Below are 56,082 nucleotides of genomic sequence, written 5' to 3' on the forward strand. Positions count from 1 at the left end.
CGGCAAGCTGATCGGCGAGGTCGTGGTCAAGAACGGCGAGCAGCCGGCGTTGATTACGCTGAACGGCGCTTCGCAAACCGTTGACGCGGTGCATGTGGCCGCCCCCGTTGACACAACGGGCGCGGGCGATTCCTTCAACGGCGGCTATCTGGCCGCCAGGCTTGCCGGCCACGCACCCGCCGATGCGGCACGCCGCGCGCATCGCGTCGCCGCCGCGGTTGTTCAGGTTCGCGGCGCGCTGGCTCCATTCGAGACACTCAGAACGGCCTTCGATAGTTAAACGCCGTCGAAGCTTAGGCGCGAATTACTTCAATATCGACAAACTTAGGGCAAACGGAACCGATACTCGGTCACCTGATGATAGATCTGCCCCGGCCATAGCGTGGCTTGTGGGAAATAAGGCCGGTTCGGCGCGTCCGGCCAGGTCTGCGCTTCGAGGCAGAGGCCCGAAAACGCCTTGTAGCGGTGACCCTCGAGCCCTGGCGATGTCGGCGCCACATACTGGCCGATATAGAGCTGGAGGCCGGGCTCGGTGGTCCAGACTTCCATCTCGACGCCGGAATCGGCGCCTTGCACCCAGGCCGCCTGGTGCAGCGGTCCCCGCGTGGAGGCCAAGCAGAAATTCAGATCATAGCGAAGCTGCTCGCCTTCCATTTCCATGCGCACCGGCCGCGCCTGCCGGAAATCGTAAGGCGTGCCGTCGACCGGCTTTACCACGCCGGTCGGGATCATCTCGTCATCGACGGGCGTGTAAGCGCCTGCATTGAGCATCACTCGGTGGTCGAGGATGTCGCCGGCCCCGCCGTCGTCGAGGTTGAAATAGGAATGCTGCGCGAGATTGCAGAGCGTCGGTTCCTCGCAGGTTGCCGTCAGCTCCATGCTGAGCGTGCCGGGGATCTTCAGCCGGTAGGTGCAGGTGACATCGAGCGCGCCGGGAAAGCCCATGGCGCCATCCGGGTCGTGCAAAGTCAGCGTCACGAAATCGCGGCCGTGCAATGAGACGGTCCATGGCCGGTGGAAATAGCCCTCCGAGCCGCCATGCAGCGTGTGCTTGCCGAGAAAATTGCGTTCCGTCTGGTAGCGCTTGCCGGCGATGGTGAAACGGCCGCCGCCGATGCGGTTGGCGAAGCGGCCGACGACCGCCCCGAAGAAGGCGCGATCGGTCTCGTAGGGTTCGAAGCGGTCGTAACCCAGCACCAGCGGCGCGTCGTGGCCGGCAAGGCGCAGATCCTGGACGATCGCGCCGAGGCCGATGATGTTGGCGGTAAGGCCGCCTCCCCGGATTGTGAACCGGCGCACGGCCTCACCCGCCTGCGTCGTGCCGAAGACCTCGCCGTCTTTCATCGCCATGCCCGAAATGTCATTTCCCGATCCGTGGATTTAGGCCGGCCACGTGGCATCCGGCAAGGGCAGGCTAAAGCAATTCCAGGAAAAGTGTGACACGGTCGGGCTCGGCGACTTCGCCGTAGCCTTCCGTCCGGAATTGCGTCAAAACAAAGAGATAGATCAGTTCACCGTTTCAACGAAACGGTGAACTGATCCAGACGCCTGCCCCGATCCGTGGACTGCTATCAGAGCCCGAGGCCGCCGATGCAGACATATTTGGTGTCGAGGTAGTCCTCGATGCCCTGATGTCCGCCTTCCTTGCCGAGGCCGGATTCCTTGACGCCGCCGAACGGCGCCTCCGGGGTGGTGATCAGGCCTTCATTGACGCCGACCATGCCGTATTTCAGCCCTTCCATGACCCGGAAGGCACGGCCGAGATCGCCGGTGTAGAAATAGCAGGCAAGGCCGAACTCGGTGTCGTTGGCCAAAGCGATCGCCTGTTCCTCGGTCTCGAACTTGAACACGGGAGCGACCGGCCCAAAAATCTCTTCCTTCATGAAGCGCATTTTCGGGGTGGCGTCGGCGATCACCGTCGGCTGGAAGAACGAACCGCCGAGCGCATGGCGCTTGCCGCCGACGACGACCTTGCCGCCCTTGGACGTTGCATCGGCGATCAGTTCCTCGACCTTCTCCACCGCCTTCTCGTCGATCAGCGGCCCCTGCTGCACGCCTTCCTCGAGGCCGGAACCGACCTTCAATGCATTGCTGGCAGCGGCGAGCCTCTCGACGAACTTGTCATAGACGCCGGCCTGCACCAGGAAGCGGTTGGTGCAAACGCAGGTCTGGCCGGAATTGCGGTACTTGGCGGTGATCGCGCCGGTCACGGCACGATCGATGTCGGCGTCGTCGAAGACGATGAACGGCGCGTTGCCGCCGAGCTCCATCGACACTTTCTTGACGGTCACCGAAGACTTCTGGATGAGAAGCTTGCCGACCTCGGTCGAGCCGGTGAAGGTGATCTTCGACACCAGCGGATTAGCGCAGATCTCATCGCCGATCTCGCCGGCGGCACCGGTCAGGATGTTGACGACGCCCTTGGGGAAGCCGACCTCTTCGGCGAGCGCGCCCCAGGCCAGGCCCGAATAAGGCGTCTGCGTCGCCGGCTTGACCACCGCCGTGCAGCCCGCGGCCAGCGCCGGGCCGAGCTTGCGGGCCAACATCGAAGACGGGAAATTCCATGGCGTGATGGCGGCGATGACGCCGACCGGCTCCTTGGTCACCAGGATGCGGCGGTCGCCCCACGGCGACGGCACGATGTCGCCATAGGTGCGTCGGCCTTCCTCCGCGAACCACAGGATATAGGCCGCGGCAGAGCCTATCTCGCCCTTGGATTCGAACAGCGACTTGCCCTGCTCGATGGTCAAGAGCTCGGCCAGCACGTCCTGATTATCCATCATCGCGTCGTGCAGCTTGCGCAGAAGCTTCGAGCGCTCGAGCGCGGTGGTTTTGCGCCAGCTCTTGAAAGCTTCGCCAGCCGCCTCGATGGCGCGGCGGGTTTCGGCTTTGCCGGCCTTCGGCACGGTGCCGATCTTCAGGCCCGTTGCCGGATTGTTGACGTCGATGGTCTGGCCGCTGTCGGCCTGCACCCATTCGCCGTTGATGAGATTGGCCTGGCGCATGAAATGGCTGGTTTTCTGAAGCATGGTCTGGCCTCCGTTCGGCGCGCTGATCGGGCCGTTTTTCTGGATATCCGTTGGAGCGTGCTGACGAGCCGCACGCCGGCGCATTGCTCTTACCTAGGGAAAGGCGGGCAAGCAATCACAAGATGGCATATAGGGGTTGGGCCAGCAAAAGCGACCCGCGTGTCGGCTTATCGACGCCTATCCGAAGATATGCACGACCACCGTCAACCAGAACGATGTGGTCAGCACCGCGCTTGCGGTGGCAAGCGTCATCTGGTTCGAAGCCAGCGCCTGGCCGGTGTTGAACTGGACGGCGATCAGGTAGGAATTGATGCCCGAAGGCATCGCCGCAACGACGACCGCGACCTTGGCCGTCAGCGGCGGCAGGCCGAGCAGCCAGACGAACGCCAGCACCAGCGCCGGCATCAGGAACAGTTTCAGCCCCGAAAGCGCCAGCGCCGGCCGGATGTTGCCGGAGATGCCCAAGCGCCGCAGGCTGAGCCCCATGGCGAATAGCGCCACCGGCCCGGCCGTGTCGGCGAGCGTGTCGACCAGCCGCTCGACAAGGTCCGGCAGCGGCGCGCCGGTGAGGCGCCAGGCAAGCCCCGCCAGGATCCCGATGATCAACGGGTTGATGAACAGCCGCCTGAGGAAGCTTTTGACGACGCGCAGCGGATGGACCGTCTCGCCGCTGCCGCGTCCGAACATCTCGAACAGTACGATCGAGGCCATCATCATGATCGGCAGGTGGACCGAGACCAGCAGCGACATCACCTCGAAGCCGCTGGCGCCGAATATGCCCAGGATGAAAGGCGCGCCGAGCAGCACGATGTTGGAATAGGCAGAGGACACGCCGCCGACGATGCCGGCGCGTGCATCCCGGCCGAAGACGCGCGTCGTGACCAGGTGGCCCACGGCCCAGGTGATGGCGACGGCCGCAAAATAGGCACCCCACAGCGACCACGGCGTGACGCCATGGAAATCCGATTTGACCATGGTCTGGAACAGAAGCAGCGGCATCGCCACGTTGACGGCGAATTCGGAAAGGCCCTCCCCGCTCGCCGGCTTCAGATAGCCGGTGAGCCCGGCCAGATAGCCGGGCGCCACGAGGCTGAAGACGAAAAGGACGGTTTCGGTGAGCGGCGTCATTTTTTAGGCGGAGACATTTTTCCCGTGATAGGCGAGCCCTGATCGCCATGCAATCGGCGCAATGCGGCGCTCCCCGGCTCCTCCGCTTGTTTTCCGGCCGGCTTTGCGGTCCCTATATGCCAATCACGGCCTTGGCCTCGCTGGGCCGCCAAAGGACTTCTGATGCTGCGAATTGTTCTGGCGCTTTTTCTCCTGGCTGCTGCTCCGAGCCTTGCCCACGCGACCGACGCCGGCTGGGCGCTGCTGCGCGACGGCGGCCATGTCGTGCTGCTTCGCCATACCTTCGTCACCGGGGCTACCGACCCGGCGAATTTCGACATCGACAATTGCGCGACCCAGCTCAACCTGTCGGAGCGCGGCAAGCAGCAGGCAAGCCGCATCGGCGCGCTGTTCGCGGCCCGCGCGGCTCCGATCGGTCACGTGCTCTCCAGCCGCTACTGCCGCTGCCTCGACACCGCCCGCATCGCTTTCGAATCTGAGCCGCAACCTTTCGCGCCGCTCGATCTGCTGAAAGCCGATCCCGCCGCGAAAGCCGCGCAGATCGCCGCGATCATGAAGGAGATCCGCGACTATTCCGGTTCCGACAATCTGGTGCTGGTCACCCATCTCGAAGACATCGAAGCGCTCACCGGCGTGGCGCCGCGCGAGGGTGAGGCCGTCGTGGTGGCGCCGGAGGGGGACGGCCTCAAGGTGCTGGGACGCGTCACTTTCTGACGGCCGGTTATTCATTTTAAGGCGCATTTGTTGCAGAAATGCCACCGGCAGCGTCCGCAAACGCAATTCAAGAAGCTCGGTGCATTGCTTTTGGATTGCGTTCCCAAAGCCGGTATCCCATCTGCGGCCGGCGCATTCGGCCTTTTCCTGCCGGGAAAAACCGATTAGACAGCGCCCGAACAAGATGCGGACAGATTCCGCCCGCAACCGAAGGAAAAGCCCTTGTCCACCACTTTCGAGAAAGTCGCCAAGATCATTGCCGACACCAGCGAGATCGATATCGACACCATCACGCCGGAGAGCCACACCATCGACGATCTCGGCATCGACAGCCTCGATTTCCTCGACATCGTCTTCGCCATCGACAAGGAATTCGGCATCAAGGTGCCGCTCGAGAAGTGGACACAGGAAGTCAATGACGGCAAGGCTTCCACCGACGATTACTTCGTCATGAAGAACCTCTGCGCCAAGATCGACGCTCTGGTCGCGGCCAAGACCGCCTGAACCGGCTCGGGCGCGGCCCTTGACGCGCCCAGCCAGCTGACCCCAAAACAGCCACCATGAGTTCTCACGACAGTTCCCACGACGTCGTCATCACCGGCATAGGCCTTGTCTCTTCGCTGGGAGAAGGCCCTGACGCGCATTGGCGGAAGCTTACGCAGCCTGGTTTCCAGCCGGTGCTCGAGGCTGAGCGTTTCGCGCCCTATACCATCCATCCCCTGCCCGAGATCGACTGGAACCTGCAGATCGCCAAGCGCGGCGACCAGCGGCAGATGGAAACCTGGCAGCGCCTCGGCACCTATGTCGCCGGCCTTGCGCTGGACGACGCCGGCATCAAGGGCAATGACGAGCTTTGCGCGACCATGGACATGGTGGTGGCGGCCGGCGGCGGCGAACGCGACGAAGCCGTGGACGCCGCGATCCTTGCGGCCTCCGAAAGCCGCAACGACCGCGACGTGTTGCTCAACGAGAAGCTGACCACGGAATTGCGGCCGACGCTGTTCCTCGCCCAGCTCTCCAACCTGCTCGCCGGCAACATCTCGATCGTCCACAAGGTCACCGGCTCGTCCCGCACCTTCATGGGCGAAGAAGGCGCGGGCGTTTCCGCCGTCGAGACGGCAGCCGCGCGCATCCGCTCCGGGCAGTCGACCCATGTGCTGGTCGGCGGCGCCTTCCAGACCGAGCATTCCGACATGCTGCTCGGCTATGAGCTAGCCGGTTATCTGCATCGCGGTCCGTGGAAACCGGTCTGGCAACGCCAGGGCAGCGAAGGCGGCGGCGTGGTGACGGGCTCCGGCGGCGCCTTCCTGGTGCTGGAGCAGCGCGCGCATGCGAAAAGCCGCGGCCGCAAGATCTACGCCGAGCTTGGCCCCGTCGTTTCCGGCCGCGCCAGGCGCCGGCGCGGCGAACTGAATGCGGAGATCGCCATGCTGCTGAAGCAGGCCGCCCTTCCCGATGGCGAACTGCTCACGATTTCCGCCGCCTCCGGCGCCCACGCCGCAACAGCGGCGGAGAAGGCATCATTCGACGCGAACCCGGCGCTTGCCGCGCGGGCATTCTCGACGCTGACCGGTCACATGAAGGAAGCGCAGTTCCCCTTCGCCGTTGCACTCGCGGCAATGGCCGTCGACCGAAAGGCCGGTTACCCTGTCTTCGATGCCACAGTGGAACGGCAATTCGAAGGTGCTCCCGCAACCGTCCTTGCAACAGCCATTGGCTATCACCAATTCGAGGGCCTTGGGCTGGTTAAAGCCGCTTAAAGCAATTCCAGGAAAAGCGTGAAACGGCTTTCAGTCCGGACTTGCGTAAAGACAAGGAAGTAGAGCGGTTCGGCGTTTCCGTGAAATGCTGAGATGCTCTAGAAAGAGACGTAAGCATGGCCAATCTCCGCGACCACATGGGCAGGCCGATCGTTGCCGTCACCGGCATCGGCGTGGTGACCTCGCTCGGCGTCGGCAAGGCCGACAATTGGGCGGCGCTGACCTCGGGCAAATCCGGCATCCATCCGATTACCCGCTTTCCCGTCGACCACCTCAACACCCGCATCTCGGGCATGGTCGATTTCCTGCCGTCGAGTTCCAAGGGCGCCAGCCCGCTCACCTACGAGCTGGCCGAGACAGCGGCCCAGGAGGCGGTGTCGGAGGCAGGTCTCGATTCCGGCGATTTCGGCGGACCGTTGTTCCTGGCGTCGCCGCCGGTCGAGCTCGACTGGGCCGACCGCTTCTCGCTCTACAATTCCGACAAGCAGGATAACGGCGCCGAAAGGCTGCTGAGGGTCGCGCGCGGACTGAAGGAACTCGACATCTTCGAAACCACGCAGTTCGGCTCGATTGCCGACCGGCTGGCCGACCGCTTCGGCACGCGCGGTCTGCCGATCACCCTGTCCACGGCTTGCGCATCCGGCGCCACCGCCATCCAGCTCGGCGTCGAGGCGATCCGGCGCGGCGAGTGCGACAAGGCGCTGTCGATCGGCGCCGACGGATCCGCCACGGCCGAGGCGCTGATCCGCTTCTCGCTGCTGTCGGCGCTCTCCACCCACAACGACATTCCCGAGAAGGCCTCAAAGCCCTTCTCCAAGGACCGCGACGGCTTCGTGCTGGCGGAAGGCTCGGGCGCGCTGGTGCTGGAATCGCTGGAAGGAGCCCTTGCGCGCGGCGCGACGATCGTCGGCATCATGCGCGGCTGTGGCGAAAAGGCCGACGACTTCCACCGCACCCGCTCCAAGCCCGACGCTTCGCCCGCGATCGCCGCGGTACGCGCCGTCCTTGCCGATGCGGGCCTGAGCGAAGACGAGATCGACTACGTCAACGCGCACGGCACCTCGACGCCGGAAAACGACAAGATGGAGCACCTGTCGCTGTCGACCGTTTTCGGCGAGCGCATCGGCTCGATGCCGATCTCCTCGAACAAGTCGATGATCGGCCACACGCTGTCGGCCGCCGGCGCGGTCGAGGCCGCTTTCTCGCTGATGACCATGCGCGAAAGCGTCATCCCGCCGACCATCAACTACGACAATCCCGACCCGGCGATCGTGCTCGATGTCGTGCCGAACAAGAAGCGCAACGCCGAAGTCGGCACCGTTCTGTCGAATTCCTTCGGCTTCGGCGGTCAGAACACCTGCCTTGTCATGGCGCGGGAACCGGTCTAAGCGGGCTTTTTCCGCCAATGCATGTCGCGCAAAAGTGAAATCGATTTTGCGACGACGACATGCATAAAACAAAGAACTAAAGCGCACCCGCGTTTTAGTTCAGAACCCGACAGGCCGTATGCGCGCATTGCAACTTATCGAGGACCGCCGCCTTGAAACGGTGGACCTGCCTCCTCCTCCGCCCCCTTCGCTCGGCGAAGTGACGCTCCGCATCAAGGCGGTGGCGCTCAACCATATCGATGTCTGGGGCTGGCGCGGCATGGCCTTTGCCAAACGCAAGCTGCCGCTGGTCGTCGGCGCCGAAGCCGCCGGCGAGGTCGAGGCGGTCGGGCCCGGCGTCTCCAATCTGCTGCCGGGACAATTGGTGTCGATCTACGGCGCACGCACCTGCGGTCTGTGCCGCGCCTGCCGCGAAGGCCGCGACAATCTCTGCGAGCACGTATCGGGCGTCCACGGCTTCCATCTCGATGGTTTTGCCCAGGAGAAGATCAACCTGCCGGCACGCCTTCTCGTGTCTGCTCCTCCGGGCGTGTCCGAGATCGGCGCCGCTGTCGCGCCCGTCACCTTCGGCACGGTCGAGCACATGCTTTTCGACAATGCGAAACTCGAGCCCGGTGAAACGATACTTGTTCATGCCGGAGGCTCCGGCATCGGCAGCGCCGCGATCCAATTGGCCAAGAAGATGGGCTGCACCGTCATCACCACGGTTGGTTCCAACGACAAGATCGACAAGGCCAAGGCGCTTGGCGCTGATCACGTCATCAACTACCGCGAGGACCGTTTCGAAGGCATCGTGCGCAAGCTGACCAAGAAAAAGGGCGTCGACGTCGTGTTCGAGCATGTCGGCGCCGACACTTTTGCCGGTTCGATGCTCTGTTTGAAGCGCGGCGGCCGCCTTGTCACCTGCGGGTCGACCTCGGGCGTGTCGACGCAGGTCAACCTGATGCAGCTCTTCCAGCAGCAGCTGAAGCTGCTCGGGTCCTTCGGCTGCCGCATGGAGAACATGGCCAATGCCATGCAGAAGATGGCGGCCGGCCTCGTTGCCCCGGTGATCGATACCGAGGTGGGTTTCGACGACATCGACGCGGCGCTGAAGCGCATGGAAGGCCGCGACGTGTTCGGCAAGATCATCCTGCGCGTTTCCTAAAGCAATTCCAGGAAAGGCGGATGGTCGGCAAGGTGTTCAGGAAAGCCCGCCGGGACTTCATGTTCCGCTACGGCCGGCGGCTGCGCCAGATGGAGTACTGGCTGGTCGCGCGACTGGCTATGGTATTGCTCTCGCTGCTGCGCCTTCTGCCGCCGGACAGCGCGCTCAACTTCGCCGACCGCATCACCCGCCGCATCGGTCCGATGGTCGGACGCCACCGCGTGGCTATCAATAATCTGCGGCTTGCCTATCCGGAAAAGAGCGACGCCGAGATCGAAGCCATCGCGCTCGACATGTGGGGCAACATGGCTCGCCTCGCGGCTGAGTACATCTTCCTCGACGCGCTGTTCGACTTCGATCCGAACGCCTCGAAGCCGGGCCGGGTCGAGGTTCGCGGCATCGAGCATTTCGTCGAGATCGCCGGCGAGAAGAGGCCGCACATCCTGTTCACCGGTCATCTCGGCAATTTCGAGCTGCTGCCGGTCGCCGCCGCCACTTTCGGCATGAGCATCACGGCGCTGTTTCGTCCGCCGAACAATCCCTACCTCGCCGACTACATTCTGTCGACCCGCCGCTCCTCGATGGGCGGGCTGCTGCCCTCCGCCACCGGCGCATCCTTCGCCCTTGCCGCCATCCTGGAGAATGGCGGCAATATCGGCGTGCTGGTCGATCAGAAATTTTCAGGCGGTGTGGAAACGACCTTCTTCGGCCGCCTATCCCAGAGCAACCCGATGCTTGGCATGCTTGCCCGCCACTATGACTGCGATGTTTACCCCGCCCGCTGCGTCAGGTTGCCGGGCAACCGCTTCCGTCTCGAAATCGAGGACAAGCTGACCTTGCCGCGCACCGAAGATGGCACCGTCGACGTCGCTGCCACCACCCAGCTTCTCACCGATGTGGTCGAACGCTGGGTGCGCGAGGATCCTGGACAGTGGATGTGGTTCCACAAGCGCTGGGAAATCAGCGGCCGTAGCCGCAAGCGCGGGCAGGCGAAGGCGACAGCCGGCCAGTAACCGGCCGGCTCTGCCGCATCGGATCAGTTGGCAACGACGATCCGCGTGTTGCCGAAGCCGGCTTCCTTGACCATCGCATAGAAGGTCGCGGCATTGGCCGGATGCAGGCGCACGCAACCATGCGACGCCGGACGCCCAAGATTTCTGACCGCCCCGGTGCCGTGAATGGCGTAGCCGCCGTGGAAGAAAACCGAATAGGGCATCGGCGAGTTGTCATACTTGCGCGAATACCACATCCGGGCGGTCCATTGCGGCCGGTAGCTGCCGCGCGGCGTGAAGTAGCCCTTGCGCGCGGTCGACACGCTCCAGCGATAGACCACCTGACCGTATTGGCTGACGGTCATGGTCTGCGACGAGACGTCGATATTGGCGACCAGGTTGGCCGCCCGGCTTGCGACAGACATGCCGAACAACGCGGTTGCCAGCACGATTGCCATGAGAACGAACTTTTTCATGCGATCAAACCCCTTTGATTGCCCCCTGCCATTGACGCGATTTTTCCATCTTTCTGCCGGCAGATGCGTTAAGTACCACACACTCGTTGACGAATCGGCCAATCCAATGCGGCGAATTTGAACGATTTTCCCGGTATAGTTGCCGCCGCGGCACGCACCCTTTGAAGTTTAGGTGGAGCGTTGGGCCATTGCCTGGATCGTCGTGTGGCAATGAGCGACTGGCTGCTTGCAAAAGCGCCGCGTTCCTTCTTCAATCCGCCGAATGAATGAACGACTTCTCAAGGCGGTCGAGGATCGGGTCGACGACCTCGTTGCGCTGACCGCGGGCCTGATCCGCTTCCCGACCGTCAATCCGCCGGGTGAAGCCTACGGGCCGTGCGCCGAATTCCTTGGCGCGCGCCTCGGCAAACTCGGCTTCGAGACCGAATTTATCCGCGCCGAGGGCACGCCCGGCGACAGCGATCGCTACCCGCGCGTCAATGTCGTCGCCCGCTTCGACGGCCGCTCGCCCGGCCCCTGCGTGCACTTCAACTCGCATATCGACGTGGTCGAGGCTGGTGACGGCTGGACCGTAGATCCCTTTGCCGGCGTGGTGAAGGACGGCAAGGTCTATGGCCGCGGCGCCTGCGACATGAAAGGCGGTCTGGCGGCCTCGGTCATCGCCGCGGAAGCCTTCATGGAAGTCCATCCCGACTTCCCCGGCGCCATCGAGATATCGGGCACCGCGGATGAGGAATCGGGCGGTTTCGGTGGCGTCGCCCACCTGGCAAGGCTCGGCTATTTCTCGAAGCCGAAAGTCGACCATGTCATCATCCCGGAGCCATTGAACAAGGATCGCATCTGCCTTGGCCACCGTGGCGTCTGGTGGGCCGAGATCGAGACCAAGGGCGAAATTGCGCATGGCTCGATGCCGTTCCTCGGCGACAATGCGGTGCGCCATATGGGCGCCGTGCTGCGGGCCTTCGAGGACGAATTGTTCCCGGCGCTCGATCGCAAGATGACGCGCATGCCGGTGGTGCCGGAAGGCGCCCGGCGCTCGACCATGAACATCAATTCGATCCATGGCGGCCAGACCGAGGATTTCCGGCCGGGGCTTCCCTCACCCAACGTGCCGGATTGGTGCCGGCTCACCATCGACCGACGCTTCCTGCTCGAAGAGGACATCGCGACCGTCAAAGGCGAAGTCACCGGCATCCTCGAGCGGCTGAAGCGCGAGCGGAAGAAATTCGATTACGAGATCCGCGACCTGATGGAGGTGCTGCCGCTGATGACCGAGCGCGACGCACCGGTGGTGAAAGCTGTCGCTAAGGGCATCATGGAGGTGTTCGATCGCGAGCCCGACTATGTGATCTCGCCCGGCACCTACGACCAGAAGCACATCGCGCGCATCGGCCACCTCTATGACTGCATCGCCTATGGCCCGGGTATCCTCGACCTCGCCCACCGGCCGGACGAATGGGTGGGCATCGGCGACATGGTGGAATCGGCCAAGGTGATGGCGATCGGTCTCAACGTGCTCTTGCGCGGCACGACCGGCTGATCCGCAAAAACATTCCGCTTGGCGCCGTCCGGCAGCACGAAACGCAATTTACTCGCACGCGAAATCACGCTTCTATCCGCCGGCTTGAGCACGTTTAAGCAATGGGAGTTCAGCGATGAAACTGTGGAAGACCATCCTGGCCGCGGCCGTCCTGTCGCTTGCCGCCGCCACGTCGGCCTCTGCCGCGCGCACCGATCTCACACTCGGCATCGTGCTCGAGCCGCCGCATCTCGATCCGACCGCCGGCGCGGCCGCTGCCATTGGCGAAGTCACCTATGCCAATGTCTTTGAAGGGCTGACACGCATCGACGACAACGGCCAGGTTCAACGCAGTCTCGCCGAGAGCTGGGCCGTCTCCGACGACGGCAAGGTCTACACGTTCAAGCTGCATTCCGGCGTGAAGTTCCACGATGGCTCGGCCTTCAGCGCCGACGACGTGAAATTCTCGCTGGACCGGGCGCGCGCCAAGGATACGCTCAATCCGCAAAAGCCGCTCTTTGCGCACATCACCGATGTCACGGCGGTCGATCCAGCGACGGTCAAGGTCACTCTCGACGGTCCGCAGGGCAATTTCCTTTACGACATGGGCCAGGTCGCGGCGGTGATCGTGGGGAAAGGATCGGCCGACGGCAATAAGGACAAGCCGATTGGCACCGGTCCGTTCAAGCTCGATCACTGGGCCAAGGGTTCCGAGATCACGCTCATCAAGAACCTGGACTACTGGGGCACACCGGCCGCGCTCGACAAGGCGACATTCCGCATCATTCCCGACGCCGCCGCGGCTGTTCCCGCCTTGCTCTCGGGCGACATCCAGGCTTTCGCCAACATGCCCGCGCAGGACGCGCTCGGGCAGCTCCAGTCCGATCCGCGCTTCCGCATTGTTATCGGCTCTACCGAGGGCGAGACAATCCTGTCGATCAACAACAAGAAGCCACCTTTCGACAAGCTTGCGGTGCGGCAGGCGCTCGCCTCGGCGATCGATCGCAGTGCCATCATCGACGCAGCCTCGAACGGTCTTGGAAAGCCGATCGGCTCTCATTTTTCGCCAGGCGATGCGGGCTATGTCGATCTCACCGGCGTCTATCCGCACGACATCGCCAAGGCCAAGCAGTATCTGAAGGAAGCGGGGCTGGAGAACGGCTTTTCGGCCACGATCAAGCTGCCGCCCGTACCCTACGCACGCGACGGCGGCCAGGTGATTCAGTCCCAACTGAAGGACATCGGAGTCAATCTGCAGATCATTCCGGTCGAATGGGCGGAGTGGCTGAGCCAGGTCTTCACCAACAAGGACTACGACCTGACGATTGTTTCCCATGTCGAGCCAAACGACATCGATATCTATTCACGGCCCGGCTATTATTTCCAATACGACAATCCGAAGTTCAACGATGTCATCAAGGAGCTCGGCGCCACGGTTGACAAGGACAAGAGGCTGGAGCTGCTGGGCGAGGCGCAGAAGATTCTCGCGCACGACGTGCCCGCGGTCTACCTGTTCGAGTTGCCGAAGATCGGCGTCTGGGACGCCAAGCTGCAGGGCATGTGGACGAACTGGCCGATCGAGGCGGATGACCTGACCAAGGTGAAGTGGACGGATTGAGACCGGTGCGATCGCCTGATCGCCTCCCATGACCGCCTACCTCCTCAAGCGCTTGATCATCGCGACCCTCACGCTGGTGCTGGCCTCCATTGTGGTGTTCGCTGTCATGGAGATCCTGCCCGGAGATCCTGCACGCCTGATGCTGGGCATGAATGCGAACGCCGACCAGGTCGAGCTGCTGCGCAACCAGATGGGGCTGAATGCGCCGCTGGTGCTGCGCTATCTCCATTGGGCGGGCGGGCTGCTCAGCCTCGATTTCGGCCGCTCCTACACCTATTCGGTTCCCGTCATAGACCTGGTCCGCGAACGCATTGCCGTTTCCCTGCCGCTTGCGCTGATCGCGCTGGCGCTCTCCACGGTCATCGCCATCCCGGTCGGCGTGTTCTCCGCCAGCCGGCAAGGCCGTGCCGGCGATACGCTGGCGATGGGGGCAGCCCAACTCGGCGTCGCCGTGCCGAATTTCTGGTTCGCGCTGATGCTGATCTACCTCTTCGCCGTCTGGCTGCATCTGGTTCCCGCCGGCGGTTTCCCAGGCTGGAATGCGGGCATCTGGCCGGCGCTGAAGTCCCTGCTCTTGCCGGCGATCGCACTGGCGCTGCCGCAGGCCGCGATCCTGGCCCGCGTCGCCCGCTCGGCACTGATCGAGGTGCTGAACGAGGATTATATCCGCACCGCCCGCGCCAAGGGCCTGCCCTATCGCGCCGTGCTGTGGCGCCATGCGCTCCGCAACGCCATGATCCCCGTAGTCACCATTCTCGGCCTGCAATTCGCCTTCCTGCTTGCCGGCACCATCATCATCGAGAATGTCTTTTACCTGCCCGGCCTCGGCCGGCTGGTGTTCCAGGCCATCACCCAGCGCGACCTGATCGTGGTCGAAAGCATCGTCATGCTGCTGGTCGCCGCCGTGATCGTCATCAACCTCATCGTCGATTTCTCCTACGCCATCGTCGACCCGCGCCTTAGAGGCCGGCAATGAGCATGCGCATCGACCTGCCCGAAGAAACCATTGCCGGCGTGCTGGCCAAGGCCTTCGGCAACCGCTCCTTCCTGATCGGGCTCATCATCACGCTGCTGATCGTGGCCGTCGCGCTCCTCTCCTTCGTCTGGACTCCCTATGACGTCACCAGGCTGGTGATCGCCGACAAGACGCAGGCGCCCTCGCTGGCGCACTGGTTCGGCACCGACCATTTCGGCCGCGACATCCTGTCGATGATCATGGTCGGCGCCCGCAACTCGATCGCCGTGGCGCTGGTCGCGGTCGGCATCGGCATGGCCATCGGCGTGCCGCTTGGCGCCTTCGCCGCCGCGCGCGGCGGGATGGTCGACGAGGCGCTGATGCGCGTCAACGATCTCGTCTTCGCCTTTCCGGCGCTGCTTTCGGCAATCATGATCACCGCGATCTTCGGCCCGGGCGCCGTCAACGCCATCATCGCCATCGGCATCTTCAATATTCCGGTTTTCGCCCGCGTCGCGCGGGCCGGCGCGCTGGCCATCTGGCCACGCGAATTCATCCTGGCCGCGCGCGCCGCCGGCAAGGGTATGACGCGGATCAGCATCGAGCACATCCTGCCCAACATCGCGACCCTGCTGCTGGTCCAGGGCACGATCCAGTTTGCGCTGGGCATCCTCGCCGAAGCCGGGCTTTCCTATGTCGGCCTCGGCGCCCAGCCGCCGATGCCGAGCTGGGGCCGAATGCTGTTCGACGCGCAGACGCGCATGATGACCGCCCCCTGGATGGCGATCTTTCCGGGCATGGCGATCGTCATCACCGTGCTTGGGCTGAACCTGCTCGGCGACGGCATCGCCGACATCCTCGATCCGAAATCGCGGCGGCAGCGATGAGCCTGCTCGAAATCGAGAACCTGTCGCTGACGATCGGCGGCACCCCGATCCTGAAAGGCGTCGAGCTCGCCATCGCGCCCGGCGAGGTTGTCGGCCTGGTCGGCGAATCCGGCTCCGGCAAGTCGATGACGGCGCTGACAATCATGCGGCTTTTGCCGCATCTCGCGCGCGCCGACGGGCGCGTCGCCTTCGACGGCATCGACATCCTTGCCGCGACCGAGGACCAGATGTGCGCCTTGCGCGGCGACGATATCGGCATGGTCTTTCAGGAACCGATGACGGCGCTCAACCCCGTCAAGACCATCGGCGAACAGGTCGCCGAGGGCATTCGCTGGCACACCAAAGCGGGCCGCGCCGAAGCCGAGGACCGCGCGCGAAAAATCCTCGACCGCGTCGGGCTGGCGGAAGCCAAATTCCCGCTGTCGCGCTACCCGCACGAACTGTCCGGCGGCCAGCGCCAGCGCGTCGTCATCGCAATCGCCTGCGCGCTGAAGCCGAAACTTCTTATCGCCGACGAGCCGACGACGGCGCTCGACGTGGTGTTGCAGGCGCAGATCCTCGACCTTCTGCGCGATTTGGTCAGCGAAAACCGCATGGGGCTCCTGCTCATCTCGCACGACCTTGCCGTGGTGACCGAGATGTCTGATCGCCTGACTATCCTGCGCCAAGGCGAGGTTATGGAAGCGGGCGACACGGCGCGCACCCTGTCGGAACAGCTCCACCCCTACACGCGCGAGCTGGCGCTGGCCTCCATGCATGTGCCGGCGCGGCCGAAACCACACCTTGCCGGGTCGGCAAAACCGTTGCTCGAAGTCGAAGGCGTTGGCCGGGACTATCCGGGACGGCGCATATCCCTGTTCCGGCCGGCGCAGCCGATCCGCGCCGTCGACGATGTCTCGCTCACCATTGAGCCTGCCCAATCGGTCGCGCTCGTCGGCCGCTCGGGTTGCGGCAAATCCACCCTCGCCCGCATGATCCTCGCATTGGACAAGCCGACTGCGGGCACGATCCGCTTTCGCGGCGAGGCCATAACGGGGAAGCCTGAGCCGGCGCTGAGGCCGGCCCGGCGCGACATGCAGGTGGTGTTCCAGGATCCCTACGGCTCCTTCGACCCGCGCCAGAAGGTGGAGAAGCTGGTAGCCGAGCCGCTGCATCTTCTCGAAAAGCAGCCGGCGAAGGCCGAGCGCCGCGAGATGGTCGCGCATGCGCTCGATGAAGTCGGGCTCGGTCCGCGCGACATGGACAAATACCCGCATGAATTCTCGGGCGGCCAGCGCCAACGCCTGTCGATTGCCCGCGCTATAATCACCCGACCCAAGCTCGTGGTGGCCGACGAGCCGGTCTCGGCGCTGGATGTCTCGATCCGCGCCCAGATCCTCGACCTTTTCGCCGAGCTCAACCAGACGCTCGGCATCGCCTATCTCTTCATCACGCATGACCTGACGGTCGCCCGCGCCATGGCGGACGAGGTGCTGGTCATGCATGAAGGCAAGATCGTCGAGCGCGGCCGGGCCGCTGATGTGCTCGACCATCCGCGCTCGGAAGCGGCGCAGGCGCTGGTCGGGGCGGCACCCGACCTCCACCGCGCCATCGCGCGGCGCATGCAGGAACAAGGATAGACGACCGGCCCGCTTTCAGCTCTCGGGTTTGACCAAATCGACCGGGCTGATATCGAGCAGGTCGAGCGTGCGGCGCAGGAGCTTCACCTCGCTCTCGGCAAGCTTGGAGTCCGCCTTGGCGATCTCCGCCATGTGGCGCGCAAGGAGCTTTCGGCGCTCGACATCGAGATCGCGGAACAGCGCGATCGCCTGCGAACCGTTGGTCTCGTAGCCATAGTCGTTGAGATATTCGATGACGCTGTCGATCGAGGTCTCGGCAATGCCGAAGGCTTCCTTGCAGATGCGCCGGAAGACGACCATCTCGCTCTCCGACACCGAGCCGTCGGCCAGGATCATGCGGAACAGCATGAGCAATTCCGCCGACAGCACAGGATCGTCCGCCACCTTGCGCACCCCCGGGTCACCGTCGAAGATCGAACGTATCTGGTCAAGCAGCGCCATCGCCATCAGCCTCCCTCCGCGATTCCATCTGATTGTTAGAGCAATTCCACGAAAAGTGTGAAGCGGTTTTCCGTTCGGAATGCGCCAAAGCAAAGGATAGTGCGGTTCGGCGTGAAACGGCGAACCGATCTAGCGCGGAATTGGCCTTGCGCAAACTGGTCGAGCGTGATGCAAGCTGCGGCTCTCCTCGCCGCGACCTTGCCTGATGATCGACCCTACCCTGCAGACCGTCCTCATACTCATCGCCGCGGCCTTTGCCGCCGGCTTCGTCGACTCGATCGCCGGCGGCGGCGGGCTGATCACGATCCCGGCGCTGCTGCTCGCCGGTTTTTCGCCGGTCGCCGCGCTCGGCACCAACAAGCTGCAGGGCATGTTCGGCTCCGGTTCGGCCACCATCCACTATGCCGCCAACGGCCACGTCGACCTGCGCCGCCAGTTGCCGTCGGCGCTGCTGGCGCTTGTCGGCGGCGCGGTCGGCGCCCTGTTGGCGACGGTCGTTCCCGGCGATTTCCTAAGCGCCCTCCTGCCGCTGCTTCTGATCGCCATCGCGCTTTATTTCGCGCTGAAGCCGAACATGGACGACGTCGACCGTGCCGAGCGGCTGTCGCCTTTCCTGTTCGGCCTGATCATCCCGCCGCTGGTCGGCTTCTATGACGGTGTCTTCGGCCCCGGCGCCGGCTCCTTCTATATGCTCGCCTTCGTCACTCTTGCCGGCTATGGCGTGCTCAAGGCGACGGCGCACACCAAGCTGCTCAATTTCGCCTCCAACATCGGCGGCTTCGTCGTCTTCGCCGCCGTCGGCGTCATCGACTGGAAGATCGGTCTGATGATGGGCGTAGCCCAGTTCATTGGCGCCCGTGTCGGCGCGAGCCTGGCGATCCGGACCGGCGCGAAGCTGATCAAGCCGCTGCTTGTCGTCGTCTGCCTGGCGCTGGCGGCGAAGCTGCTGGCCGACCCGGCCAATCCCTTACGCCAGCTAATTGGTGTGTGACGGCGCGCCTGATAGGATGTCGACGTGCGAATCATGTTGGAGGGACTAGACATGAATCTCAGTGCACCTACCCAGATCGTGTTTATTATTTCGTTGGTCATCGCCGTTATCGGCCTTCTCGCCGCTCTTGGCATTCTTGCATTCATTCCGCTTGCGTCAGTTTGGATTATGCTCATCGCCTATATCGTGCTTGCCGCCGGCTGCCTGATGCGCGGCGCCTGAGCCCACAGCACTTTGGCATCTTAGGCAACTCGAAGCGCCCGGCCCTGCCGGGCGCTTTTGATTTGAAGACGCTTCGGCGGCTACCGTGCCAGGGTGAATATCGTGTCGCAGTCGAGATGCCTCTCCAACTCGGCCGCGACCTCATCCAGCGCCTTCTCGACGTCGGCGCGGTAATCGATGCCGCCATCCCTGATGCCGAGGCTCGCGAGGTACGCGGCGCGAAAAGCGTCGGCGGAGAACAGCCCGTGCAGATAGGTGCCGATCACCTTGCCGTCGGCGGAAACCGCGCCGTCCGCGGCGCCGTTGAGGACCGTTGACGGTCGCGCCGTGTCCGGGCCGGTGGTGCGGCCGAGATGAATCTCATAGCCTTCGAGCGGCAGGCCGAACTGCACCGAATGCGCGCTTGAATTGCGCACGGTCTTTTCAGGCTCCATCACAGTTTCGATGTCGAGCAGGCCGAGGCCCTCAGCCTCGGTCGCGCTGCCTTCGATCCCATCCGGATCGCGCACCATGCGACCAAGCATCTGGTAGCCGCCGCAGATGCCGACGATATGGCCGCCGCGCTTGCGATGGGCGAGAAGATCGCGATCCCAGCCGTTCTCGCGAAATTTGAGCAGATCGCCGATCGTCGATTTCGAGCCGGGGACGACAACCAGCCCGGCATCCTCCGGCAGCCTTTTACCGGGCGGCACGAACACCACCTCAACCTGCGGCTCGGCCTTCAGCGGATCGAGATCGTCGAAATTGGCGATGCGCGCCAGCATCGGCACCGCCACCTTCAAGGCTCGTTTCTCGCCGGAAGCGAGGCGTTCGAGCACGACGGAATCCTCTGAAGGCAGCCGACCGGCCGCCTTCAGCCACGGCACGACGCCGAAGCAGCGCCAGCCGGTGAACTTTTCGATCGCGCTTATCCCGTCGTCGAACAACGAAACATCACCACGAAACTTGTTGATGAGATAGCCGGCGATCATGCGCCGGTCTTCCTCAGGCAGGATCAGATGCGTGCCGGCGACAGAGGCAATGACGCCGCCGCGATCGATGTCGCCGACAAGGATCACCGGCACTTTGGCGCGCGTCGCGAAACCCATATTGGCGATGTCGCGGCTTCTGAGATTGATTTCGGCGGGCGAGCCGGCGCCCTCGACGATGACCAGGTCGGCGCCCTCGCAGACCTTGGCCCAGGAATCGAGCACCGCGTCCATCAATCCGGCTTTCATCGCCTGGTAGTCGCGCGCCCGCGCCTCGCCATGCACCTTGCCCTGCACCACCACTTGCGAGCCGATATCACTCTGCGGCTTGAGCAGCACCGGGTTCATATGTACGGTCGGCCGAACGCCGCAGGCCAGCGCCTGCAGCCATTGCCCGCGGCCGATCTCGCCGGCGCCGGAGGTGTCGTCGCCGGGAATGTCGGCGACGGCGGCATTGTTCGACATGTTCTGCGGCTTGAATGGCCTGACCTTCAGCCCACGCTTTTTCGCGGCCCGGCAAAGCCCCGCCACCAGCACGGTCTTGCCGACATCCGAGCCGGTGCCCTGCAACATAATCGCCTTGGCCATCAGCCTCGGCCCCCTGAGCCAATGGTCGACTTTTGCGCCAGCGGCCCGCCGCGCCAGAGATAGAGCGCCATCAGCGCTTCCTTGCCCGTGCGCATGGCATGATTGACGTTGGAGGCGTGGTGAATGACCGCGCCGGCGTCGCGAACATGGAAACCGCCCTCGCCCATCCGCCACTCCGTGCCGCCGGTCAGCGGAATATAGATTTCCTCGGCGATGTGATGATGATCGGGATAGGCGATGTCAGGCCCGAGGATCAAAAGGCCGGCCGCGACCTCGTCATTGACGAAGTGCCCGCGCGTGCCGAACACTTCCAGCCAGCCGTAATTGTCGATGAATCCCTGCCCGAAATCGGCGGCGGTATAGGTCTGTCCCCAGCGCAACATATTGCGATGGTCGGCAACGAACTGCACCAGCGGCTTGGCGTCCGTCGATGCAAGCTCGGCGATGCGGTCGAGATGGCTAAGGCAGCCAAGCGCGCGCGGCTCGAGAGAACGGGCAGGCATATCCCATCTAATGCGCGCGACTTCGTCCGCGACCAGATTGTTGTCGACGCCGGCGAGATAGGCGTGGAACCGGTCCAGCAACTCATCGAAAATTGTCGGCACGCAAGGCTCCGTTGGTCAATCCATGCACAACCGGTCCGCGGGAAGCCGGGTTTGCGCGGCGGCATCATTGGTCTAGATTAAACGGCGCGCAAAGCCAAAAACTATAAACGACAGGGAGCACGCCATGGACGCGGCAGTCGATGCGGGCACTGGCCAGTTCGAACTCAACGAGGAACAGCGCGCCATCCAGGAGATGGCCCAGGCCTTCGCGGCGGATCGCGTCGCGCCCAACGCGCTCGACTGGGACCGTGCAAAACACTTCCCCGCCGATGTGATCCGCGAGACAGGGCCGCTCGGCCTGGGCGGCATCTACGTCCGCGACGATGTCGGCGGCTCGGCGCTCGGCAGGCTGGATGCGGTGCTGATCTTCGAGGCGCTCGCCCATGCCGATCCGGCCTTCTCCTCCTTCATTTCCATCCACAACATGGCGGCCTCGATGATCGACCGCTTCGGCTCCGATGAGCAGCGCCAGCGCTTCCTGCCGAAACTGACCTCGATGGAATGGCTGGCGAGCTATTGCCTGACCGAGCCCGGTTCGGGCTCGGACGCTGCCGCGTTGAAGACGCGCGCGGTCAAGAGCGGCGGCGACTATGTGCTCAACGGTGCCAAGCAGTTCATTTCCGGCGCCGGCGACAGCGACCTCTATGTCGTGATGGCGCGCACCGGCGCCGACGGTCCGAAGGGCATTTCGACCTTTGTGGTGCCCAAGGATGCGCCGGGCCTCTCCTTCGGCGCCAACGAGCACAAGATGGGCTGGCATATGCAATCGACCCGCCAGGTCATCTTCGAGGATTGCAAGGTGCCGGCCGGGAACCTGCTTGCTGCGGAAGGCGCCGGCTTCGGCATCGCCATGGCGGGGCTCGACGGCGGCCGCCTCAACATCGCCGCCTGTTCGCTGGGCGGAGCCCAGTCGGCGCTCGACAAGGCGCTCGCTTACACTTCTGAGCGCAAGGCCTTCGGCTCCAAGATCAATCAGTTCCAGGCGCTGCAGTTCAGGCTGGCCGACATGGAGACGGAGTTGCAGGCGGCCCGCATCTTCCTCTACGCCGCCGCCTCGAAGCTCGACCGCAAGGCGCCGGACGCCGGCAAATGGTCGGCGATGGCCAAGCGCTTCGTCACCGATATCGGCTTCGATATCGCCAACGATGCGCTGCAGCTGCATGGCGGCTACGGCTATCTGCACGACTACGGCATCGAGAAGCTGGTGCGCGACCTGCGCGTCCACCAGATCCTCGAAGGCACCAACGAGATCATGCGCGTGATCATCGCGCGGGCGTTGATAGGTAGGCAGTAGGCAGTAGGCAGTAGGCAGTAGGCAGTAGGCAGTAGGCAGTAGGCAGTAGGGAAAGATGACCGGTAAGATCAACTCGTACAAGGATTTGATCGTCTGGCAGCAGACCATGGATTTGGCCGTCGCTACCTACGCCTTGACCAAGGTATGGCCAAAAGAGGAATTGTATGGGCTGACCAGCCAAATTCGCCGCTCAGCCACATCTATCCCTGCAAACATTGCGGAAGGTTACGGCCGAGATAACACCGGCTCTTACCAGCAGTTTCTCAGGATAGCCCAAGGCTCTCTAAAGGAGCTTGAGACGCATCTCCAGATCGCTGAACGCATCGGCCTGGCCGCTCGTGATGAGGTTCATCATATGCTGTCAGCCACAGAAGCCGTCGGAAAAATGCTTCGCCAGCTTATTATCAAGCTCGCACCTGAATAGACCCCTACTGCCTACTGCCTACTGCCTACTGCCTACTGCCTACTGCCTACTGCCTACTGCCTACTGCCTACCAAATCACGGAGCGCTGCTATGACGACGATCGCCTTCATCGGCTTGGGCAACATGGGCAATCCAATGGCCGCCAACCTCGTCAAGGCGGGGCACACTGTTAACGGCTTTGATCTGGTTCCGGAGAACCTCACTGTCGCGAAAGAACATGGCGTTACCGTCATAGCCAATGCCGTCGCCGCAGTGAAGGATGCCGACGTGGTGATTACCATGCTGCCTGCAGGCAAGCATGTGCTGTCGGTTTACGAAGACATCGCACCGAAGGCGAAGAAGGGCGCGCTGTTGATCGATTCCTCGACCATCGATGTCGAATCGGCGCGCAAGGCGCATGCCATTGCCGCCAAGCATGGTCTCCCGTCGATCGACGCCCCGGTCTCCGGCGGAACCGGCGGCGCCACGGCCGGCACCCTCACCTTCATGGCCGGCGGCTCGGATAAGGCTTTTGCCGCTGCCGAGCCGGTCCTAAAGCCGATGGCCGGACGCGTCGTCCATTGCGGCGGCGACGGCGCCGGCCAAGCCGCCAAGATCTGCAACAACATGATTCTCGGCATCTCGATGATCGGCGTCGCCGAAGCCTTTGTGCTGGCCGAAAAACTCGGCCTGTCGCATCAGGCGCTGTTCGACGTCGCCTCGACCTCGTCGGGCCAATGCTGGTCGCTTACCACCTATTGCCCGGTCCCCGGCCCGGTTCCGGCTTCACCGGCCAACCGCGACTACAAGCCGGGCTTTGCCGCGGCCCTGATGCTGAAAGACCTGAAATTATCGCAGGAAGCAGCACTTGGCGCGGGCGCCGTGACCCCGCTCGGCGCTGAAGCCACGCAGCTTTACGCCTTGTTCAACGCGCAAGGGAACGCTGGCGCCGATTTTTCCGGCATTATTAATTTCCTGCGCGGAAATCCGACTTAAGCCACTGCTTTTCAAAGGTTATTTTCAAGATTTTCCGATGTGAAGCCGGCAAATTTAGATTTGCTTAAGGTCTCGCTAACGCACCGGTAACGATGTGCCTTTAAAACGGATTGCGAGGCGGACATCGCGTCTGCCCGGCGCTCCGGATCAGGTCTCGCGTACCGGAGCCCGTAAATTTCGCAAGTATTCCTGTAGCGAAATGCCATGCGTATCTGGCAGAGCCGCGTTCCCGTCGGGACGCGGTTTTTGCGTTCGGAAAGCAGCACGCGAGACGTCAAGGGATGGACCGGGCGCCCGATCGAGGAGCGCCCGGAGTAAATCTGCTTAGCGCTTCCGCAAATCGGCATCGGCGAGATCAAGCGCCTTGGCGATGCGCTCGCAGGCCATGTCGATGGTGTCGCGCGTCCAGATCAGCGGCGGCGACAGGATCATCGTGTCGCCGGTGGCCCGCAGCATCAAGCCTTGTGCAATCGCGTGGTCGCGCACGACGACCGCGGCACTTCCCGACGGCAGGTAGCGTTCCTTGGTCGCCTTGTCCTTGACGATCTCGATCGCGCCCATCAGGCCGATCGAGCGCACCTCGCCGACCAGCCTGTGGCCGGCGATCTGTTCCTGCAGCGCCTGCGCGAAATACGGACCGGTGTCGTTCTTGACGCGCTCGACCAGCCCTTCCTTCTCGATGATCTCGAGGTTCTTGAGCGCCACCGCGCAGGCCACCGGATGACCGGAATAGGTATAGCCGTGATAGAACTCGCCACCCTTCTCGACCAGCGTCTTGGCCACACGGTCGCCGACCAGCAGCGCCGACAGCGGCTGGTAGCCCGAGGTCAGCGCCTTGGCGGTGGTGATGGTGTCGGGCTCGATCCCGAAAGTCTGCGCCGCGAACCATTCGCCGGTGCGGCCATAGCCGGTGATGACCTCGTCCAGCATCAACAGCACATCGTATTTGCGGCAGATGCGCTCCACTTCCGGCCAGTAGCTCATTGGCGGGATCTTCACCCCGCCGGCGCCCATCACCGGTTCGCCGATGAAGGCGGCGACCTTGTCGGCGCCGGCTTCGAGGATCGCGTCCTCGACCGCCTTCGCCGCGCGCATACCGAAATCATGATCGCTTTCGCCGGGCAGCGCCAGCTCATAGGCATAGGGCATCATCACATGGACGATGTTGGGCACCGCGCCACCGAGCTGCTTGTGCATCGGCTCCATGCCGCCGAGGGACGTGCCGGCGATCGTCGAGCCGTGATAGGCCGACTTGCGCGAGATGACGCGGTTCTTCTCGGGCTTGCCCTCAAGAGCCCAATAGTGGCGCACGAGCCTGAGCGCCGTGTCGTTGGCCTCCGACCCGGACGAGCCGTAGAAGACCTGGCTGACATGCTTGGGCGCCAGCTCCGCCAGCTTCTTCGACAAGAGCACCGGGGTCGGCGTCGAGCATTTGAAGAAGGAATTGTAGTAGGGCAGCTCCTTCATCTGGGCATAGGCGGCCTCGGCCAGTTCGTCGCGGCCGTAACCGACATTGACGCACCACAGGCCCGCCATGCCGTCGAGGATTTCGGTGCCGTCGGCATCGTAGATGAACGGGCCATTGGCATGGGTGATGATGCGCGACCCGGTCTCACGCAGCTCCTTGTGGTCGGTGAAGGGATGAAGGTGATGCGCGGCATCGATCTGCTGAAGCTGCTTCAGCGAATAATTCTGATAGGTCATGGATTTGATCTTTCCTCTTGAATCAATCCGGCAACGGCCGGGGGCGGATTCGTCAGAGGAAGGCGGGCGGTGAATAGCCGATGCGGGCGCACAGCCGCAAAAGCTCGGCACGCAGCGTGCGCGGTGACGGCGTCACCGCGACCCCGAAGGCGCCAGAGGTGCTGATGCGGATCATGGCGGCAGCTTATGCCGCCTGAGGCCCAGAATTCAAGCCATGCCGGCAAGCGCCCGCTGCAGGAACATGTAGCGCATCGCCGTCTGTGCCGCCTGCGGCCGGCGGTCGCCGCGTCCGCCATGGCCGCCTTCGGTCTCTTCGAAGAACAGCGTCCCGCCATGACCGGCCTCCTGCAGCCGCGCCGCCATCTTGCGCGCATGGCCAGGATGGACACGGTCGTCCGCGGTGGACGTCATCAACAGCACCGGCGGATAGGCAGCATTGACCGCGACATGTTGATAGGGCGAATAGGCGCCGAGCCAGGCCGCCGCCTCCGGCTTCGACGGGTCGCCATACTCCGCGATCCACGAGGCGCCGGGCGGCAATTCGGTGTAGCGCAGCATATCGAGCAGCGGCACGTCGATGATGATGGCGCCGAACAGATCCGGGCGCTGCGTCAGCGACACACCGGTGAGCAGGCCGCCATTCGAGCCGCCCTGGATGCCGAGTTGTGCCGCCGTGGTGACGCCGCGCCGGACCACATCCTCGGCCACCGCCGCGAAATCGTCGAAGGCGTTCTGGCGCTTGCCTTTGAGCGCGGCCTGGTGCCAGGCCGGACCGAACTCGCCGCCGCCGCGGATGCTGGCCTGGACATAGGCGTTGCCCTTGTCCAGCCAGAGCCTGCCGCGAATGCCGGCATAGCCGGGCAAGAGCGGCACTTCGAAGCCGCCATAGCCGTAGAGCAGCGCCGGCACCGGCCCCTTCTGGTCGCGGCGCCGCACCACGAAATACGGGATCATCGTGCCGTCCTTCGAGCGCGCCTCGAACTGCTCCGAGACATAAGGCGAGGCATCGAATCGGGCCGGCTGCGACTTCACGGTTGCCAGCGCCTCGGCATTGTCGTCAGACCAGATGATCGAGCTCGGCGTCAGGAAATCGGTGAAGGAGAAGGACACGCTCGAACCGAAATGCTCGACATGGCTGATGCCGACATTGCCGTTGTCGGGCAGCGCCACCGGCTTCAGCGACCAGCCATCGGCGGTGCGGTCGCAGGCAATGACCTTGCCGCGCACATTGTCCATCAGGTTGATGAACAGCCGGTCCTGCGTCCTGGCGAGCCCGGCGATCGAAACGCGATGCGCGGGCTCGAGCACGGGTTCGAACGGACCGAATGTACCGGTATCGATCCAACGGTCGAAATCGACCGAATAGAGCCCATCGGGCAGGCAGCGCGTGCCGTCTGGCGCCGTCCAGGAGCTGCGCACGCCGAAGATGAGCTGGCCCTTGAAGATCGCCGTGTCGGTGGCGTCGTCCGGCAGCGGGATACGCCGGTTCTCGCCCGACGCCAGCCGCAGGAAACTGTGCGAGGTGAAGAAGTCGAGCGTCTTGCCGAGCAGCATATGCCGCTTGTCGCCGTCATATTCCACGCCGCCACCGACCGCGAGGTCATGCTTCTCGCCTTCGAAGATCGGCGTTGCCTCCTCGAGCTTGGCGCCGCGCCGCCAGAGCTTGATCACGCGGGGATAGCCGGACTGGGTCTTGTCTTCTTCCTCGAAAGCCGCCGAGACGATCACTGTGTCTTTGTCCAGCCAGGAAAAACCCGACTTCGAGGCCGGCGCGCGAAACCCGTCCTCGACGAAGGATTTCGTCGCGATGTCGAACTCGCGCATCTCGCTGGCGTCGCCCCCGTCTGGCGACATGTAGAGCAGGCAGCGGTCGAAATCGGGATAGAGCCGGCTGGCGCCGCCGAACACCCATTTCACGCCCTCCTTTGCCGAGAGCTCGTCGAAATCGATGATCGTCTCCCAGTCCGGCTTGTCGGTCTTGTAGGATGCGACCGTAGCGCGCCGCCACAAGCCAAGCGCGTTGGTCTTGTCCTGCCAGAAATTATAGACGTAGCCGGCAAGCGCCGTCCCGACCGGCATATTGTCCTCGGCGGTCATCAGGTCGAGCGCGGTTTCGAACGTGTCCTGATAGGAAGGATCGCCCTGCAGTTCGGCGACCGTCAGAGCATTCTGGCGATGAACCCAGTCGAGAGATTGCTTGCTGTTGCGGTCCTCCAGCCAGAGGAAAGGGTCGTCGGTTGAAGCTTGCTGCTTTTGTACGCTCGATTGGGTCATGTCGTCTCCGAAATCTGCCTGCTGGGTGCCACAAACATCGGCATGGCGCTACCGACATTCAATCGGAGCGTCTAAAAAGGAAGCTCCGAAAATCGCCATGCAAGGCGAATAACCTATGCAACGTCTCTACATAGCCACCGAGAAGTTTGGTCCGTCCCACGGCACCGAATGGAAGGAATACATCGAGTGGTCGGGCCTCATCCAATTGACCGAAGTCGTCACGCTTGATGGGATGCTTTGCGCATTCGCGCTCCCTGAAACCAAGGAGAGCTACTGGCCCCACATCGTCAATGAAGACAACATGCTCAATTTCTTTGTCGATTTGGATTTCCTGCTTTCGGAATTGGCCGATGCGCGCGATCTCAACATCCTTGGCGTGATCCGCAGGCCATCGGTCGATGTGCGCTCGCTTGCGTGGGACGGGTTTGCATTCCTGGGCTACGACCTAATGGACAAGGATGTCGGCAACAGCGCCTTGAGCAATTGCGGCGGCTTTCCGGACGTGTTCGCGAACACGGAGCTATCCAGTGTCGGGCTGTTGGACGACTTCGATCGCGTGGTCGAAATTCGGGATCTGCTGCTCAGAACGCATCCGCAAGAGCGACACGCCGATTGCGATCTCTGGGCAATCTTCCGGCAGCGGGGCAACTAATGCATGTCGCGCAAAAGTGACCTCGGTTTTGCGACAACGACATGCATCAAACAAAGCCTTAAAGCGCGTCGCATGAATCCGTTTCGACGCGACGCGCTTTAAGGACTCCGAGAACGCGATCTCCCTATGAGACCCGTCTTCGAATGACCGTGGTCGCGGCCAGCGCCGCGCAGATCGCACCCAGCGTGACCGGCAGGCCGGAGGCGCCGATGACATCCATCACGCTACCGGTGAGCGGCGGCACGATGATGCCGCCGACACCCCACATCAGCGAGAAGGCGGCATTGCCGGCGACCAGCGCCGAGCCGGTGAAGCGTTCGCCGAGCTCGATGATCGACATCGTGTAGATGCCATAGGAAACGGCGCCCCAGATAAAGATGCAGGCCCAGATCGCCGGCGTCTCGATCAGCGCCGGCAAAAGCACGCATCCGAGGATCGTCACCGCCACGCAGCCGAAGCGCACCAAGCGCGCCGTCAGCCTTTCGGCGAGCAGCCCGAGCGGCACCTGCATGGCGATATTGCCGGCAATCATCGCCGACAGCAGCGCCGACATGCGCGCCTCGGGAATGCCGTGATGCGTGCCGTAGACGGGAAGCAGCGCCAAAATGGCCTGCTCGAAACCGGCGGCAACGACGACCGCCGACAAAAGGAGCCAGGCGCGCGGCATGAAGCCAAGCACCGAGACCTTGTTCCCGGCCTCGTCGACCTTGGGCAGGCGCTTCACCACCAAGGCCAGGCAAGCGCCGCAGAAAAGGAAAGCGAAGATGCCGACCAGGAAAGGCGGCCAGCCTTCGGTGCCGACGGCAAGCAGGCAGAGCGGGCCGGCCGCGAAGCCCGCCGAGATGATGGTCGAATAGATGCCCATGACGCGACCGCGCCGCGCCGGCGGCGCCAGAGCGATCACCCAGATTTCGCTCAAGACATAAAGCGGGTTGGTCACCACGCCGATCAGGAAGCGCAGCGGGAACCACAGGTAGACATTTTGCGTCCATCCGATCAGCGCCAGCACCAGCGCCGAGAGCGCGGCGCAAGTGAGAGCGGTGCGCCCTGCCCCGAACCGCCTGGCCAGTTCCGGGATCAGAGGCGATGACAGGATGAAACCGACCGGCGTCATCGCCGCCGACAGCCCGATCACCGCCGGCGACACGCCCTGGCGCTGCAGGATGAAGCTGAGCAGCGGGTAGGAAAGCCCTTGCGCGATGGCGAAGACAGACACGGTCGCGATCACATCGGTGATCGCGGCCCACTGCATCCTCTCGCCACTCTCCGAACCCGCCAGAGCCATCGTTCCTGCTCCAATCGTTCGGAGGACTTAGCCGTTGTGGCCGGTTGCCGTAAGGCCCACGGAGGGTGAAAGCGGATGCTCCAGCCAGTCCCTGTCAAGAGCGCCGACGCTGCAGCAGCCTGTTACGGCGGCCTTGTGAAAGGGAAGCGGTCATGTGGCTCGCAGTTGAATCGTCGGCGCCCGATGTCGGCTGGAAACGGCGTGCGTACGCCTCAACCGCCTGCCCTTCCGGCATGTCGCTTCCCTCGCCCTAGTGGTCGCCGCCTCTTTACCAGCCGCATTGCCGCCGGTCCATTATGCCGGCCACTTTCGCATCCTCACGAGGCTTCGCATGACCGCCGCCCTTCATCCTGCCGAACCGGCACTGGCAACCGATCGCGCCCGCCGTGGCGGCCGCGCGGGCAAGCGCGCCGGCGGCTCGGCCGCCTTCGAGCAGCCCGCCTTCCGGCAGTTGAAGAACCCGCTGACGCCGACCAAGCTGGTGTCCGACGACGAATTGGAATCGATCCACCTCGCCTCGCTGCGCGTGCTGAGGGAGATCGGCGTCGACGTTTTGCACGACGAAGCCCGCCGCATCATGAAGGGACATGGCGCCGACGTGCGTGAAGGCAGCGAGCGCGTACGCTTCGACAGCGACATGATCCTCGAGCTTGTCTCGCATTGCCCGTCGGAATTCACGCTGCATGCCCGCAACCCGGCGCACAATCTGCGCTTCGGCGGCAACAACGTCATCCTGTCGATGATGGCTTCGGCGCCCAATTGTTCCGATCTCGACGGCGGCCGGCGGCCCGGCAACCAGGCCGACTACCGCAACTTCCTGCGGCTGGCGCAAATGCACAACATCCTGAATTGCACCGGCGGCTATCCGGTCGAGCCGATCGACATCCATCCTTCGGTCCGGCACCTCGAATGCATCCGCGACCTCGCCATGCTGACCGACAAGGTGTTCCACATCTATTCGCTCGGCAAGGAGCGCAACGTCGACGGCATCGAGATCACCCGCATCGCGCGCGGCATCAGCCACGAGCAATTGATGCAGGAGCCATCGGTCTTCACCATCATCAACACCAATTCGCCACTCAAACTCGACGTGCCGATGATGGAAGGCATCATCCAGATGTCGAGCAAGGGCCAGGTCGTCATCGTCACGCCGTTCACGCTCTCCGGCGCCATGGCGCCCGTCACCGTCGCCGGTGCGCTGGTGCAGCAGAACGCCGAGGCGCTCTCCGGCATCGCCTTCGCCCAGATGGTGAAGAAGGGCGCGCCGGTCGGCTATGGCGGCTTCACCTCCAATGTCGACATGAAGTCGGGCGCGCCGGCCTTCGGCACACCGGAATACATGAAGGCACAGCTCGTCGGCGGCCAGCTCGCCCGCCGCTATCAAATTCCCTACCGCACATCCAACACCTGCGCCGCCAACACGGTCGACGCGCAGGCCGCCTATGAAAGCGTATTCTCGCTATGGGGCGCGATCCAGGGCGGCGGCAATCTGATGATGCATGGTGCCGGCTGGCTGGAAGGCGGCCTGCGCTGCTCCTACGAAAAGACCATCCTCGACATCGACCTGTTGCAGATGGTGGCCGAGTATCTGACCCCGCTCGACCTCTCCGAGGATGCGCTCGGCTTCGACGCCATCCAGTCGGTCGGCCCGGGTGGCCATTTCTTCGGCACCCCGCACACGCAAGCGCGCTACAAGACTGCCTTCTACGCGCCGATCGTCTCCGACTGGCGCAACTTCGAGACGTGGGCCGAGGCGGGTTCGCCGACGGCGATGGAACGCACCAACAAGGTCTGGAAGGAGCGCCTTGCCTCCTACGAGGAGCCATACATGGATCCGGCCATCCGCGAGGAACTCAACGACTTCGTCGAAAAGCGCCGCGCCGAAGGCGGCGCGCCGACTGACTTTTAATAGGCAATACCGGTTCGATGAATAGTCGACCCCCACTCCGTCGAGCTTTGCTCGACACCTCTCCCCCGATCGACGGGGGAGAGGAAAGGCGCGAGGCGATTCCAGCTGGCGCCCTTCCTCTCCCTCCGGAGGGGGGCCTCTTAAAAACTCAATCTCTTTAAAAACGGACCTATCTTCATGAAATCCCACGTAAAAGCGGTTGTCATCGGCGGCGGCGTCGTCGGCTGTTCGGTACTCTATCACCTTGCCAAGGCTGGCTGGACCGACATCATGCTGATCGAGCGCTCGGAGCTGACCTCCGGCTCGTCCTGGCATGCGGCGGGCGGCTTCCATACGTTGAACGGCGACCCGAACGTCGCCAAGCTGCAGGCCTACACCGTCCAGCTCTACAAGGAGATCGAGGAGATCTCAGGCCAGTCCTGCTCGCTGCACCTGACCGGCGGCGTCATGATGGCCGATACGCCGGAGCGCATGGACTTCCTGCGGCTGGCGCACGCCAAGGGCCGCTATCTCGGCATGGACACCGAGCTGATCACGCCTTCGGAAGCCAAGGCGATGTTCCCCCTGATGGACGAGAAGAATTTTGTCGGCGCCATGTGGGATCCGGTCGAGGGCCATCTCGACCCTTCGGGCACCACCATCGCCTATTCCAAGGCGGCCAAGAAACTCGGCGCGGAAATCGTGCTGCGCAACCGCGTCGTCGACCTGACGCAGCAGCCGGACGGCACCTGGAACGTCGTCACCGAACAGGGTACGGTTCACGCCGAGCATGTCGTCAATTGCGGCGGCCTGTGGGCGCGCGAGATCGGCCGCATGGTCGGCGTCGAACTGCCGGTGCTGGCCATGGAGCACATGTACCTGCTTACCGAGCCGATGCCGGAGGTCGAGGAATTCAACAAGTCGACCGGCCGCGAGATGATCGGCGTTCTCGACTTCAAGGGCGAGATCTACACCCGCCAGGAACGCAACGGCATCCTGCTCGGAACCTATGAGAAGGCCTGCAAGCCCTGGTCGCCGGTCAACACGCCCTGGGATTTCGGCCATGAACTGCTGCAGCCCGATATCGACCGCATTGCGCCGTCGCTGGAGATCGGCTTCAAGCATTTCCCCGGCATCGAGAAGGCCGGCATCAAGCAGATCATCAACGGCCCCTTCACCTTCGCGCTCGACGGCAATCCGCTGGTCGGTCCGGTGCAGGGCCTGACCAATTTCTGGTGCGCCTGCGCCGTCATGGCCGGCTTCAGCCAGGGCGGCGGCGTTGGCTTGGCGCTGTCGAACTGGATGGTGCATGGCGATCCGGGCTTCGACGTCTGGGGCATGGATGTCGCCCGCTTCGGCGAATGGGCGAGCCTGCGCTACACCAACGCCAAGGTGCGCGAGAACTATTCGCGGCGCTTCTCGATCCGCTTCCCGAACGAGGAATTGCCCGCCGCCCGTCCGGCGCAGACAACGCCTCTCTATGACACCATGCTCGCCAACAACGCGGTCATGGGCGATTCGTGGGGTCTCGAAACCCCGCTGTGGTTCGCGCCGAAGGGCAAGGAACCCAAGGACATCGTTTCCTTCCACCGCTCGAACGATTTCGGCCCGATCGGTGAGGAAGTGCGCGCCACGCGCGATCACGTCGGCGTCACCGAGATCGCCAACTTCGCCAAATACGAGGTGTCGGGACCTGCAGCCGAGGATTTCCTCAACCGGCTGATGACCAACCGCATGCCGAGGGTTGGCCGTATCGTGCTGACCCCGATGGTCAACGAGTTCGGCAAGCTGATCGGCGATTTCACCATCGCCAAGGCCGGCCCAAGGGACGGGGAAGACCGCTTCATGATCTGGGGCTCTTCGGCCGCGCAGAAATACCATATGCGCTGGTTCGAGAAGCACCTGCCGAAGGATGGTTCGGTGCGCATCCACCGCTTCGACCAGACGCTGGTCGGCCTGTCGATCGCCGGACCGAAATCGCGAGACCTGCTGCAGAAGCTGGTCGATGTCGACATCTCGACCAAGGCCTTCCGCTTCATGGACTTCCGCGAGATGGCGGTCGGCGGCGCGCCCTGCATGGTCAACCGCATCACCTATACCGGCGATCTCGGCTACGAGATCTGGATGGCGCCGGCCTATCAGCGCCTCGTCTACAAGGCGATCAAGGAGGCCGGAGCGGAATCCGGCGTCGTCGATTTCGGCATGCGCGCGCTTTTGTCGATGCGCCTCGAAAAGAACTTCCCGACCTGGTTCCGCGAGCTTCGCCCGATCTACGGCCCGTTCGAAGGCTCGATGGACCGCTTCATCAAGCTCGAGAAGAACGACTTCATCGGCCGCGAGGCCTCGGCCAAGGAACAGGCCGACGGGCCGAAGCTGCGCCGCGTTTCCTTTATCGTCGATGCCATCGATGCCGACGTGATGGGCGACGAGCCGATCTGGGCCAAGGTCAGCAAAGACTACGGCACGGTTGAGAAGCCGCATGGCTATGGCGCGCCCCGCTTCGACATGTCAGGCAAGGAAGTGCGCGGATCCAAGGCCGCCGAAGGCGCTTCCGCGGTGCGCGGCATCGTCGATGGCGACTGGCGCGTCGTCGGCTGGGTGACCTCGGGCGGCTATGCGCATTACGTCCAGAAATCGATGGCGCAGGGCTATGTGCCTGCAGCCCTTGCCGAGGACGAAAGCGCCGGCCTGTTCGAAATCGAGATCCTCGGCCACCGTCGCCCGGCCCGCATCAATGTCGAGCCGCCTTTCGACCCGAGCGGCGAGAAGATGCGGACCTGACGTGTCGGCAATTGTTGGATCGTGCCGGTTGTTATGGCATGGTCAAGCCACTACCGGCGCATCAGCATGAGAAGACTATCCCCTTGCGGCAGCTAGAGAAGTGGACCGATTGGCTCTGCGATGAACGGGTCGGTCCATTCAGCGCCGCGGTCGCTTTTGCCCTCCTCTACTGCCTGACCCAGATCATGGCGATGGCGCTGCTCTCCCACGTTGCGGAGACCGGCGTCGGCGTCGACGATGCCGAGCAACTGATGGAAATGCGGTTCCTGGCTGCCGGCTACGGCAGCTCGCAGCCGCCTTTATACACCTGGCTCGCCATGCTTGCGGCCTCGTTGGTCGGAACCAGCGTCCTTGCCCTCAAGATCGTCAAATACGGCCTGCTGGCCACGGGGCTGGCCGCCTATTTCACCGCCATCCGCCGTTTCGGCTATTCGAACCGCGCCGCTGCCGCCGGCATGTTCGGGCTGCTCCTGTTTCCCCAGATCTTCTGGGAGATGCAGCACGCCCTCACCCACTCGGTTGCCATATTCTGTTTCACCTCGGTGCTGCTTTTGGCGCTGGTCGAGGTGCAGAAACGCCGATCGGCCATTGCCTATGCGCTGTTCGGCCTGGCGACGGCGGCCGCGATGCTGTCGAAATACAACATCGTCATCTTCCTTGCCGCGTTGTTCCTGGCAGCCCTCTCGGTTCGCGAAACGCGTGAAGCAATCTTGGACCGCCGCTTCCTGATCAGCGTGGCGGTGGCGATCCTTGCCTGCCTGCCGACGCTTTATTGGAGCCTCATGCACCCTCAAGACTTCCTGTCGCACAGCGGCGGCTTTGGCGTCGCCGAGGGCGATAGCGCAGCGGAAACGGCGGCGCTCGGCTTCGTCGGTTTGGCCAGGGCGATCCTCAACTTCGCCGCCCTGCCCGTCACGATCTTTGCCGTCGCCTTGGTCCTGGCGCGCAATAGCCCGGCGCCGTTGTCGCTGCCCGCCCCCTGGCCTGAAAAGCTGCTGTGGCGCGGCATAATCTTCGGTCTGTTGGTCACGCTGGTGCTGGTTCTGGCCGGTGGCGTGACGCAGTTTCGCGACCGCTGGATGCTTCCCCTGTTCATCCTGTTGCCTGCAGCCTTGGCCATGCGTCTGGACGCCAGAGGGGAAAAGGGCCGCAAAACGCAAGGCACCGTCGTCTTCGTCGGTGCTGTCCTCGCCGTGCTTGTGCTCCCGGTAAGCTGGTACATGCACCTGAACGGCGGCGAGAGCCGCGGTCGCATCGTGCAGATGGATTATCCGGCGCTCTACCGCCAGATCACCGCCGATGGGCCGGTCAGCACCGTGGTTTCGAGCTGGTTCTGGATCGGCAATCTGCGCCTGATCGATCCCGACCTTATCGTGCTCGACGACGAGATACCCGACTTCACTCGGTCGATCCGCGAGCCGGCAGTGCTTGTCTTGATGAGCGACAAAGAGCCTCCCTCGGTCGTTTTCGACAGGATCGCGAAGGCCGGCTATGGGATGGACACGATCCATCGGCGCATCGCGGTGCCGCAGTTGCTGGGGGGCGAACCGCGCCAGGTCACGATCACCAGGCTTCACAAGTTGACGGCGCAATAGGCGTCGGGGGACCCATGGATAAGCAGCGCTTTGGTCGCCATCGCAAGATCATGCCCTTCGAACCCGGCTCGGTCGAAGCGCTGCGCGAGGCCTCTCGCGAGAAAGCCGCCGCGCTCAACCAGCATGTGCTGGGCTATGGCGCGATAGCCGAAGCCGAATGGGCCGCGGCAGGCATCGCCGCGCCCGACCTGCCCGCCATGCGCAAATACAGGCTCGATCGTATCCGCGCCGAGCTGAAGCGCCGCGGCTACGCCGGCGCCCTGCTCTACGACCCGGTCAACATCCGCTACGCGACGGACTCGACCAACATGCAACTCTGGGTCGCGCACAACCCGACACGCCATTGTTTCGTCGCCACCGAAGGGCCGGTGGTGCTGTTCGATTATTTTTCCTGCGAGCACCTGTCCGACCATTCGGGCGTCGTCGACGAGGTGCGCCCGGCTGTATCGTGGATGTATCTCTACAGCGGCGAGCTCACCGAGCAGAAGGTTCGCCGCTGGGCCGCCGGCATCGCCGATCTCATTGCCGAGCATGGCGGCGGCAACCGACGCATCGCCATCGACCACATCAATCCCGAAGGCGTCGAGGAACTCGCTCGCCGCGGCATTTCCGTCGGCAATGGCGAAGCCGTGATGGAGAATGTACGCCTCATCAAATCGCCGGACGAGATCCTCGCCATGCGCCGTTCCATCGTCGCCTGCGAGGCGGCGATGAGCGAGATGGAAGCGGCGCTGAAGCCCGGCATCTCCGAGAACGAGCTGTGGGCTGAGCTGCATCGCGGCAACATCGCGCGCGGCGGCGAATGGATCGAAACACGGCTTCTGTCGTCGGGGCCGCGCACCAATCCCTGGTTCCAGGAATGCTCATCGCGCCTAATCGAGAATGGCGATCTCGTCGCCTTCGACACCGATCTCGTCGGTCCTTACGGCTTCTGCGCCGACCTTTCGCGCACCTGGCTCTGCGGCGACAAGCAGCCGTCGAACGAACAGCGCGACCTGTTCCGCATTGCCGCCGACCAGATCGCGCACAACACCGCGTTGATGCGGCCGGGTATCTCCTTTCGCGATCTCGTCGAGCGCTCGGCCGTGCCGCCGGGCGATTGCTATCCTGCACGCTACGGCGTGCTCTATCACGGGGTCGGCCTGGCGGACGAATACCCGACGCTGCCGCATGCCGGCGACTGGGCCACCGACACGCCGGATGGCGTGCTCGAACCCGGTATGGTGCTTTGCGTCGAAAGCTATGTCGGCAGGCTTGGCGGGCGCGAAGGCGTCAAGATCGAGGAGCAGATCCTGATCACCGAGACTGGCAACGAGAAACTCTCAACCTACCCGCTGGACGAGCGGCTGCTCTGATGCACCGCCTTCGACCACCGCGACAGCGTCGCGCATCGCGGCAACGATCGAAGCCAGGGTGGTCCTGGCTGTGATATAGGGCAGGCCCTTGCGCCGTGCCGTCCAGCCGACGACTTTCACGCCCTGCGCAGCCGGCTCGAAACGTTGCGCCAGTGCCCAGCTTTCGCAGTCGATGGCGGCGATATCGGCCCTGCCCTCGGCGATGGCGACGATCGACGACCGGTGGCCGCCGCTTTCGCTGCGCGAGGCGAAAATATCAAGGCTTTCGCCCATCGCCTCCAGGTCGCGCGTCAGCCCGATCAGCCCGGACATCGAATCCGGATTGTTGAAGGTGAAGCGCCTGCCGCGCAGAAGATCGATCGGGATGATGGGCTTGCCGTCATGCGGCGAGGCAACCGGCGGCTCGTTATCCGCAGGCATTATCAGCGCGCTGGAATAGAGTTCTCCCTGCCCGCCCTCGAACGCATCGTAGTTTGGCTGGGCAATCACCTGCACATGCCGGGCAAGGCCGAGTTCCATCGGCCCCCAGCAGGTTTGCCCGAAGAGCATCGCCGGGCTCAGCCAGAGCTGGTGAAAATCGAACTCGTCCGGGGGCAGAGTCGCCGGGTCGGGCGCGATCAGTCCTCCGGCGCCATCAAGGATACCGCCAGGCACGGCCGGCAACTCGCGATTGCTGCGAGCGACTGCCTCCGGCGCATCGATGCCCCTTTGCCGGAAGGCGTCGCGCAGCCTCACCCATTGCGCGTCGACTTCACCACGCGCCTCGGGCCAGTCATACATCGGCAGGGCCGCAACGAACTCACTCATGTCGAATAGCTTTCAAAGACAAGCGGCCTTCGGCGCGCCTGCGTTCCGCCGCAAAAAAAGCTGTCGCGGAAAGTCGAGATTACTCCTTCGGCGGCTCAGCCGGAACCGGTGCTGTTCCAAGCCCGCTGACATTGCGCGCCCTGACGCGCGGCTTGAAGGCGCGGCCCGGTTCCGGCGCGCGACGCAACATCGGATGGATGACCGGCTCCTTGGCCTTGAAGGCATAGGATTTGATCAGCGACAGATAGTTCGGATAGACATAGCCGTTGTTCATCCGCAGCCATTCTTCGCGGCGATCGCGAAACAGCTTCGGCAATCTGTACCAGGCAACCGTCGGGCTCTTGTGATGCACGAAATGCAGGTTGTTGTTGAGGAACAGGTACGACAGCGGCGAGCGTTCGACGATGATGGTGCGCCCTTCCGGATGTTCGGACCACTGATGCTCGGCATAGGTGCGCACCGAAATCAGCGACTGTCCGAGCCAGACCGGCACCAGCACGTAGAGCCAGAGCGGAATGCCGAAGCCGAACGTTACGATCGGCGCCACGACGGCAATGCCGATGGCATGCAGCAGCCAGGCCTTGCGGATCGCCTTGTCGCCGGCGGCGATCTGCTTGGCGTCGTCGATGAAGAAGCCGACCGACGACAGCCACGGACCGAGGATCAAGCGGCCGACCATGGTGTTGTTGATCTTGAGCAGGAACTTCATCGCCGGCGGCAGTTCCTCATGCATCCAGAGCGCTTGGTAATAGCTCTCCGGATCGTCCAGCGGATCAGTCAGCCGCTCATCGGCATGATGGCGAAGATGGATGGTCTTGAAGCGCCGGAACGGCCAGACAAACCCGATCGGCAGGAAGACGAACGCTTCGTTGATCCTGGCGCTGCGGGTCGGATGGCCATGCAGCACCTCATGCATCAACGAGGATTGCAGCGCCAGGATCAGCGCCAGGGCGATCAACGCGATCAGGGGATGGGATGGCCAGAGCAGGAAGCCGGCGGCGAGCCATGTGCCGTAGCAGAAGAGGGCGAGAAATACTGTCGGCCATTCGATTGCCGGTGCGCCGCTACGTCTCTTGTTCATGCTCGTCATGCTATCGACCACTGCCTTCCAGTCGCCGGAACCACCTCGATTCCTGACAACATTGTGTCAGGAGCCTGCCGTTACATCAACGAGACAAAGCGCACAAACTGTTGCGAGTGCGCATTTTTAGCTGCAGATGTTATATATTGTAAACAGAATTGAGGATTCATTTACGCTTGAGCCGCGACAAGCACGGCCTCGGCGCAAAATTATCCTCCCGCAAGCAGGAGCAGCCTGATGGACAAGCGCGATCTGTCGACGATCTTCCGGGAGCGGCTGAAATTGCTCTTGACACGGTCCGACCTCAACCAGTCGGCCTTCGCGACGGCCGTCGGCATCGACCGTTCGGCGCTGTCGCAACTGCTCTCGGGCGCCTCGACCCGCCTGCCCCGCGCCGAGACGCTTCTCAACATCGCCGCCGAGTTCAAGGTGTCGCTCGACTGGCTGCTGGGCTTGAGCCACGACGAAGGGGTCACCGGCGAAATCCGCGAGAGCCTGGAGATCGAGGAAGCGCCCGACGGCTTCGACCGCACGCTGCTCGCCAAATGGCATGCGGAGGCGGCCGGCACCAAGATCCGCTACGTGCCCGCCGGCATTCCCGATCTTCTGCGCACCGAGGCGTTGATCGACTATGAGGCCGGCATCGCCAACAAGAGCCGCGAGGCGCAGGCCGGCGAAACGCAATACCGCATCGACTATACAAGGCGGCCGGAGACCGACATGGAGGTCTGCATGCCGCGCCACACGCTGGAGATCTTCGCCCGCGGCCTCGGCGTCTGGGACCGCTTCCCGGAGGCCGAACGGCGCAAGCAATTGCTGCACATGGCAGCGCTGCTCGACGACCTTTATCCGACCTTCCGCCTGTTCCTCTATGACGGCCGTATGCGCTACTCGATCCCCTATACGATCTTCGGCCCCTATCGCGCCGCGATCTATGTCGGCGACATGTATATCGTGCTGAGCGCCACCCAGCCGATCCGCACACTGACCAGCCATTTCGACAATCTAATCCGGGCCGCCGACATCAACGCGCACGAGGCGGCGAGCTTCACGCAGAAGCTGGCTGCAATGTCCTTCTCGTCAGGCTCTGTCTGATCGCCGGCATCGATGCCATCTTGGCGGTCGGCCTGGCCGCCGCTCATCGTTTCAGGAAAACCCATGCAAGAACCGCGTCACGTCATTTGTTCCTCCTCAATCGGGCCGTTCGATGCGCGTCAGACGCGGCGATCTGATCCGCATCGTCGATCCCAAGGGCCAGCAGGTCTCCGACCTCTGGGCCTTCTCGACCAAGGGCAGGCTCGACTGGCTGAGCACGTCGCAGACCCGCGACATCAGCGAGCGGCTGTTTCCGAAACCGGGCGACCATTTCTACAGCGCCGCAGGCAAGATCATGCTGACGCTGATCGAGGATGCCTCGCCCGGACCGCACGATATGCTCTACCCGGCCTGCGACAGCGCGCTCTATGAAAGGGCCGGTCTGCCCAACCACCCGAACTGCCGCGACAATCTGATGAAGGCGCTCGGCACGGAAGGCATTGAACTTCCCTTCGCGCCCGACCCTGTCGATCTTTTCCAGAACTCCTTGCCGCAGCCGGACGGCACGCTCGTTGTCGAGGCTTCGATCAATCCGCCGGGCGGTTACGTGACATTGCGCGCCGAACAGGACCTCCTGCTTGTCGTCACCGCCTGCTCGGTCGACCACCACCCGACCAATGGCGACGCCTGCACCGAGATCGAGGTCGAGATCATTCCGGCTGCATAGGGCCGTACCACCTGCAAACTCGTTGACTAGACATAAAGACTTCTTTATATCGTTATTTGAATTCGGAAGACGAACGCCATTCCAGGCAGGAAAGTTCAGGCCATGACCGCGACCAATCCCATCGACGCGCTGCTTGCCGAAAAGGGCGTGCTTTTGGCCGACGGCGCCACCGGCACCAATCTGTTCGCGATGGGTCTCGAGGCCGGCGAAGCGCCTGAGCTGCTTAATGAGACGTCACCCGAGACCATCACCAGCCTGCATCAGAACTTCGTCGATGCCGGCGCCGATATCATCCTCACCAACTCCTTCGGCGGCACCCGCCACCGGCTGAAGCTGCATCATGCACAGGATCGCGTTCACGATCTGAACAGGCGCGCCGCCGAAATTGCCCGCTCCGTCGCCGACAAGGCCGGCCGCAAGGTGATCGTCGCCGGCTCGGTCGGTCCTACAGGCGAATTGCTGGTGCCGCTCGGCGCCATGACCTATGACGATGCGGTCGATGCCTTTGCCGAGCAGATCGAGGGTCTCAAGGCCGGCGGCGCCGAAGTCGCCTGGATCGAGACGATGTCGGCGCCCGACGAGATCCGCGCCGCGGCGCAAGCCGCCATCCGCGTCGGCCTGCCCTATACCTATACCGGTTCCTTCGACACCGCCGGCCGCACCATGATGGGGCTGTTGCCGAAAGATATCCACGGTGTTGCCGATGGGCTGTCGCAGGCTCCGCTCGGCGTCGGCGCCAATTGCGGCGTCGGCGCTTCCGATATCCTGGCGTCGCTCCTCGACATGACCGAGGCGAAGCCGGAGGCGACGGTGATCGTCAAGGGCAATTGCGGCATTCCGGAATTCCGCGGCGCGGAGATCCACTATTCCGGCACGCCCGAGCTGATGTCCGATTATGTGCGGCTTGCGGTCGATGCCGGCGCCAAGATTGTCGGCGGCTGCTGCGGCACCTCGTTCGCCCATCTTGCCGCCATGCGCAAGGCGCTTGACGCGCACACCAAGTCGACCCGCCCGACCGTCGAGACGATCGTCGAGCGCATCGGCCCGATGCGCAACAAGGTGGCGACAGCAAACACTGCCGAAACCAGCGAAGGCCGCCGCGAACGCAGGCGCAGCCGCGCCTGACAGGGCCGGTTATTTGCTGTTTTCGGCGTAGCGCGACAGCGCCGTGTTGAAATCGACAACGACGCCGTCCTGGCTGCCGGTGCCTATCGTCATCAAGGCACCCGATGCACCAGGGTCGGTGATCTGTTCCAGCATCACGCGAAAACGGTCGTTGTTGAGCGCCGAAAGCGCCGTGTTGCGAGCCGCGTCGACATCGTTCCTGATGCGCGCGGATTCCGCTGAAGGAGCGGACGGTCCCCGCACCGGCGCATTGGTCGCCGTCGAGCTCGCGTTTCCGATTGTCGTGATACGCACTGCCGATCCCTCGAACCCTAATCAGCACTGACTAACGGAAGCTGATTGCGATGATATTCCGGAAAAGCCGCGCAATTTAACGATCGCAAAAAAGGCCGGCAGATTATCTTGCCGGCCCTTCGTTTCAATCGCAATGTTCTACTTGTTGCCTTCCAGCGATGAGGCCAGCCGCACCAGCGACAGGAACTCCGCCCTGTAGCCGAACGGATCGGCGCCGCGCGCGGCATTGGCGATCTCCGCGATCCGGTCGTAGCCGAAATTCGCCGTCTGATCCTCGTCGCGCAGCTTCTGCCCGAAGGCCGCGACCGCGACCGAGAAACGCTGGTCGGCGCCGGCCGCGTCGAAGGACTTGACCTCATTGGCGGCGGTCACCGGCGTGGTGATCAGCTTCGAATCGTTCTCGTTCGGCAGCTTATAGCGGATCTTGACGAAGGCATATTCGTCGGCGTTGGCGACGCCGCCATTGTCGACCTTGGCCTGGCCGTAGCGCAGCGGATCGACCTGTTCGCCGCCGCTGCCCTTCGGCGTGATCTCATAGACCGCCGTCACCGAATGGCCGGAGCCGATATCGCCGGCATCGACGCGGTCATTGTTGAAATCCTCGCGCTTGAGCGCCCGGGTCTCATAACCGACCAGCCGGTACTCCGAGACCGCGGCCGGGTTGAACTCGACCTGGATCTTGACGTCCTTGGCGATGGTGAACAGCGTCGAGGACGCATCATCGACCAGCACCTTCTGGGCCTCGGCAAGCGTGTCGATATACGCGGCCGTGCCGTTGCCGTTCTGGGCGATGGTCTGCATCATCCGGTCGTTCAGATTGTCGCGTCCGAAACCGAACACCGACAGAAAGACGCCGGTCTTGCGCTCGCTCTCGACCAGCCGCTTGAGATCCTCGTCATCGGTCTGGCCGACATTGAAATCGCCGTCGGTGGCGAGCATCACGCGGTTGACGCCGTCCTTGACGAAGGATTGCTGGGCGAGCTTGTAGGCTTCACGGATGCCTTCCTCGCCGGCCGTCGAGCCGCCGGGGGACAGATTGTCGATGGCGGCGAGGATCTTCTGCTTTTCCGCCGCTTTGGTCGGCATCAGCACCGTGCCGGCATTGCCGGCATAGGTGACGATCGAGACGGTGTCGTCCGCCTTGAGCTTGCTCACCAGCAGCCGGAAGGCGGATTTGAGCAGCGGCAGCTTGTCCGGCTCGTCCATCGAGCCCGAGACGTCGATCAGGAAGACAAGATTGGCCTTGGGCTGCTCGGCCGGCTTCACGTCGAAACCCTTGATCGCGACATGCATCAGCTTGGTGTGCTCGTTCCACGGTGTCGGCATGACGGTGACGGTCGAGTTGAACGGCGTCTTGGCCGAATCCGGGCCCTTCCAGTCATAGGGGAAGTAGTTGATCATCTCCTCGACCCGCACCGTGTCGGCCTGAGGCAGCGCGCCTTCCTTCAGCGAGCGCCGCACGAAGGAATAGGAGGCCGTGTCGACATCGATCGAGAAGGTCGAGACGGGGTCCTGCGCGGTCTCATGCACCGGATTGGTCTTGAAGGTCTCGATGCGGTCGCGGTTTTCATCCTGCGGCCGCATCTGATCGGCCGGCATGGGCGCGGGCTGCACCATCAGCTTGGATTGGCCGATGGCGCCCGCCGCGCGTTTGAGCTTCGCCGCATCGCCTGGCGCCGAAAAGCCCATTCGAACCACACCATCGCCCGACGCGGCTTCGCCGCCAGCAGGCTGCGCCGGGGCGGGCGTGGGCATCGCCTCAGGCGCCGCCTCCTGCTTGAGCAGGCTGTCGACCTCGGTCGCCGGTTTGGCCGGCGCTGCCGGTACCACTTGTGAATTCGCCCGGGTCTCGGCGTCCGCGTCGGCCTTCTTTTCCTTGGCGGGCGCCGCTGCCAGCGGCTCGTTGATCGCGGGTTGTTCCGGCACAGGCTTCTGCGCCGCCGGCTTGTCGGCCAGCGTCTCGGTGACCGTACCGTTCCCGCCGACGGCCGGCGGCTGCTCCTTCAACATCTCAAAAGCGGCGTAGCCGGCGATAGGCAGCGCGACCAGCGCGGTGATGGCCGGCGTGGCAATGAGTTTCCGTTGCATGATTTCTCTCCAGAGCTTTCTTGCTCGCTCCGTGAGACGAAGGCTTGCGGACGTTCCTTGGGGGATAGTTGAAATTTTTTCGTCGTGGTCGAAGGCCTGCATCGCGGCGGCAAGCGCGCGCGCCTTCGCTTCGCCGTCCGGCGCCGGTACCGCGATGTCACGCAGCCTTTCGAGTTCGTTGTCGTCGACCATGGTCACACTTCCCCGGCTGAACGCATCAGCAATTTCAGCCGTTTCTTCGCTTCATGGATGTGCCAGGAAACCGTCGTCTCCGAGATCGCCATCACCTCCGCCGCCGCCGCGTGGTTGAGACCTTCGCCATAGACCAGCAGAACCGCGTCACGCTGCTTGTCGGGCAGCACCCGCACCGCCGCCCACAGCGCCTCGGCCGGATCGTCGGCCTCCGCCGACGCCTCGCCCGCGATCAACGCATAGGCGCCAAAGGCATCGGTCTTGGCTGTGTCGCGGGCGCGCTTGCGCATCATGTCGCGTGCCGCGTTCAGCGTCATGGCATAGAGCCATGTCGTGAAGGCGCCGCTGCCCTGATAGTCGCCGATCGCGCGGCCGAGCCGCACGCAGACGTCCTGGGCGATGTCTTCGGCGTCGGCCTTCTTGCCGCACCAGCGATAGGCGGCGCGATAGACGAAGCCATAGTGCCTTTCGAGCAATGTGCCGAAAGCCCCCCTGTCTCCGCCCCTCGCCCGCCCGATCAATTCGGCATCGGAGGCATCGCCGTCGTCCAGCATCATCGCCATCATTTGCCTGTTGGACGAAGGCTAATGACCAATCCTTGGGGCGATGGAAAGATTTTTTTGCGGCAGCGCATTTTCCTTCTCCCCGTGAACGGGGAGAAGGTGCCCGAAGGGCGGATGAGGGGCAGCGCTGCCGCCCAGAGATCATGGCTCAGCCCAATGTTTCACCGAAAAACGCCGTCAGCCGCCTCCAGTGGCGCTCAGCGCCAACCTCGTCATAGACGCTGTGGTCCCTGACGCACCAGCCATGGCCGACGCCGACATAGTTCTCGATGATGTGGTCGACTTCTGCGACCCTGAGCGCCTCCGCCAGCCGCGCCGACTGTTCCGGCGGGAAGCTGCGGTCGACGCCGGCAACCCCGACATAGACGCGCGCCTTGATCGACACAGCCTTGCGGTGCGGGCTGTCGGGCGCGTCGCTGGCCAGATTGCCGCCGTGGAAGCTTGCCGCGGCGACGATGCGGTCGGGATGGGTCGCGGCCGCGTTCAGCGCCCGCGCGCCGCCCATGCAATAGCCGACGACGCCGATCGGCCCGCCGACGCCTTCAGCCGCAAGCGCATCGAGGAAGGCGGCGTTGTCGCGGATGGTCATGCCCTGCGTCGTGCCGCCGCTCAGCACCGACAGCGCAGCCTTGGTCTTTTCTTCGGCAAAGGCGGTTTTGGGATCGAACGGGCCATAGGGCGCATAGCGGTAGAAGAGATCGGGCACCAGCACGGCATAGCCATGCCCCGCGAGGCGCTCGGCCATCTGGTCGAGCGCCGGACGCGGACCGAAAATATCCATGTAGAGGATGACGCCGGCCTTGGCCGGCGCGGCTGGACGAAACAGCCGTGCCTTCGCCGTGCCGTCCTGGGTCTTGATCTCGATGTCCTGCTTCGTCATTGCGCGCTCCGCCGGTTGCCAGGCGATAGATATCCGCGACGCCCGCCAGGGCAAGCGGCAACCTGTCGATCGCAGTCAAGTTTCCGTGCGGTTCGGAAGAACGCTTAAAGTTCGGCGAACGCCACCATATGGAAAGCCTGGACATCGGCCGGATAGCGATATTCAGCGCCATAGGGACAGGCGTTGCGGTCGAGGCAGCCGCCGGCGCGGCAAGGCGCACCGCCCGTGCCATGCACATGCGCCAGGCACGCCTGGTGCGCGAAGCCGTCCACCGAATAGGCGCCGACCGGACAAGATTTTAGGCAGGGTTTCTCGATGCATGCGTCGCAAAGGTGAATCGCTGCGTCAGCTTCGGGTATCGCGATCTCCTGCTCGAACAACAGCGCGCCGCGATAGGCATGCCAGAGCCCGTACTCCGGATGCATGAGGATGCCGAGCGGCGAAGGCTTCAGCCCTTCAGCGCGCATCGCCCATTGCTGGAATGGCAGATAGGGCCGGTCGGAAGGCGAAACGGCGCGCGCGCCAAAATCTTGCGCCACTGCAACGATCACTTCGCGAGACCAGGTGTCGAGCGGATCGGCTATTGGTTGCGGTTGTCTCTTGAGCCAACGCTGGAAATGCGGCCAGGGTGCCGCGCCCGCCTGCCCGACCAGCAGCACCGATTTGGCTGGAGCACCCGAAGGTCCGGCAAGCACCGGTTCACCATCCGCGAAGTTGAAGCCGCCTCGAAGGATCAGGCCATTCGCCGCGAGCGCGGTCGCGATCTTCCCGACCGGACTGAGGGAAAAAGTCATCCCTTCTCGTCCGGGTCAGAGAAAGCGCTCCGCCAGACTTCCTTGTGGATGATGTTGGCGACTTTAGCCCCGCCTGACTCGGGCTCCTTTCAAGTGAAGGCGTCGGGCATCGACCCCTTCTTCTTGGCGATGAAATCCTTCAACGCCTCGTCGATCGACGGATCGAGATGTGGCGCCTCATAGCTTTCCAGCCAGCGGCGGGCGAGCTCGTTGGCGCGCTGCGGCGCGGTCTTTTGGCCCTCTGCCAGCCACTGCTCGTAGGAATTGTTGTCGGCGATGTTGGAGCGGTAGAAGGCGGTCTGGAAATTCGCCTGGGTGTGATCGCAGCCGAGATAGTGGCTGCCCGGACCGACCTGGCGGATGGCGTCCATCGCCTGGCCGTTTTCCGACAGGTCGACGCCCTCGGCGAATTTCTGCTGCATGCCGAGCTGGTCGATGTCCATCATGAATTTTTCATAGCAGGAGGCGAGACCGCCTTCGAGCCAGCCGGCCGAATGCAGCACGAAATTGGTGCCGGCAAGGATGGTCGAGTTGAGCGTGTTGGCGCTTTCATAGGCCGCCTGCGCATCCGGAACCTTCGAGGCGCAGAGCGAGCCGCCGGTGCGGAACGGCAGGCCGAGCCGGCGCGCGAGCTGCGCCGCGCCGTAAGAGACCAGCGACGGCTCCGGCGTGCCGAAAGTCGGCGCGCCCGACTGCATCGAGATCGACGAGGCGAAGGTGCCGAACAGCACCGGCGCGCCTGGCCGGATCAGCTGCGTGAACGAGGCGCCGGCGAGCACTTCGGCGAGCACCTGCGTCAGCGTGCCGGCGACCGTCACCGGGCTCATCGCGCCGGCCAGGATGAAAGGCGTGACGATGCAGGCCTGGTTGTGGCGCGAATAGACCTTCAGCGCGCCCAGCATCGTCTCGTCGAACACCATCGGCGAATTGGCGTTGATCAGGCTGGTCAGCACGGTGTTGTTCTCGACGAAATCGTCGCCGAACACGAGCTTGGCCATCGCCACCGTGTCCTCGGCGCGTTCCGGCGCGGTCACCGAGCCCATGAACGGCTTGTCGGAATATTTGATGTGGCTGTAGACCATGTCGAGATGGCGCTTGTTGACCGGCACGTCGACTGGTTCGCACACCGTGCCGCCCGAATGATGGATCGACGGCGCCATATAGGCGAGCTTCACGAAATTCTGGAAATCCTCGATCGTGGCGTAGCGGCGGTTGCCGTCTAGGTCGCGCACGAAGGGCGGGCCGTAGACCGGCGCGAACACCGTCGCATTGCCGCCGATCTGTACCGAGCGCTCCGGATTGCGTGCGTGCTGGGTGTAGATCGAAGGCGCGGTCTTTAAGAGCGAGCGGCAGAGGCCCTTGGGGAAGTGCACGCGCTCGCCTTTGACGTCGGCGCCCGCCTCTTTCCACAGCGCCAGCGCCTCGGCGTCATCGCGGAAAATAATGCCGATTTCCTCAAGCACCGTGTCGGTGTTCTTCTCGATCAGCGCCAGGCCTTCCTCGTTGAGGACCTCGTAGACGTTGATCTTGCGCTTGATGTAGGTGAGCTGGGTGCCTGGACCGCCGCCCGAACGGGCGGCCCGGCGTGCCGCCGCGCCGCCGCTGGCGCCGCGTCCGCGTCGTCCACCCGACGCTTCCTGCTCGACTGCAGCGTTATCGCTCATGATCGTTCTTCCTATAACTTGGCCTGAATTGGCTTGGCGGCCCTTCGTCGCCGCTTCTTGCCGGATCGTAGCCATGCACCCTATTGGAAACGGCCCGCCAGCGCCAACGCCTGTCGCAAAATCGACAAGAAAAGCGCCAACTTTTCAGTCGCTTTCCTTTTGCGGGAAGTCGCAAATCAGCTATGGATGCGCTGCCCTCGCGGGTTAGGTATTGGCGCATCGATTTTTAAGCTGCCGCAGTCATTCCGAGCAGCAAGGAGCCCGAGAAAAATGTCCGACGACGAGATCATCCTTTCCGAGCTTTCCGATGAGGAACTCGTGCAGCAGATGCATGACGACCTCTATGACGGGCTGAAGGAAGAAATCGAGGAAGGCACGCGAATCCTGCTCGAGCGCAATTGGGCGCCCTACAAGGTGCTGACCGAGGCCCTGGTCGAAGGCATGCGCATCGTCGGCGAGGATTTTCGCGACGGCATCCTGTTCGTGCCGGAAGTGCTGCTTTCGGCCAACGCCATGAAGGCCGGCATGTTCATCCTGCGTCCGCTGCTTGCCGCTACCGGCGCGCCGAAGCAGGGCAAGATGGTGATCGGCACCGTCAAGGGCGACATCCACGACATCGGCAAGAACCTCGTCGGCATGATGATGGAAGGCGCCGGCTTCGATGTCATCGACCTCGGCATCAACAACGCGGTGGAGAAATATCTCGACGCAATCGAGCAGCACCAGCCCGACATCATCGGCATGTCGGCTCTGCTCACCACCACCATGCCTTACATGAAGGTCGTGATCGACACGATGAAGGAAAAGGGCATCCGCGACGACTATGTCGTGCTGGTCGGCGGCGCGCCGCTGAACGAAGAGTTCGGCAAGGCCGTTGGCGCCGACGCCTACTGCCGCGACGCGGCGGTGGCGGTCGAGACCGCCAAGGACTACATGAAGCGCAAACACAACGTTCGCGCCTCCGCCTGAACCAAGGCATCAGGATGGACAGACGAGAAAAGCCGCGCCTTGCAGCGCGGCTTTTTTGTTCCCAGATGATGGACGGGGCTGCCGATCAGTTGACAGTGTCCTTGACCGCCCTTGCGGTCGATTTGACATCCTTGCCGACACCCCGAATTGTGTTGGCGCAGGCCGTGAGTGCAAGCGCGCAGGCAAGGATGGCCATCGGCGCGATGCGTAGCAGTTTCATGGACGGTGTCTCCCTGGACAGATAAATTACCTCGCAGCAACGAAAGCCGGCTCGACTTGGCCAAAACGCAAAAAACGAAACCGAATCAAACAGACAGGCTGCTCGTCATCGCCTGCGGGATGATTGCGCGCGAAGTTTTGGCCGTCAAGCAACGGCTTAAGCTCGACCATCTCGATCTGACCTGCCTGCCGGCCGAGTTCCATTTCTATCCGGACCGCATCGCGCCGGCCATGGACAAGGCGATCGAGAAGGCCAAGGCGGACGGCTACGGGCACATCTTCGTCGGCTATGCCGATTGCGGCACCGGCGGCCTGCTCGACCGCGTCATCGAGAAGCACGGCGTCGAGCGCATGGCGGGGCCGCACTGCTTCGCCTTCTATCAGGGCATGGATACCTACGCGAAGGTCGCCGACGACGACATGATGTCGTTTTATATGACCGACTTCCTCTGCCGCCAGTTCGAGGCTTTTTTCATCAAGCCGCTCGGCCTCGACCGGCATCCCGAATTGATCAAGGATTATTTCGGCAACTACCAGAAGCTGATCTATCTCGCCCAGACCGACGATCCGGAGCTTGACAAGGTCGCCGAGAAAGCCGCGGCCATGCTCGGCCTCGCCTATGAGCGCCGACCGACCGGTTATGGCGACCTGACCGTGGAACTGGCGCGGGCGGCACAGAGCGCTGCCTGAGGCCGTCACGCCCCCGCTTCGAGCGCCGCCAACACATCGGCGAAGCTGGTCTGGCAAACAAAGCCCAGCCGCTCCCTCGCCCGCGACGGATCGTAGACGCGGTCGATCGAAGAGAACATCGTCCAGCCCTTCCTGGCATAGAGCCTCGGATAATCCGGGAAATAGCGCGCGACAACTGATGGCGCGTTGGCGATCAGTTCGACGCAATCCTCCGGCTGGAACGGCGTCGGCGCCGAGATGATGAAGGTATCGAAACCCAGTTGCGGGGTTTTCTCCAGGGCCGCGACATGGGCTTCGGCCGCATCCTCCACAGTCAGCCGCCGGAACAGCAACTCGTTCGCCTTGGTGTTGGCGTCCGACTGCTCGATCGCATGCGCCATGTCGTCGGCTTCGGGAAAGAAGCGCGCCGTGCGCAGCACGACCACCGGCAATCCATGCTCGATATTATAGAGGCGGCAGAGATGCTCCGCTGAAAGTTTCGTCACGCCGTAGATGTTGCGCGGCTCTGGCGACATCTCCTCCGTCAGCCAGGCTGCCTTGCGCGCGCCACCCTGGAAGCCGGCGCGGATCGCCTGCGAGATCATCAGCGACGTCGTCGAGGTGAAGACGAAACGCTGGACGCCATATTTGGTCGCCGCATCGAGCAGGTTGAGCGTCCCTTGCACATTCGTCGCGACGAAATCGGCATTTTCTCGGTGCTCGATGTTCGGCTTGTGCAGCGCGCCGCTGTGAATGATGGCCTCGATGCGATTGTCGCGGACGATCTTCAGGACGAGATCGCGATCCGCGATCGAGCCGACGACTTGGGTGCGCGCCGAGGCAACCGGATCAAGGCCGATGACATCGTGGCCGAGCGCCTTGAGCCTTGGCTCAAGCTCGCTGCCCAGCCAGCCGGACGATCCCGTAAGCAATATCCGCATCGATCAAACCGTCATTTTTCCGAGTTTACGCTGTTAAGCACGGATGACAGAGGATCGCGAACCGGTAAGTTGTGCGCCAGCGATAGAACGAAATTTTGTTCCGGCCATTGATTTGAGGAAGCACGTTCATGACCCCTCGCCTGCTTATTGCCGCCCTCACCCTCACCGCCTTCACTTTGCCCGTCCATGCCGATGGCCAGGTGCAGAAGCTGATCACGGCCGCCGACAAGGCGCGACTGGATAAGTATGGCGAGACGCGCAAGGCAGCCCTCGATGAGGCCAAGGCCGGCGATCCGGCGGAAGTCAAGCAACTGCATGCGCTGCTCGCCAGGCCGCTTGTCGCCTTCTCCGACAAGGATCTCACCGGCAACTGGAAGTGCCGCACCATCAAGGCAGGCGGCTTGAGCCCGCTTGTCATTTATGGCTGGTTCAAGTGCAAGGTCACCGACGATGGCTCCGGCTGGCGGCTTGCGAAGATCAGCGGCTCGCAGCGCACCAACGGCCGCTTCTTCGACGACGGCGAGAAGCGCGCCATCTATCTTGGCTCTTTTTCTGTGAACAACGACAAGGCCAAACCTTATGCCAGCGGCCCCGAAAGCGACCAGGTCGGCTACGCCTTCCGCAACAGTGCCAACGGGTGGCGGATCGAATTCCCCGCGCCCTATTACGAATCGAAACTCGACATCATGGAATTCAAGCGCTGAGCCGGGCCTTTCATGCCTGACTGAAGGCTTTCGGGCACACCAAGGATTAACCCGCGCCGAATAGCATCGACCCGTTTTTCAGAGCGGGTGCCTGCCATGGCGGCGTCGAAATCCAGTACGCGACCAATCGTCGTCGTCACCGAGGGCGGCTCGCATATCTGGGCCATCGTCAACGCGGTCGCCGATCGCGTCGACCCCGTTAGCGTCGTCCTCGAAATCCCTGAATCCAAAAAGCGCTTGCTCATCGGCCGCGCGCGGCGCCAGGGCTGGGTCTCGGCCATCGGCCAGCTTGGCACCATGGTGCTGACCAGGCTCGGCAAGCGCTTCCTTGCCGGCCACGCCGCGCGACTGATTGCCGAGGAGAAGCTCGACACCGAGCCGCGGCAAGGCCAGACGATCATCCATGTGCCATCCGCCAACGGGCCGGAATGTCTTGAGGCCGTCACGAAGATCAATCCGGGCGTTGTCCTCCTGGCCGGCTGCAGGCTGCTATCAAAGGATACGCTGGCGAAGATGCCTTGCCCCGTTCTCAACTATCATGCCGGCATCGCCCCAAAATATCGCGGCATGAATGGCGGTTATTGGGCCTTGGTGTCCGGCGACGTGCAAAACTTCGGCACCACCGTGCATCTGGTTGACGCCGGCGTCGACACCGGTGGCGTGCTCAAGCAGGCGCGCGGCAAGCCCAAAACGGGCGACACCATTGCCAGCTACGCGCTGCGCCAGGCGGCGTTTTCGCGCGATATCTGCGTCGAAGCGGTGAGCGACGCTCTGGCCGGAAAGCTCACCACGATCGATCCGGGCCTGCCGTCGAAACAGTGGTATCATCCGCCGATCTGGGTCTATCTCTGGACCGGCCTGACCATGCGCGTCTGGTAATCAGCCGGCAACGGAATTCAGCATTCGCTTTGCGTCATCGACAGCGTCGCTTTTGAAGGCGCGCGCGTCGTCCCATAACAAGCGGCCCAACAGCGCATGCGGCAATGCTCGACAACTTCGAGGAGTTGAGAATTCATGGCCGATCTGATCGTCGTCTACTGGCGCGACATCCCCGCCCAGGTCATCGTCAGGAAGGGCCGGCAGAACGCCAAGCGCGAATTGCCGCTGCGCTTCACCGAGGCGATCGACATGTGCGCCATGCGCACCGGCGCCGGCGGCACCGACGACTATCTGGCCGAGTGGCGCAAGGCCGACCCGGTTCCGGTCGGCGACGACATCGAGGCGGAGGTCGAGAAGGCCTATCAGGAACTCGACACGAAATATGACCGCGAGCGGCTGGTCGCTCTGGTCAAGGCTGGCGGGAAAGAAAATGTCTGAGACGATCCCAGTCAAGGAAGGGCCGGCGGTTACCCAGGCCACTTTGGTCAAGAAGGCAGCGCCGAAATCCGACTACAAGCCCGCCGACGTGTCGCCGCAGCGTCGCGTCCAGCGCACCTTTGCTGTGAGATTATGGTCTATCCGCCACTCGCGACTGCTGGAATGGTTCTACGGCAGGTTCGCCGACGTTTTCCTGCTCTTGCATCCTTTGTGGAAGGGCATCGGCTACGGCCGCGTCGAAGCTCCGGTGAAATTCGTCGAGAAGCGGGTCAAGGGCTTCATGTTCGACTGCCGCATGTGCGGCCAGTGCGTCCTTTCGTCGACCGGCATGTCGTGCCCGATGAACTGCCCCAAGCAGTTGCGCAACGGCCCTTGCGGCGGCGTGCGCGCCAACGGCAATTGCGAGGTCGAGCCGGACATGCCTTGCGTCTGGGTCAAGGCCTGGGAGGGCTCACGCAACATGGTCAATGGCGACAAGATCCTTACCGTGCAGAAGCCGGTCGATCAGTCGCTGCGCGAAACCTCGGCCTGGCTTAGGGTGACCGCGCAGGCCGCCGCCGCGCGTGAAACGAAGCAGAACCCCGGAGCTTCGGCATGAACGCCCGCCAGCGCGACGAGAACCCGGCCGGCATCCACCTGCCGCTCGATCCCCTGCCCGGCCACACGTCGCGCGGCCGGCTGGAGCGCGTGCTGCGCCGCGGCGAATTCGCGGTGACGACCGAGCTCAACCCGCCTGACAGCGCCGATCCGGAAGACGTCTACAACCGCGCCAGGATCTTCGACGGCTGGGTCGACGCCATCAACGCGGTCGATGCCTCGGGCGCCAACTGCCACATGTCGTCGGTCGGCATCTGCGCGCTGCTCACCCGGATGGGTTATGCGCCGATCATGCAAATCGCATGCCGCGACAAGAACCGCATCGCCATCCAGGGCGACGTGCTGGGTGGCGCCGCGATGGGCGTCGCCAACATGCTGTGCCTCACCGGCGACGGCGTGCAGGCCGGCGACCAGCCCGGCGCCAAGCCGGTGTTCGATCTCGATTCCATGTCATTGCTCGAGACCTGCCGCATCATGCGCGACAACGGCAAGTTCCTGTCCGGCCGCAAGCTGACGACGCCGCCGCAGCTCTTCCTGGGTGCCGCCGTCAATCCGTTCGCGCCGCCTTTCGATTTCCGCCCGATCCATCTCGGCAAGAAGATCGCCGCCGGCGCGCAGTTCGTGCAGACGCAGTATTGTTTCGACGTGCCGATGTTCAAGACCTTCATGCAGAGCGCGCGGGACTTGGGGCATACGGAGAAAGTCTTCATCCTGGTTGGCGTCGGCCCGCTGGCCTCGGCCAAGACGGCGAAATGGATCCGCTCCAACGTGCCGGGCATCCATATCCCCGATGCGGTGATCAAGCGGCTGGAAGGCGCGCAGGACCAGAAGAAGGAAGGCAAGCGGCTCTGCATCGACATCATCAACGAGGTCAAGGAAATCCCGGGCGTCGCCGGCGTCCATGTGATGGCCTATCGCCAGGAGGAATACGTCGCCGAGATCGTCGATGAATCCGGCGTGCTGAAAGGTCGCCAGCCGTGGAAACGGGAGATCCGCCGCGACGACCAGCTCGTCGCCAACCGCCTGGATCACATACTGCACGACGACCTGACCGAAACCCAGGTGGACATGGTGAAGACCGCGCATTGACGGCGGCTGGCACGCATTCGCTTGAACAAAATCAGATAACGATATAAAGAACTCTTTATATCCCTACGGAGAGATTGCATGACCCGCACCATCGTCGCCTCGGCGACCCGAGAAATCGTCATCGGCTTCGATCAGCCCTTCTGCGTGATCGGCGAACGCATCAACCCGACCGGTCGCAAGAAGCTCGCCGCCGAGATGATCGCCGGCAATTTCGAGACCGTCATCAAGGACGCATTGGAGCAGGCAGCCTGCGGCGCTACCATGCTCGACGTCAATGCCGGCGTCACCTCGGTCAACCCGAATGAGACGGAGCCGGGTCTGTTGGTTCAGACGCTGGAGATCGTGCAGGGACTGGTCGATCTGCCGCTGTCGATCGACTCTTCCGTCACCGCCGCGATCGAGGCCGGACTGAGGGTCGCCAAGGGCCGCCCGCTGGTCAACTCCGTCACCGGCGAGGAAGAAAAGCTCGAGGCCATCCTGCCGCTGATCAAGAAATACAACGTTCCGGTCGTCGCCATCTCCAACGACGAGACCGGCATTTCGATGGACCCGGATGTCCGCTTCGCCGTCGCCAAGAAGATCGTCGAGCGTTGCGCCGATTTCGGCATTCCCGCGCATGACGTCGTCGTCGACCCGCTGGTCATGCCGATCGGCGCGCTGGGCGATGCCGGGCGCCAGGTGTTCGCGCTGCTGCGCCGCCTGCGCGAGGAGCTCAAGGTCAACACCACCTGCGGCCTCTCAAACATCTCCTTCGGCCTGCCGCACCGCCATGGCATCAACGCCGCCTTCATCCCGATGGTGATCGGCGCCGGCATGACCTCCGCGATCATGAACCCGGTCCGTCCGCAGGAAATGGAAGCCGTGCGCGGCGCCAACGTGCTCAACGGCACCGACGAGAACTGCACCAACTGGATCCGCACCTACAAGGACTACAAGCCGGCCGAAGGCGGTCAGGCGGTTGCGGCGCCAACGGCGGTCAACGCGCCGGGCGAAGGCGGCGGCAATGGTGGCCGTCGGCGCGGCGGCCGTGAAGCCCGCATGGCCAGGGGATAA

The 56,082-nt window shown here is 63.4% G+C and carries 54 protein-coding genes (1 of these 54 running past the window's edge); 33 read left to right on the top strand and 21 right to left on the bottom strand.

What is annotated here, in order from left to right; genetic code table 11:
• On the top strand, positions 1 to 280 hold the 3' portion of the coding sequence (locus tag RFM68_RS05225; RefSeq protein WP_320231632.1) for a sugar kinase. The gene continues 638 nt to the left of window position 1, outside the view; 280 of the gene's 918 nt are visible here — the last part of the coding sequence; the start codon falls outside the window, past its left edge; it ends in the stop codon at positions 278 to 280.
• 44 nt (positions 281 to 324) lie between these two features.
• On the opposite strand, the gene RFM68_RS05230 is transcribed toward RFM68_RS05225, so the two are convergent.
• The 3 genes from RFM68_RS05230 to RFM68_RS05240 form a co-directional block, all read right to left on the bottom strand.
• On the bottom strand, positions 325 to 1,350 hold the full coding sequence (locus RFM68_RS05230; protein ID WP_320231633.1) for an aldose epimerase family protein: 1,026 nt from the start codon (positions 1,348 to 1,350) through the stop codon (positions 325 to 327).
• A gap of 221 nt (positions 1,351 to 1,571) precedes the next feature.
• On the bottom strand, positions 1,572 to 3,029 hold the full coding sequence (locus RFM68_RS05235) for an NAD-dependent succinate-semialdehyde dehydrogenase (protein ID WP_320231634.1): 1,458 nt from the start codon (positions 3,027 to 3,029) through the stop codon (positions 1,572 to 1,574).
• A 177-nt stretch (positions 3,030 to 3,206) separates the two neighbouring features.
• Positions 3,207 to 4,157, bottom strand: a complete 951-nt coding sequence (locus RFM68_RS05240) for an AEC family transporter (protein WP_320231635.1) — start codon at positions 4,155 to 4,157, stop codon at positions 3,207 to 3,209.
• A 162-nt stretch (positions 4,158 to 4,319) separates the two neighbouring features.
• On the opposite strand from RFM68_RS05240, the gene RFM68_RS05245 reads away from it, so the two are divergent.
• From RFM68_RS05245 to RFM68_RS05270, 6 genes are all read left to right on the top strand, one after another.
• A complete protein-coding gene (locus RFM68_RS05245; RefSeq protein WP_320231636.1) occupies positions 4,320 to 4,871 on the top strand; it encodes a histidine phosphatase family protein in 552 nt (183 codons plus the stop codon).
• 222 nt (positions 4,872 to 5,093) lie between these two features.
• A complete protein-coding gene (locus RFM68_RS05250) occupies positions 5,094 to 5,375 on the top strand; it encodes an acyl carrier protein (protein ID WP_181056006.1) in 282 nt (93 codons plus the stop codon).
• A gap of 56 nt (positions 5,376 to 5,431) precedes the next feature.
• Complete coding sequence (locus tag RFM68_RS05255) at positions 5,432 to 6,631, top strand: beta-ketoacyl-ACP synthase (protein WP_320231637.1); 1,200 nt, start codon at positions 5,432 to 5,434, stop codon at positions 6,629 to 6,631.
• Positions 6,632 to 6,747: 116 nt separating this feature from the next.
• Positions 6,748 to 8,019, top strand: coding sequence for a beta-ketoacyl-ACP synthase (locus tag RFM68_RS05260; RefSeq protein ID WP_320231638.1), 1,272 nt, complete (start codon positions 6,748 to 6,750; stop codon positions 8,017 to 8,019).
• 118 nt (positions 8,020 to 8,137) lie between these two features.
• Positions 8,138 to 9,166, top strand: coding sequence for a zinc-binding dehydrogenase (locus RFM68_RS05265; RefSeq protein ID WP_320231639.1), 1,029 nt, complete (start codon positions 8,138 to 8,140; stop codon positions 9,164 to 9,166).
• A gap of 20 nt (positions 9,167 to 9,186) precedes the next feature.
• Entirely contained in the window at positions 9,187 to 10,179 is a 993-nt protein-coding gene (locus RFM68_RS05270; protein ID WP_320231640.1) for a lipid A biosynthesis lauroyl acyltransferase, read from the top strand.
• Between the two features lie 23 nt (positions 10,180 to 10,202).
• Here RFM68_RS05270 and RFM68_RS05275 read toward each other — a convergent pair whose 3' ends face one another.
• A complete protein-coding gene (locus RFM68_RS05275; protein WP_320231641.1) occupies positions 10,203 to 10,634 on the bottom strand; it encodes a L,D-transpeptidase in 432 nt (143 codons plus the stop codon).
• Between the two features lie 262 nt (positions 10,635 to 10,896).
• Here RFM68_RS05275 and RFM68_RS05280 point away from each other — a divergent pair, with 262 nt between their 5' ends.
• The 5 genes from RFM68_RS05280 (at position 10,897) to RFM68_RS05300 (ending at position 17,232) form a co-directional block, all read left to right on the top strand.
• The gene (locus RFM68_RS05280; protein ID WP_320231642.1) at positions 10,897 to 12,174 is read left to right on the top strand and encodes an acetylornithine deacetylase/succinyl-diaminopimelate desuccinylase family protein; all 1,278 of its coding nucleotides are present in this window, start codon (positions 10,897 to 10,899) and stop codon (positions 12,172 to 12,174) included.
• A gap of 115 nt (positions 12,175 to 12,289) precedes the next feature.
• On the top strand, positions 12,290 to 13,771 hold the full coding sequence (locus RFM68_RS05285) for an ABC transporter substrate-binding protein (RefSeq protein WP_320231643.1): 1,482 nt from the start codon (positions 12,290 to 12,292) through the stop codon (positions 13,769 to 13,771).
• A gap of 28 nt (positions 13,772 to 13,799) precedes the next feature.
• Entirely contained in the window at positions 13,800 to 14,747 is a 948-nt protein-coding gene (locus RFM68_RS05290; RefSeq protein WP_320231644.1) for an ABC transporter permease, read from the top strand.
• Positions 14,744 to 15,613, top strand: coding sequence for an ABC transporter permease (locus RFM68_RS05295; RefSeq protein ID WP_320231645.1), 870 nt, complete (start codon positions 14,744 to 14,746; stop codon positions 15,611 to 15,613). Before RFM68_RS05290 ends, RFM68_RS05295 begins: the two co-directional genes overlap by 4 nt.
• Positions 15,610 to 17,232: an ABC transporter ATP-binding protein gene (locus RFM68_RS05300; RefSeq protein WP_320231646.1), complete on the top strand. Its 1,623-nt coding sequence runs from the start codon at positions 15,610 to 15,612 to the stop codon at positions 17,230 to 17,232. The genes RFM68_RS05295 and RFM68_RS05300 overlap by 4 nt, the downstream gene beginning before the upstream one ends.
• Before the next feature lie 15 nt (positions 17,233 to 17,247).
• Here RFM68_RS05300 and RFM68_RS05305 read toward each other — a convergent pair whose 3' ends face one another.
• Entirely contained in the window at positions 17,248 to 17,679 is a 432-nt protein-coding gene (locus RFM68_RS05305) for a TerB family tellurite resistance protein (protein ID WP_320231647.1), read from the bottom strand.
• Positions 17,680 to 17,878: 199 nt separating this feature from the next.
• Between RFM68_RS05305 and RFM68_RS05310 the strand changes: the two genes are divergently transcribed.
• Positions 17,879 to 18,664: a TSUP family transporter gene (locus RFM68_RS05310; protein ID WP_320231648.1), complete on the top strand. Its 786-nt coding sequence runs from the start codon at positions 17,879 to 17,881 to the stop codon at positions 18,662 to 18,664.
• A gap of 51 nt (positions 18,665 to 18,715) precedes the next feature.
• Positions 18,716 to 18,886: a hypothetical protein gene (locus RFM68_RS05315; RefSeq protein WP_224715183.1), complete on the top strand. Its 171-nt coding sequence runs from the start codon at positions 18,716 to 18,718 to the stop codon at positions 18,884 to 18,886.
• Positions 18,887 to 18,966: 80 nt separating this feature from the next.
• Here RFM68_RS05315 and RFM68_RS05320 read toward each other — a convergent pair whose 3' ends face one another.
• Both RFM68_RS05320 and RFM68_RS05325 read right to left on the bottom strand, forming a co-directional pair.
• The gene (locus RFM68_RS05320; RefSeq protein WP_320231649.1) at positions 18,967 to 20,442 is read right to left on the bottom strand and encodes a cobyric acid synthase; all 1,476 of its coding nucleotides are present in this window, start codon (positions 20,440 to 20,442) and stop codon (positions 18,967 to 18,969) included.
• A complete protein-coding gene (locus RFM68_RS05325; protein ID WP_320231650.1) occupies positions 20,442 to 21,047 on the bottom strand; it encodes a dimethylsulfonioproprionate lyase family protein in 606 nt (201 codons plus the stop codon). The genes RFM68_RS05320 and RFM68_RS05325 overlap by 1 nt, the downstream gene beginning before the upstream one ends.
• A 124-nt stretch (positions 21,048 to 21,171) precedes the next feature.
• Here RFM68_RS05325 and RFM68_RS05330 point away from each other — a divergent pair, with 124 nt between their 5' ends.
• The 3 genes from RFM68_RS05330 (at position 21,172) to mmsB (ending at position 23,740) form a co-directional block, all read left to right on the top strand.
• Positions 21,172 to 22,341: an isobutyryl-CoA dehydrogenase gene (locus RFM68_RS05330; protein ID WP_320231651.1), complete on the top strand. Its 1,170-nt coding sequence runs from the start codon at positions 21,172 to 21,174 to the stop codon at positions 22,339 to 22,341.
• A gap of 55 nt (positions 22,342 to 22,396) precedes the next feature.
• On the top strand, positions 22,397 to 22,765 hold the full coding sequence (locus RFM68_RS05335; protein ID WP_320231652.1) for a four helix bundle protein: 369 nt from the start codon (positions 22,397 to 22,399) through the stop codon (positions 22,763 to 22,765).
• Positions 22,766 to 22,855: 90 nt separating this feature from the next.
• Positions 22,856 to 23,740 (top strand): 3-hydroxyisobutyrate dehydrogenase, encoded by an 885-nt coding sequence (gene mmsB, locus RFM68_RS05340; protein ID WP_320231653.1) that lies wholly within the window; start codon positions 22,856 to 22,858, stop codon positions 23,738 to 23,740.
• Positions 23,741 to 24,064: 324 nt separating this feature from the next.
• Here mmsB and RFM68_RS05345 read toward each other — a convergent pair whose 3' ends face one another.
• Genes RFM68_RS05345 through RFM68_RS05355 form a run of 3 tightly spaced genes read right to left on the bottom strand, consistent with a single transcriptional unit; the run spans position 24,065 to position 27,718 of the window.
• On the bottom strand, positions 24,065 to 25,444 hold the full coding sequence (locus tag RFM68_RS05345) for an aspartate aminotransferase family protein (RefSeq protein WP_320231654.1): 1,380 nt from the start codon (positions 25,442 to 25,444) through the stop codon (positions 24,065 to 24,067).
• Between the two features lie 52 nt (positions 25,445 to 25,496).
• A complete protein-coding gene (locus tag RFM68_RS05350; RefSeq protein ID WP_320231655.1) occupies positions 25,497 to 25,619 on the bottom strand; it encodes a capsid protein in 123 nt (40 codons plus the stop codon).
• Positions 25,620 to 25,651: 32 nt separating this feature from the next.
• Positions 25,652 to 27,718, bottom strand: a complete 2,067-nt coding sequence (locus RFM68_RS05355; RefSeq protein WP_320231656.1) for a prolyl oligopeptidase family serine peptidase — start codon at positions 27,716 to 27,718, stop codon at positions 25,652 to 25,654.
• Between the two features lie 115 nt (positions 27,719 to 27,833).
• Between RFM68_RS05355 and RFM68_RS05360 the strand changes: the two genes are divergently transcribed.
• Positions 27,834 to 28,370, top strand: coding sequence for a hypothetical protein (locus tag RFM68_RS05360; RefSeq protein ID WP_320231657.1), 537 nt, complete (start codon positions 27,834 to 27,836; stop codon positions 28,368 to 28,370).
• Positions 28,371 to 28,494: 124 nt separating this feature from the next.
• Here the strand turns inward: RFM68_RS05360 and RFM68_RS05365 are convergent, their stop codons facing one another.
• Positions 28,495 to 29,655, bottom strand: coding sequence for an MFS transporter (locus tag RFM68_RS05365; RefSeq protein ID WP_320231658.1), 1,161 nt, complete (start codon positions 29,653 to 29,655; stop codon positions 28,495 to 28,497).
• A 331-nt stretch (positions 29,656 to 29,986) separates the two neighbouring features.
• Here RFM68_RS05365 and RFM68_RS05370 point away from each other — a divergent pair, with 331 nt between their 5' ends.
• From RFM68_RS05370 to RFM68_RS05385, 4 genes are all read left to right on the top strand, one after another.
• On the top strand, positions 29,987 to 31,564 hold the full coding sequence (locus tag RFM68_RS05370; protein WP_320231659.1) for a trimethylamine methyltransferase family protein: 1,578 nt from the start codon (positions 29,987 to 29,989) through the stop codon (positions 31,562 to 31,564).
• Between the two features lie 177 nt (positions 31,565 to 31,741).
• Positions 31,742 to 34,324 carry a GcvT family protein gene (locus tag RFM68_RS05375; protein ID WP_320231660.1) on the top strand — a complete coding sequence of 861 codons (2,583 nt, stop codon included), beginning with the start codon at positions 31,742 to 31,744 and terminating at the stop codon, positions 34,322 to 34,324.
• A 38-nt stretch (positions 34,325 to 34,362) separates the two neighbouring features.
• Entirely contained in the window at positions 34,363 to 35,919 is a 1,557-nt protein-coding gene (locus tag RFM68_RS05380; protein WP_320231661.1) for an ArnT family glycosyltransferase, read from the top strand.
• A 14-nt stretch (positions 35,920 to 35,933) separates the two neighbouring features.
• Positions 35,934 to 37,274 (top strand): M24 family metallopeptidase, encoded by a 1,341-nt coding sequence (locus tag RFM68_RS05385; RefSeq protein WP_320231662.1) that lies wholly within the window; start codon positions 35,934 to 35,936, stop codon positions 37,272 to 37,274.
• On the opposite strand, the gene RFM68_RS05390 is transcribed toward RFM68_RS05385, so the two are convergent.
• The gene (locus RFM68_RS05390) at positions 37,242 to 38,081 is read right to left on the bottom strand and encodes a phosphate/phosphite/phosphonate ABC transporter substrate-binding protein (protein WP_320231663.1); all 840 of its coding nucleotides are present in this window, start codon (positions 38,079 to 38,081) and stop codon (positions 37,242 to 37,244) included. The genes RFM68_RS05385 and RFM68_RS05390 overlap by 33 nt on opposite strands.
• 79 nt (positions 38,082 to 38,160) lie before the next feature.
• Positions 38,161 to 39,171, bottom strand: a complete 1,011-nt coding sequence (locus RFM68_RS05395) for a fatty acid desaturase (protein ID WP_320231664.1) — start codon at positions 39,169 to 39,171, stop codon at positions 38,161 to 38,163.
• Between the two features lie 228 nt (positions 39,172 to 39,399).
• Between RFM68_RS05395 and RFM68_RS05400 the strand changes: the two genes are divergently transcribed.
• The 3 genes from RFM68_RS05400 (at position 39,400) to bmt (ending at position 42,049) form a co-directional block, all read left to right on the top strand.
• Positions 39,400 to 40,257: a helix-turn-helix domain-containing protein gene (locus RFM68_RS05400; protein WP_320231665.1), complete on the top strand. Its 858-nt coding sequence runs from the start codon at positions 39,400 to 39,402 to the stop codon at positions 40,255 to 40,257.
• Positions 40,250 to 40,924 (top strand): DUF1989 domain-containing protein, encoded by a 675-nt coding sequence (locus tag RFM68_RS05405; protein ID WP_320231841.1) that lies wholly within the window; start codon positions 40,250 to 40,252, stop codon positions 40,922 to 40,924. Before RFM68_RS05400 ends, RFM68_RS05405 begins: the two co-directional genes overlap by 8 nt.
• Positions 40,925 to 41,026: 102 nt before the next feature.
• Positions 41,027 to 42,049, top strand: a complete 1,023-nt coding sequence (bmt, locus tag RFM68_RS05410) for a betaine--homocysteine S-methyltransferase (RefSeq protein ID WP_320231666.1) — start codon at positions 41,027 to 41,029, stop codon at positions 42,047 to 42,049.
• Positions 42,050 to 42,058: 9 nt separating this feature from the next.
• Here the strand turns inward: bmt and RFM68_RS05415 are convergent, their stop codons facing one another.
• The 6 genes from RFM68_RS05415 to RFM68_RS05440 all read right to left on the bottom strand — a co-directional run bounded on the left by RFM68_RS05415 (position 42,059) and on the right by RFM68_RS05440 (position 48,524).
• On the bottom strand, positions 42,059 to 42,343 hold the full coding sequence (locus tag RFM68_RS05415; RefSeq protein ID WP_320231667.1) for a hypothetical protein: 285 nt from the start codon (positions 42,341 to 42,343) through the stop codon (positions 42,059 to 42,061).
• Positions 42,344 to 42,481: 138 nt separating this feature from the next.
• The gene (locus RFM68_RS05420) at positions 42,482 to 44,623 is read right to left on the bottom strand and encodes a YfbK domain-containing protein (RefSeq protein WP_320231669.1); all 2,142 of its coding nucleotides are present in this window, start codon (positions 44,621 to 44,623) and stop codon (positions 42,482 to 42,484) included.
• Positions 44,624 to 44,625: 2 nt separating this feature from the next.
• Positions 44,626 to 45,186, bottom strand: coding sequence for an RNA polymerase sigma factor (locus RFM68_RS05425; protein ID WP_320231842.1), 561 nt, complete (start codon positions 45,184 to 45,186; stop codon positions 44,626 to 44,628).
• A 148-nt stretch (positions 45,187 to 45,334) separates the two neighbouring features.
• Positions 45,335 to 46,066 carry a dienelactone hydrolase family protein gene (locus RFM68_RS05430; protein WP_320231670.1) on the bottom strand — a complete coding sequence of 244 codons (732 nt, stop codon included), beginning with the start codon at positions 46,064 to 46,066 and terminating at the stop codon, positions 45,335 to 45,337.
• Positions 46,067 to 46,170: 104 nt separating this feature from the next.
• Complete coding sequence (locus RFM68_RS05435; protein ID WP_320231671.1) at positions 46,171 to 46,860, bottom strand: hypothetical protein; 690 nt, start codon at positions 46,858 to 46,860, stop codon at positions 46,171 to 46,173.
• A gap of 89 nt (positions 46,861 to 46,949) precedes the next feature.
• Entirely contained in the window at positions 46,950 to 48,524 is a 1,575-nt protein-coding gene (locus RFM68_RS05440) for a trimethylamine methyltransferase family protein (RefSeq protein ID WP_320231672.1), read from the bottom strand.
• A 270-nt stretch (positions 48,525 to 48,794) separates the two neighbouring features.
• On the opposite strand from RFM68_RS05440, the gene RFM68_RS05445 reads away from it, so the two are divergent.
• Positions 48,795 to 49,493, top strand: a complete 699-nt coding sequence (locus RFM68_RS05445; RefSeq protein ID WP_320231673.1) for a cobalamin B12-binding domain-containing protein — start codon at positions 48,795 to 48,797, stop codon at positions 49,491 to 49,493.
• A gap of 85 nt (positions 49,494 to 49,578) precedes the next feature.
• On the opposite strand, the gene RFM68_RS05450 is transcribed toward RFM68_RS05445, so the two are convergent.
• A complete protein-coding gene (locus RFM68_RS05450; protein ID WP_036258641.1) occupies positions 49,579 to 49,713 on the bottom strand; it encodes an entericidin A/B family lipoprotein in 135 nt (44 codons plus the stop codon).
• 56 nt (positions 49,714 to 49,769) lie between these two features.
• Between RFM68_RS05450 and RFM68_RS05455 the strand changes: the two genes are divergently transcribed.
• The gene (locus RFM68_RS05455; RefSeq protein WP_320231674.1) at positions 49,770 to 50,402 is read left to right on the top strand and encodes a DUF1638 domain-containing protein; all 633 of its coding nucleotides are present in this window, start codon (positions 49,770 to 49,772) and stop codon (positions 50,400 to 50,402) included.
• A 5-nt stretch (positions 50,403 to 50,407) separates the two neighbouring features.
• Here the strand turns inward: RFM68_RS05455 and RFM68_RS05460 are convergent, their stop codons facing one another.
• On the bottom strand, positions 50,408 to 51,322 hold the full coding sequence (locus RFM68_RS05460) for an NAD-dependent epimerase/dehydratase family protein (protein ID WP_320231675.1): 915 nt from the start codon (positions 51,320 to 51,322) through the stop codon (positions 50,408 to 50,410).
• A 128-nt stretch (positions 51,323 to 51,450) separates the two neighbouring features.
• Here RFM68_RS05460 and RFM68_RS05465 point away from each other — a divergent pair, with 128 nt between their 5' ends.
• The 6 genes from RFM68_RS05465 (at position 51,451) to RFM68_RS05490 (ending at position 56,082) form a co-directional block, all read left to right on the top strand.
• A complete protein-coding gene (locus RFM68_RS05465; protein WP_320231676.1) occupies positions 51,451 to 52,026 on the top strand; it encodes a DUF4893 domain-containing protein in 576 nt (191 codons plus the stop codon).
• Between the two features lie 96 nt (positions 52,027 to 52,122).
• Positions 52,123 to 52,905: a formyl transferase gene (locus RFM68_RS05470; RefSeq protein WP_320231677.1), complete on the top strand. Its 783-nt coding sequence runs from the start codon at positions 52,123 to 52,125 to the stop codon at positions 52,903 to 52,905.
• A gap of 135 nt (positions 52,906 to 53,040) precedes the next feature.
• On the top strand, positions 53,041 to 53,343 hold the full coding sequence (locus RFM68_RS05475; RefSeq protein WP_320231678.1) for a virulence factor: 303 nt from the start codon (positions 53,041 to 53,043) through the stop codon (positions 53,341 to 53,343).
• Positions 53,336 to 53,941, top strand: coding sequence for a methylenetetrahydrofolate reductase C-terminal domain-containing protein (locus tag RFM68_RS05480; RefSeq protein WP_320231679.1), 606 nt, complete (start codon positions 53,336 to 53,338; stop codon positions 53,939 to 53,941). The genes RFM68_RS05475 and RFM68_RS05480 overlap by 8 nt, the downstream gene beginning before the upstream one ends.
• Positions 53,938 to 55,029 (top strand): methylenetetrahydrofolate reductase, encoded by a 1,092-nt coding sequence (locus RFM68_RS05485; protein ID WP_320231680.1) that lies wholly within the window; start codon positions 53,938 to 53,940, stop codon positions 55,027 to 55,029. The genes RFM68_RS05480 and RFM68_RS05485 overlap by 4 nt, the downstream gene beginning before the upstream one ends.
• Positions 55,030 to 55,107: 78 nt before the next feature.
• Positions 55,108 to 56,082 carry a methyltetrahydrofolate cobalamin methyltransferase gene (locus RFM68_RS05490; protein WP_320231682.1) on the top strand — a complete coding sequence of 325 codons (975 nt, stop codon included), beginning with the start codon at positions 55,108 to 55,110 and terminating at the stop codon, positions 56,080 to 56,082.

This window comes from Mesorhizobium montanum, from assembly GCF_033977145.1.
In the GTDB taxonomy this organism is placed as follows: domain Bacteria; phylum Pseudomonadota; class Alphaproteobacteria; order Rhizobiales; family Rhizobiaceae; genus Mesorhizobium; species Mesorhizobium montanum.

Coding starts and splice junctions, on each gene's coding strand:
- RFM68_RS05320 (WP_320231649.1), bottom strand. CDS start 20,442: ATGGCCAAGGCGATTATGTTGCAGGGCACCGGCTCGGATGTCGGCAAG.
- RFM68_RS05435 (WP_320231671.1), bottom strand. CDS start 46,860: ATGACTTTTTCCCTCAGTCCGGTCGGGAAGATCGCGACCGCGCTCGCG.
- RFM68_RS05305 (WP_320231647.1), bottom strand. CDS start 17,679: ATGGCGATGGCGCTGCTTGACCAGATACGTTCGATCTTCGACGGTGAC.
- RFM68_RS05275 (WP_320231641.1), bottom strand. CDS start 10,634: ATGAAAAAGTTCGTTCTCATGGCAATCGTGCTGGCAACCGCGTTGTTC.
- RFM68_RS05420 (WP_320231669.1), bottom strand. CDS start 44,623: ATGGTCGACGACAACGAACTCGAAAGGCTGCGTGACATCGCGGTACCG.
- RFM68_RS05245 (WP_320231636.1), top strand. CDS start 4,320: ATGCTGCGAATTGTTCTGGCGCTTTTTCTCCTGGCTGCTGCTCCGAGC.
- RFM68_RS05440 (WP_320231672.1), bottom strand. CDS start 48,524: ATGAGCGATAACGCTGCAGTCGAGCAGGAAGCGTCGGGTGGACGACGC.
- RFM68_RS05335 (WP_320231652.1), top strand. CDS start 22,397: ATGACCGGTAAGATCAACTCGTACAAGGATTTGATCGTCTGGCAGCAG.
- RFM68_RS05385 (WP_320231662.1), top strand. CDS start 35,934: ATGGATAAGCAGCGCTTTGGTCGCCATCGCAAGATCATGCCCTTCGAA.
- RFM68_RS05285 (WP_320231643.1), top strand. CDS start 12,290: ATGAAACTGTGGAAGACCATCCTGGCCGCGGCCGTCCTGTCGCTTGCC.
- RFM68_RS05310 (WP_320231648.1), top strand. CDS start 17,879: ATGATCGACCCTACCCTGCAGACCGTCCTCATACTCATCGCCGCGGCC.
- RFM68_RS05280 (WP_320231642.1), top strand. CDS start 10,897: ATGAATGAACGACTTCTCAAGGCGGTCGAGGATCGGGTCGACGACCTC.
- RFM68_RS05330 (WP_320231651.1), top strand. CDS start 21,172: ATGGACGCGGCAGTCGATGCGGGCACTGGCCAGTTCGAACTCAACGAG.
- RFM68_RS05360 (WP_320231657.1), top strand. CDS start 27,834: ATGCAACGTCTCTACATAGCCACCGAGAAGTTTGGTCCGTCCCACGGC.
- RFM68_RS05240 (WP_320231635.1), bottom strand. CDS start 4,157: ATGACGCCGCTCACCGAAACCGTCCTTTTCGTCTTCAGCCTCGTGGCG.
- RFM68_RS05470 (WP_320231677.1), top strand. CDS start 52,123: ATGGCGGCGTCGAAATCCAGTACGCGACCAATCGTCGTCGTCACCGAG.
- RFM68_RS05445 (WP_320231673.1), top strand. CDS start 48,795: ATGTCCGACGACGAGATCATCCTTTCCGAGCTTTCCGATGAGGAACTC.
- RFM68_RS05315 (WP_224715183.1), top strand. CDS start 18,716: ATGAATCTCAGTGCACCTACCCAGATCGTGTTTATTATTTCGTTGGTC.
- RFM68_RS05480 (WP_320231679.1), top strand. CDS start 53,336: ATGTCTGAGACGATCCCAGTCAAGGAAGGGCCGGCGGTTACCCAGGCC.
- RFM68_RS05345 (WP_320231654.1), bottom strand. CDS start 25,444: ATGACCTATCAGAATTATTCGCTGAAGCAGCTTCAGCAGATCGATGCC.
- RFM68_RS05390 (WP_320231663.1), bottom strand. CDS start 38,081: ATGAGTGAGTTCGTTGCGGCCCTGCCGATGTATGACTGGCCCGAGGCG.
- RFM68_RS05370 (WP_320231659.1), top strand. CDS start 29,987: ATGACCGCCGCCCTTCATCCTGCCGAACCGGCACTGGCAACCGATCGC.
- RFM68_RS05400 (WP_320231665.1), top strand. CDS start 39,400: ATGGACAAGCGCGATCTGTCGACGATCTTCCGGGAGCGGCTGAAATTG.
- RFM68_RS05260 (WP_320231638.1), top strand. CDS start 6,748: ATGGCCAATCTCCGCGACCACATGGGCAGGCCGATCGTTGCCGTCACC.
- RFM68_RS05380 (WP_320231661.1), top strand. CDS start 34,363: ATGGTCAAGCCACTACCGGCGCATCAGCATGAGAAGACTATCCCCTTG.
- RFM68_RS05425 (WP_320231842.1), bottom strand. CDS start 45,186: ATGGCGATGATGCTGGACGACGGCGATGCCTCCGATGCCGAATTGATC.
- RFM68_RS05485 (WP_320231680.1), top strand. CDS start 53,938: ATGAACGCCCGCCAGCGCGACGAGAACCCGGCCGGCATCCACCTGCCG.
- RFM68_RS05230 (WP_320231633.1), bottom strand. CDS start 1,350: ATGGCGATGAAAGACGGCGAGGTCTTCGGCACGACGCAGGCGGGTGAG.
- RFM68_RS05465 (WP_320231676.1), top strand. CDS start 51,451: ATGACCCCTCGCCTGCTTATTGCCGCCCTCACCCTCACCGCCTTCACT.
- RFM68_RS05255 (WP_320231637.1), top strand. CDS start 5,432: ATGAGTTCTCACGACAGTTCCCACGACGTCGTCATCACCGGCATAGGC.
- RFM68_RS05450 (WP_036258641.1), bottom strand. CDS start 49,713: ATGAAACTGCTACGCATCGCGCCGATGGCCATCCTTGCCTGCGCGCTT.
- RFM68_RS05475 (WP_320231678.1), top strand. CDS start 53,041: ATGGCCGATCTGATCGTCGTCTACTGGCGCGACATCCCCGCCCAGGTC.
- RFM68_RS05270 (WP_320231640.1), top strand. CDS start 9,187: ATGGTCGGCAAGGTGTTCAGGAAAGCCCGCCGGGACTTCATGTTCCGC.
- bmt (WP_320231666.1), top strand. CDS start 41,027: ATGACCGCGACCAATCCCATCGACGCGCTGCTTGCCGAAAAGGGCGTG.
- RFM68_RS05295 (WP_320231645.1), top strand. CDS start 14,744: ATGAGCATGCGCATCGACCTGCCCGAAGAAACCATTGCCGGCGTGCTG.
- RFM68_RS05300 (WP_320231646.1), top strand. CDS start 15,610: ATGAGCCTGCTCGAAATCGAGAACCTGTCGCTGACGATCGGCGGCACC.
- RFM68_RS05355 (WP_320231656.1), bottom strand. CDS start 27,718: ATGACCCAATCGAGCGTACAAAAGCAGCAAGCTTCAACCGACGACCCT.
- RFM68_RS05375 (WP_320231660.1), top strand. CDS start 31,742: ATGAAATCCCACGTAAAAGCGGTTGTCATCGGCGGCGGCGTCGTCGGC.
- RFM68_RS05235 (WP_320231634.1), bottom strand. CDS start 3,029: ATGCTTCAGAAAACCAGCCATTTCATGCGCCAGGCCAATCTCATCAAC.
- RFM68_RS05490 (WP_320231682.1), top strand. CDS start 55,108: ATGACCCGCACCATCGTCGCCTCGGCGACCCGAGAAATCGTCATCGGC.
- RFM68_RS05290 (WP_320231644.1), top strand. CDS start 13,800: ATGACCGCCTACCTCCTCAAGCGCTTGATCATCGCGACCCTCACGCTG.
- mmsB (WP_320231653.1), top strand. CDS start 22,856: ATGACGACGATCGCCTTCATCGGCTTGGGCAACATGGGCAATCCAATG.
- RFM68_RS05350 (WP_320231655.1), bottom strand. CDS start 25,619: ATGATCCGCATCAGCACCTCTGGCGCCTTCGGGGTCGCGGTGACGCCG.
- RFM68_RS05460 (WP_320231675.1), bottom strand. CDS start 51,322: ATGCGGATATTGCTTACGGGATCGTCCGGCTGGCTGGGCAGCGAGCTT.
- RFM68_RS05430 (WP_320231670.1), bottom strand. CDS start 46,066: ATGACGAAGCAGGACATCGAGATCAAGACCCAGGACGGCACGGCGAAG.
- RFM68_RS05365 (WP_320231658.1), bottom strand. CDS start 29,655: ATGGCTCTGGCGGGTTCGGAGAGTGGCGAGAGGATGCAGTGGGCCGCG.
- RFM68_RS05395 (WP_320231664.1), bottom strand. CDS start 39,171: ATGACGAGCATGAACAAGAGACGTAGCGGCGCACCGGCAATCGAATGG.
- RFM68_RS05265 (WP_320231639.1), top strand. CDS start 8,138: ATGCGCGCATTGCAACTTATCGAGGACCGCCGCCTTGAAACGGTGGAC.